Origin of the sequence: Acinetobacter pragensis (assembly GCF_001605895.1) — a bacterium.
Taxonomy (GTDB): domain Bacteria; phylum Pseudomonadota; class Gammaproteobacteria; order Pseudomonadales; family Moraxellaceae; genus Acinetobacter; species Acinetobacter pragensis.
Map to the genome: position 1 here is coordinate 1 of NZ_LUAW01000026.1, position 57,339 is coordinate 57,339.

General features: G+C 39.9%; 61 protein-coding genes and 8 pseudogenes (1 of these 69 only partly in view). 42 read left to right on the top strand and 27 right to left on the bottom strand.

The genetic code is table 11. The features are described 5' to 3' along the window. Positions 1-77: 77 nt before the first annotated feature. Positions 78-332: pseudogene (locus AZH43_RS11925) on the bottom strand (SRPBCC family protein); the annotation flags it as partial. 178 nt (positions 333-510) lie between these two features. Here AZH43_RS11925 and AZH43_RS18900 point away from each other — a divergent pair. The 10 genes and pseudogenes from AZH43_RS18900 to AZH43_RS11970 form a co-directional block, all read left to right on the top strand. Further along, a pseudogene (locus AZH43_RS18900) lies at positions 511-630 on the top strand (zf-HC2 domain-containing protein); the annotation flags it as partial. A gap of 216 nt (positions 631-846) precedes the next feature. Further along, positions 847-1,074 carry a hypothetical protein gene (locus tag AZH43_RS11930; protein ID WP_067669982.1) on the top strand — a complete coding sequence of 76 codons (228 nt, stop codon included), beginning with the start codon at positions 847-849 and terminating at the stop codon, positions 1,072-1,074. 744 nt (positions 1,075-1,818) lie between these two features. After that, positions 1,819-3,273 (top strand): SulP family inorganic anion transporter, encoded by a 1,455-nt coding sequence (locus AZH43_RS11935; RefSeq protein ID WP_067669984.1) that lies wholly within the window; start codon positions 1,819-1,821, stop codon positions 3,271-3,273. A gap of 159 nt (positions 3,274-3,432) precedes the next feature. Continuing rightward, a complete protein-coding gene (gene arsC / locus AZH43_RS11940) occupies positions 3,433-3,867 on the top strand; it encodes an arsenate reductase (glutaredoxin) (protein ID WP_004981624.1) in 435 nt (144 codons plus the stop codon). A gap of 57 nt (positions 3,868-3,924) precedes the next feature. Beyond that, the gene (locus tag AZH43_RS11945; RefSeq protein ID WP_004981615.1) at positions 3,925-4,245 is read left to right on the top strand and encodes a metalloregulator ArsR/SmtB family transcription factor; all 321 of its coding nucleotides are present in this window, start codon (positions 3,925-3,927) and stop codon (positions 4,243-4,245) included. A gap of 7 nt (positions 4,246-4,252) precedes the next feature. Then, positions 4,253-4,726, top strand: coding sequence for an arsenate reductase ArsC (locus AZH43_RS11950; protein WP_067669985.1), 474 nt, complete (start codon positions 4,253-4,255; stop codon positions 4,724-4,726). 7 nt (positions 4,727-4,733) lie between these two features. Then, the gene (gene arsB, locus AZH43_RS11955) at positions 4,734-5,774 is read left to right on the top strand and encodes an ACR3 family arsenite efflux transporter (protein WP_067669987.1); all 1,041 of its coding nucleotides are present in this window, start codon (positions 4,734-4,736) and stop codon (positions 5,772-5,774) included. A 4-nt stretch (positions 5,775-5,778) separates the two neighbouring features. Beyond that, a pseudogene (gene arsH, locus AZH43_RS11960) lies at positions 5,779-6,484 on the top strand (arsenical resistance protein ArsH). Positions 6,485-6,501: 17 nt separating this feature from the next. Beyond that, positions 6,502-7,455, top strand: coding sequence for a thioredoxin-disulfide reductase (gene trxB, locus AZH43_RS11965; protein WP_067669989.1), 954 nt, complete (start codon positions 6,502-6,504; stop codon positions 7,453-7,455). Positions 7,456-7,556: 101 nt separating this feature from the next. Next, positions 7,557-8,633 (top strand): ArsO family NAD(P)H-dependent flavin-containing monooxygenase, encoded by a 1,077-nt coding sequence (locus AZH43_RS11970; protein ID WP_067670076.1) that lies wholly within the window; start codon positions 7,557-7,559, stop codon positions 8,631-8,633. Between the two features lie 103 nt (positions 8,634-8,736). Here the strand turns inward: AZH43_RS11970 and AZH43_RS11975 are convergent, their stop codons facing one another. The 4 genes from AZH43_RS11975 to AZH43_RS11985 are packed head-to-tail and all read right to left on the bottom strand — an operon-like array spanning position 8,737 to position 10,098. Continuing rightward, a complete protein-coding gene (locus AZH43_RS11975; protein ID WP_067669991.1) occupies positions 8,737-9,270 on the bottom strand; it encodes a hypothetical protein in 534 nt (177 codons plus the stop codon). A gap of 60 nt (positions 9,271-9,330) precedes the next feature. After that, complete coding sequence (locus tag AZH43_RS11980) at positions 9,331-9,636, bottom strand: hypothetical protein (protein ID WP_067669993.1); 306 nt, start codon at positions 9,634-9,636, stop codon at positions 9,331-9,333. Positions 9,637-9,653: 17 nt separating this feature from the next. Continuing rightward, positions 9,654-9,800 (bottom strand): hypothetical protein, encoded by a 147-nt coding sequence (locus AZH43_RS18675; RefSeq protein WP_004984451.1) that lies wholly within the window; start codon positions 9,798-9,800, stop codon positions 9,654-9,656. Between the two features lie 22 nt (positions 9,801-9,822). Then, positions 9,823-10,098: a hypothetical protein gene (locus AZH43_RS11985; RefSeq protein ID WP_067669995.1), complete on the bottom strand. Its 276-nt coding sequence runs from the start codon at positions 10,096-10,098 to the stop codon at positions 9,823-9,825. Between the two features lie 829 nt (positions 10,099-10,927). On the opposite strand from AZH43_RS11985, the gene AZH43_RS18150 reads away from it, so the two are divergent. The 6 genes and pseudogenes from AZH43_RS18150 to AZH43_RS18155 all read left to right on the top strand — a co-directional run. Continuing rightward, a complete protein-coding gene (locus tag AZH43_RS18150; RefSeq protein ID WP_081406814.1) occupies positions 10,928-11,245 on the top strand; it encodes a hypothetical protein in 318 nt (105 codons plus the stop codon). Between the two features lie 47 nt (positions 11,246-11,292). Next, on the top strand, positions 11,293-12,339 hold the full coding sequence (locus AZH43_RS11995; RefSeq protein WP_067669999.1) for a DUF932 domain-containing protein: 1,047 nt from the start codon (positions 11,293-11,295) through the stop codon (positions 12,337-12,339). A gap of 151 nt (positions 12,340-12,490) precedes the next feature. Beyond that, positions 12,491-13,534, top strand: coding sequence for a YqaJ viral recombinase family nuclease (locus AZH43_RS12000; RefSeq protein ID WP_067670001.1), 1,044 nt, complete (start codon positions 12,491-12,493; stop codon positions 13,532-13,534). 118 nt (positions 13,535-13,652) lie between these two features. Continuing rightward, the gene (locus tag AZH43_RS12005; protein WP_067670003.1) at positions 13,653-14,582 is read left to right on the top strand and encodes a recombination directionality factor; all 930 of its coding nucleotides are present in this window, start codon (positions 13,653-13,655) and stop codon (positions 14,580-14,582) included. 68 nt (positions 14,583-14,650) lie between these two features. Beyond that, positions 14,651-14,881: a helix-turn-helix transcriptional regulator gene (locus AZH43_RS12010; protein WP_067670005.1), complete on the top strand. Its 231-nt coding sequence runs from the start codon at positions 14,651-14,653 to the stop codon at positions 14,879-14,881. Positions 14,882-14,953: 72 nt separating this feature from the next. Continuing rightward, positions 14,954-15,076: pseudogene (locus AZH43_RS18155) on the top strand (SAM-dependent methyltransferase); the annotation flags it as partial. Between the two features lie 3 nt (positions 15,077-15,079). Here AZH43_RS18155 and AZH43_RS18160 read toward each other — a convergent pair. Beyond that, positions 15,080-15,652: pseudogene (locus AZH43_RS18160) on the bottom strand (IS5 family transposase); the annotation flags it as partial. Positions 15,653-15,920: 268 nt separating this feature from the next. On the opposite strand from AZH43_RS18160, the gene AZH43_RS12015 reads away from it, so the two are divergent. Genes AZH43_RS12015 through AZH43_RS12030 form a run of 4 tightly spaced genes read left to right on the top strand, consistent with a single transcriptional unit; the run spans position 15,921 to position 18,820 of the window. Beyond that, the gene (locus AZH43_RS12015; protein ID WP_067670008.1) at positions 15,921-17,006 is read left to right on the top strand and encodes a hypothetical protein; all 1,086 of its coding nucleotides are present in this window, start codon (positions 15,921-15,923) and stop codon (positions 17,004-17,006) included. A gap of 5 nt (positions 17,007-17,011) precedes the next feature. Further along, positions 17,012-17,455: a hypothetical protein gene (locus AZH43_RS12020; protein WP_067670010.1), complete on the top strand. Its 444-nt coding sequence runs from the start codon at positions 17,012-17,014 to the stop codon at positions 17,453-17,455. Further along, on the top strand, positions 17,442-18,155 hold the full coding sequence (locus tag AZH43_RS12025; protein ID WP_004984375.1) for a hypothetical protein: 714 nt from the start codon (positions 17,442-17,444) through the stop codon (positions 18,153-18,155). Before AZH43_RS12020 ends, AZH43_RS12025 begins: the two co-directional genes overlap by 14 nt. 17 nt (positions 18,156-18,172) lie before the next feature. Then, positions 18,173-18,820 (top strand): hypothetical protein, encoded by a 648-nt coding sequence (locus AZH43_RS12030; RefSeq protein ID WP_067670012.1) that lies wholly within the window; start codon positions 18,173-18,175, stop codon positions 18,818-18,820. Here AZH43_RS12030 and AZH43_RS18905 read toward each other — a convergent pair. After that, a complete protein-coding gene (locus AZH43_RS18905; protein ID WP_227509814.1) occupies positions 18,811-19,101 on the bottom strand; it encodes a hypothetical protein in 291 nt (96 codons plus the stop codon). The two genes, AZH43_RS12030 and AZH43_RS18905, sit on opposite strands and share 10 nt — an antisense overlap. Positions 19,102-19,661: 560 nt before the next feature. On the opposite strand from AZH43_RS18905, the gene AZH43_RS12040 reads away from it, so the two are divergent. Next, positions 19,662-20,603 carry a sensor domain-containing diguanylate cyclase gene (locus AZH43_RS12040; RefSeq protein WP_106386941.1) on the top strand — a complete coding sequence of 314 codons (942 nt, stop codon included), beginning with the start codon at positions 19,662-19,664 and terminating at the stop codon, positions 20,601-20,603. 55 nt (positions 20,604-20,658) lie between these two features. Here the strand turns inward: AZH43_RS12040 and AZH43_RS12045 are convergent, their stop codons facing one another. Together AZH43_RS12045 and AZH43_RS12050 are read right to left on the bottom strand one after the other, a co-directional pair. Then, positions 20,659-22,035, bottom strand: coding sequence for a heavy metal sensor histidine kinase (locus AZH43_RS12045; protein ID WP_081406815.1), 1,377 nt, complete (start codon positions 22,033-22,035; stop codon positions 20,659-20,661). Next, positions 22,035-22,706, bottom strand: coding sequence for a heavy metal response regulator transcription factor (locus AZH43_RS12050; RefSeq protein ID WP_067670015.1), 672 nt, complete (start codon positions 22,704-22,706; stop codon positions 22,035-22,037). Before AZH43_RS12050 ends, AZH43_RS12045 begins: the two co-directional genes overlap by 1 nt. A 105-nt stretch (positions 22,707-22,811) precedes the next feature. On the opposite strand from AZH43_RS12050, the gene AZH43_RS12055 reads away from it, so the two are divergent. The 3 genes from AZH43_RS12055 to AZH43_RS12065 all read left to right on the top strand — a co-directional run bounded on the left by AZH43_RS12055 (position 22,812) and on the right by AZH43_RS12065 (position 24,146). Next, positions 22,812-23,300, top strand: a complete 489-nt coding sequence (locus AZH43_RS12055) for a GlcG/HbpS family heme-binding protein (RefSeq protein WP_067670080.1) — start codon at positions 22,812-22,814, stop codon at positions 23,298-23,300. A 10-nt stretch (positions 23,301-23,310) separates the two neighbouring features. Then, on the top strand, positions 23,311-23,712 hold the full coding sequence (gene uraH / locus AZH43_RS12060) for a hydroxyisourate hydrolase (protein ID WP_004981585.1): 402 nt from the start codon (positions 23,311-23,313) through the stop codon (positions 23,710-23,712). Positions 23,713-23,891: 179 nt separating this feature from the next. Continuing rightward, on the top strand, positions 23,892-24,146 hold the full coding sequence (locus AZH43_RS12065; protein WP_058952279.1) for a TIGR03643 family protein: 255 nt from the start codon (positions 23,892-23,894) through the stop codon (positions 24,144-24,146). Between the two features lie 14 nt (positions 24,147-24,160). Here AZH43_RS12065 and AZH43_RS18165 read toward each other — a convergent pair whose 3' ends face one another. Beyond that, on the bottom strand, positions 24,161-24,295 hold the full coding sequence (locus tag AZH43_RS18165; RefSeq protein ID WP_080632296.1) for a DUF2256 domain-containing protein: 135 nt from the start codon (positions 24,293-24,295) through the stop codon (positions 24,161-24,163). Positions 24,296-24,298: 3 nt separating this feature from the next. Continuing rightward, complete coding sequence (locus AZH43_RS12070) at positions 24,299-25,822, bottom strand: cryptochrome/photolyase family protein (protein WP_067670016.1); 1,524 nt, start codon at positions 25,820-25,822, stop codon at positions 24,299-24,301. Between the two features lie 382 nt (positions 25,823-26,204). Here AZH43_RS12070 and nudC point away from each other — a divergent pair, with 382 nt between their 5' ends. Further along, on the top strand, positions 26,205-26,978 hold the full coding sequence (gene nudC / locus AZH43_RS12075) for an NAD(+) diphosphatase (protein WP_067670018.1): 774 nt from the start codon (positions 26,205-26,207) through the stop codon (positions 26,976-26,978). Between the two features lie 251 nt (positions 26,979-27,229). Here the strand turns inward: nudC and AZH43_RS12080 are convergent, their stop codons facing one another. The 3 genes from AZH43_RS12080 to AZH43_RS12090 form a co-directional block, all read right to left on the bottom strand. Beyond that, a complete protein-coding gene (locus tag AZH43_RS12080; protein ID WP_067670020.1) occupies positions 27,230-27,427 on the bottom strand; it encodes a hypothetical protein in 198 nt (65 codons plus the stop codon). A gap of 70 nt (positions 27,428-27,497) precedes the next feature. Beyond that, positions 27,498-27,725 carry a hypothetical protein gene (locus AZH43_RS12085; protein WP_067670022.1) on the bottom strand — a complete coding sequence of 76 codons (228 nt, stop codon included), beginning with the start codon at positions 27,723-27,725 and terminating at the stop codon, positions 27,498-27,500. Positions 27,726-27,821: 96 nt separating this feature from the next. Further along, positions 27,822-28,037 carry a cold-shock protein gene (locus AZH43_RS12090; protein WP_067670082.1) on the bottom strand — a complete coding sequence of 72 codons (216 nt, stop codon included), beginning with the start codon at positions 28,035-28,037 and terminating at the stop codon, positions 27,822-27,824. Between the two features lie 471 nt (positions 28,038-28,508). Between AZH43_RS12090 and AZH43_RS12095 the strand changes: the two genes are divergently transcribed. The 8 genes from AZH43_RS12095 to AZH43_RS12130 all read left to right on the top strand — a co-directional run bounded on the left by AZH43_RS12095 (position 28,509) and on the right by AZH43_RS12130 (position 36,679). Further along, positions 28,509-29,057 (top strand): lipocalin family protein, encoded by a 549-nt coding sequence (locus AZH43_RS12095; RefSeq protein WP_067670024.1) that lies wholly within the window; start codon positions 28,509-28,511, stop codon positions 29,055-29,057. A gap of 135 nt (positions 29,058-29,192) precedes the next feature. Continuing rightward, entirely contained in the window at positions 29,193-30,179 is a 987-nt protein-coding gene (locus AZH43_RS12100) for an acyl-CoA desaturase (RefSeq protein ID WP_067670026.1), read from the top strand. Further along, entirely contained in the window at positions 30,176-31,459 is a 1,284-nt protein-coding gene (locus AZH43_RS12105) for an NAD(P)/FAD-dependent oxidoreductase (RefSeq protein WP_067670027.1), read from the top strand. Before AZH43_RS12100 ends, AZH43_RS12105 begins: the two co-directional genes overlap by 4 nt. 9 nt (positions 31,460-31,468) lie before the next feature. Next, positions 31,469-32,257 (top strand): DUF1365 domain-containing protein, encoded by a 789-nt coding sequence (locus AZH43_RS12110; RefSeq protein WP_067670029.1) that lies wholly within the window; start codon positions 31,469-31,471, stop codon positions 32,255-32,257. Next, positions 32,254-33,459 (top strand): SAM-dependent methyltransferase, encoded by a 1,206-nt coding sequence (locus AZH43_RS12115; RefSeq protein WP_067670031.1) that lies wholly within the window; start codon positions 32,254-32,256, stop codon positions 33,457-33,459. The genes AZH43_RS12110 and AZH43_RS12115 overlap by 4 nt, the downstream gene beginning before the upstream one ends. Positions 33,460-33,483: 24 nt before the next feature. Further along, the gene (locus tag AZH43_RS12120; protein ID WP_067670033.1) at positions 33,484-34,263 is read left to right on the top strand and encodes a DUF1295 domain-containing protein; all 780 of its coding nucleotides are present in this window, start codon (positions 33,484-33,486) and stop codon (positions 34,261-34,263) included. An 8-nt stretch (positions 34,264-34,271) separates the two neighbouring features. Beyond that, positions 34,272-35,321, top strand: a complete 1,050-nt coding sequence (locus AZH43_RS12125) for an SAM-dependent methyltransferase (protein WP_067670035.1) — start codon at positions 34,272-34,274, stop codon at positions 35,319-35,321. Positions 35,322-35,356: 35 nt separating this feature from the next. Further along, on the top strand, positions 35,357-36,679 hold the full coding sequence (locus tag AZH43_RS12130) for a sensor histidine kinase (protein WP_067670037.1): 1,323 nt from the start codon (positions 35,357-35,359) through the stop codon (positions 36,677-36,679). A gap of 17 nt (positions 36,680-36,696) precedes the next feature. On the opposite strand, the gene AZH43_RS12135 is transcribed toward AZH43_RS12130, so the two are convergent. From AZH43_RS12135 to AZH43_RS12150, 4 genes are all read right to left on the bottom strand, one after another. Beyond that, positions 36,697-37,383: a response regulator transcription factor gene (locus AZH43_RS12135; RefSeq protein WP_067670039.1), complete on the bottom strand. Its 687-nt coding sequence runs from the start codon at positions 37,381-37,383 to the stop codon at positions 36,697-36,699. An 11-nt stretch (positions 37,384-37,394) separates the two neighbouring features. Then, positions 37,395-37,892: a chalcone isomerase family protein gene (locus AZH43_RS12140; RefSeq protein WP_067670041.1), complete on the bottom strand. Its 498-nt coding sequence runs from the start codon at positions 37,890-37,892 to the stop codon at positions 37,395-37,397. Then, entirely contained in the window at positions 37,868-38,440 is a 573-nt protein-coding gene (locus tag AZH43_RS12145) for a nuclear transport factor 2-like protein (RefSeq protein ID WP_067670043.1), read from the bottom strand. Before AZH43_RS12145 ends, AZH43_RS12140 begins: the two co-directional genes overlap by 25 nt. Positions 38,441-38,562: 122 nt before the next feature. Further along, positions 38,563-39,444, bottom strand: coding sequence for a LysR family transcriptional regulator (locus AZH43_RS12150; protein ID WP_067670045.1), 882 nt, complete (start codon positions 39,442-39,444; stop codon positions 38,563-38,565). A gap of 102 nt (positions 39,445-39,546) precedes the next feature. On the opposite strand from AZH43_RS12150, the gene trpB reads away from it, so the two are divergent. Together trpB and trpA are read left to right on the top strand one after the other, a co-directional pair. Beyond that, positions 39,547-40,758 (top strand): tryptophan synthase subunit beta, encoded by a 1,212-nt coding sequence (gene trpB / locus AZH43_RS12155; protein ID WP_067670047.1) that lies wholly within the window; start codon positions 39,547-39,549, stop codon positions 40,756-40,758. Continuing rightward, positions 40,755-41,540 carry a tryptophan synthase subunit alpha gene (gene trpA / locus AZH43_RS12160; protein ID WP_067670049.1) on the top strand — a complete coding sequence of 262 codons (786 nt, stop codon included), beginning with the start codon at positions 40,755-40,757 and terminating at the stop codon, positions 41,538-41,540. The genes trpB and trpA overlap by 4 nt, the downstream gene beginning before the upstream one ends. A 120-nt stretch (positions 41,541-41,660) precedes the next feature. Here the strand turns inward: trpA and ribA are convergent, their stop codons facing one another. After that, positions 41,661-42,263, bottom strand: coding sequence for a GTP cyclohydrolase II (gene ribA / locus AZH43_RS12165; protein ID WP_067670084.1), 603 nt, complete (start codon positions 42,261-42,263; stop codon positions 41,661-41,663). Positions 42,264-43,100: 837 nt separating this feature from the next. On the opposite strand from ribA, the gene AZH43_RS12170 reads away from it, so the two are divergent. The 4 genes and pseudogenes from AZH43_RS12170 to AZH43_RS12185 form a co-directional block, all read left to right on the top strand. Next, a complete protein-coding gene (locus tag AZH43_RS12170) occupies positions 43,101-43,610 on the top strand; it encodes a cytochrome b (protein WP_067670051.1) in 510 nt (169 codons plus the stop codon). A 19-nt stretch (positions 43,611-43,629) separates the two neighbouring features. After that, a complete protein-coding gene (locus tag AZH43_RS12175) occupies positions 43,630-44,514 on the top strand; it encodes a cation diffusion facilitator family transporter (protein WP_067670053.1) in 885 nt (294 codons plus the stop codon). Between the two features lie 527 nt (positions 44,515-45,041). Continuing rightward, positions 45,042-45,911 (top strand): annotated as a pseudogene (locus AZH43_RS12180) (IS982 family transposase). A 77-nt stretch (positions 45,912-45,988) separates the two neighbouring features. After that, positions 45,989-47,024 (top strand): annotated as a pseudogene (locus tag AZH43_RS12185) (HlyD family efflux transporter periplasmic adaptor subunit); the annotation flags it as partial. A gap of 154 nt (positions 47,025-47,178) precedes the next feature. On the opposite strand, the gene thrS reads toward AZH43_RS12185, so the two are convergent. The 7 genes and pseudogenes from thrS to AZH43_RS12220 form a co-directional block, all read right to left on the bottom strand. Further along, a complete protein-coding gene (thrS, locus tag AZH43_RS12190) occupies positions 47,179-49,095 on the bottom strand; it encodes a threonine--tRNA ligase (protein ID WP_067670055.1) in 1,917 nt (638 codons plus the stop codon). Positions 49,096-49,131: 36 nt separating this feature from the next. Beyond that, a complete protein-coding gene (locus AZH43_RS12195) occupies positions 49,132-50,487 on the bottom strand; it encodes a dihydroorotase (protein ID WP_067670057.1) in 1,356 nt (451 codons plus the stop codon). Next, positions 50,477-51,037 (bottom strand): gamma carbonic anhydrase family protein, encoded by a 561-nt coding sequence (locus tag AZH43_RS12200; protein ID WP_067670059.1) that lies wholly within the window; start codon positions 51,035-51,037, stop codon positions 50,477-50,479. Before AZH43_RS12200 ends, AZH43_RS12195 begins: the two co-directional genes overlap by 11 nt. A 29-nt stretch (positions 51,038-51,066) precedes the next feature. Next, positions 51,067-51,486, bottom strand: coding sequence for a phosphoribosyl-AMP cyclohydrolase (hisI, locus tag AZH43_RS12205; protein ID WP_067670086.1), 420 nt, complete (start codon positions 51,484-51,486; stop codon positions 51,067-51,069). Further along, positions 51,480-52,385: a GTP cyclohydrolase FolE2 gene (gene folE2, locus AZH43_RS12210; protein ID WP_067670061.1), complete on the bottom strand. Its 906-nt coding sequence runs from the start codon at positions 52,383-52,385 to the stop codon at positions 51,480-51,482. Before folE2 ends, hisI begins: the two co-directional genes overlap by 7 nt. Positions 52,386-52,486: 101 nt before the next feature. Beyond that, on the bottom strand, positions 52,487-52,903 hold the full coding sequence (gene fur, locus AZH43_RS12215; RefSeq protein WP_067670062.1) for a ferric iron uptake transcriptional regulator: 417 nt from the start codon (positions 52,901-52,903) through the stop codon (positions 52,487-52,489). A gap of 283 nt (positions 52,904-53,186) precedes the next feature. Further along, positions 53,187-53,876: pseudogene (locus AZH43_RS12220) on the bottom strand (phosphotransferase); the annotation flags it as partial. A gap of 113 nt (positions 53,877-53,989) precedes the next feature. Between AZH43_RS12220 and hisF the strand changes: the two are divergent. Further along, entirely contained in the window at positions 53,990-54,748 is a 759-nt protein-coding gene (gene hisF / locus AZH43_RS12225; RefSeq protein WP_067670064.1) for an imidazole glycerol phosphate synthase subunit HisF, read from the top strand. Positions 54,749-55,353: 605 nt separating this feature from the next. Next, on the top strand, positions 55,354-55,674 hold the full coding sequence (locus AZH43_RS18910) for a hypothetical protein (RefSeq protein WP_227509815.1): 321 nt from the start codon (positions 55,354-55,356) through the stop codon (positions 55,672-55,674). Between the two features lie 221 nt (positions 55,675-55,895). Here AZH43_RS18910 and AZH43_RS12235 read toward each other — a convergent pair whose 3' ends face one another. After that, positions 55,896-56,513 carry a hypothetical protein gene (locus AZH43_RS12235; protein ID WP_067670066.1) on the bottom strand — a complete coding sequence of 206 codons (618 nt, stop codon included), beginning with the start codon at positions 56,511-56,513 and terminating at the stop codon, positions 55,896-55,898. Between the two features lie 107 nt (positions 56,514-56,620). Here AZH43_RS12235 and AZH43_RS12240 point away from each other — a divergent pair, with 107 nt between their 5' ends. Then, positions 56,621-57,339, top strand: partial view of an AraC family transcriptional regulator gene (locus AZH43_RS12240; protein WP_067670068.1) — the 5' portion only. The gene runs 280 nt beyond the window's last position; only the first 719 of its 999 coding nucleotides appear in the window; its start codon is at positions 56,621-56,623; the stop codon falls past the right edge of the window.

Sequence of the window (57,339 nt, forward strand, 5' to 3'; positions counted from 1 at the left end):
GGCATCGATATCATCAGGATGCAGCCAGCTGGGCGCCTGCAAATGGCGCGGGGCAGGATATTGCGAATTGGTGGCTGGCCGTTTTCAAAACCGTATGAACCGCCGCCTTGCTTACCCCAAGAACCGGCGCTCATCGCACGGATGTTGTCAGCCGCCTGAGCTTCTTTACGGTGCTGAGTCGTTGCGGCATAGTTCCAGTGCACAGCAGATACATGATAGCCATCCGCGCCATTTTCAGCTGTCAGCTTCCAGTTGCCTTCGTAGGTATAAGAAGATGATCCGCGCAGAACTTCAAGGCCATGATCTGACTGATCGACAATCATATCGATAAWKWKKSWYRWKKCRYCSWAGAAAGACCTTTGATTGTCAGCGGATAGGCCTGAGTTTGGTTTAAAGGCTGATCCAAGTTGCTTTAATGTAAGGGAATAGAGTTTATTCCCTTATTCATTTCATTTTAAGAAAAAATGCTTCACCCAGTAATCAAAACTTAGATAGCGCGCCCCCCCGACCGAACAGACTAATTTGCAAATTCATTTATTGGCATGCCGTTCATGTCGTCGTTATGGAAAGCAAGTCAAAACACTCAGCCAGCTTGCCACAGAGTTTAAAAATTTTGATGAGGGTAAGTAGGTAGCATCTGCTGTTTACAAACACAAAGCCCTCAGGTCAAGTTGATGAGAGTAATGTAAAATAACTATTAATTCGAGTTTGAGACTTTGTACGTGAATGATGATGTTGGTTTTATAAAATCTATATGTTTTTAAAGAAAAATATTTTATATCGGTTTCTTTATTTGTGATTATTCTGTACATTTATTAGTCAAATTTGTGTTGTGAAGAGGTCGGCATGTATAATTTTTCTGTAAGTGATCTAGACCAAATAATTGAAAATACACTGAAAGAAAATAAAAAGATCAGTAAAATGTTGATGGGATATAAGCTATTTCATGAGTTAATGAATGATCCTAAGTTTCATGCAGAAGTGACCAATTCAGTGTTAAGTGTGACGAAAAGAAAATATAAGCGTTTAAAAATCAAAATAACGACGGATGAATACCAGCTTCACTTTGAGTAAAATCATGTACTTGAATAAATACTCTTGAAGTCAAAGTGCAATATTAAAATTAAGAGCACCCACTTTTCTACTGTGAAAAAATTCGATAAAATAATAATCCATTATTTTTTTGTGCTCTATATGCGCCCCCGAATACGTAAGTTCTTACATTCCTTTTATTCACCACCAAATTCAAAAGTTCTCGAAATGAAATATAACTTAAGTGGTTATAGTGATTTGGACTTACTCAAAAAAATTCAAAAATCTAGCTGCCAAAATCTTAGAGCAGCCATTTGCAGCATCCTTTATGAGCGTGGTTATACCTCTGCTGAAATCACGTTATTAATCAACGAATAGTGTTAATGTAAAAGCCTCCATAAATCTATGGGGGCTTTTTTACTTTAATTACATGATAGTGATTATGACTATCTTAGTATGATTGCTTTCTAGCTTCGTGACTTCAAAGTGTGCACTTTGATCATCTGAAGTTGAAATATTTTTTATTTGCGGAGACTATCTTAACATTGGAATAATTAGACCATGTCAAAAGTTGGCTGGTTTCCCATCATTAGTCTATTGTGCTACCCTAAGTGTTCTAAAAACCTAAACAGTCTTTTCCTATATGACACTTACGCCACCTTAAGTTTATTTACCCCTTTAATCAGTAAATAACTCATCACTGTCTAGTGATGTGGTGTAGTCGCTTGTGTGTTGTATATATCACATCACTAGCCTATCTAAAAAATTAAAAAACAGGCTATGTTTATGTTATCTAATGTACGAAAACAATGGTTCTCTAACATCCGTGGGGATGTACTTGCAGGACTTGTCGTCGGTCTTGCACTTATCCCTGAAGCTATCGCTTTTTCAATTATTGCTGGTGTAGATCCTAAAGTAGGTCTATACGCATCCTTTTGTATTGCTGTCGTGATTTCTTTTGTTGGTGGCCGTCCAGCTATGATCTCAGCAGCTACTGGAGCGATGGCACTGCTCATGGTCACCTTGGTCAAGGAGCATGGGCTAGAATATCTACTTGCTGCAACAATTTTGACTGGTGTTATTCAGATACTGGCAGGTTATTTAAAGCTCGCTAAATTAATGCGATTCGTATCAAAATCTGTCGTTATTGGCTTTGTAAATGCTTTAGCCATCTTAATTTTTATGGCACAGCTACCTGAACTGATGAATGTAACTTGGTATGTATATGCATTGGTTGCTTTGGGTCTAGCGATTATTTATCTATTTCCTTTAATACCAAAATTAGGAAAGCTATTACCTTCTCCGCTTGTCTGCATCATTGTGATTACCTTATTAGCAATAGCCCTAGGAATTGATGTACGGACTGTTGGAGATATGGGAGCATTACCTGACACCCTTCCTATGTTCTTGATCCCGAATATCCCTCTAAATCTTGAGACATTGATGATCATTTTGCCGTATTCAGTTGCACTGGCAGCCGTAGGTTTACTTGAGTCTATGATGACAGCAACTATTGTCGATGAAATGACAGATACACCAAGTGATAAGCATCAGGAATGTAAAGGACAAGGTATTGCAAATATTGCCTCTGGCTTCATGGGTGGTATGGCAGGTTGTGCCATGATCGGTCAATCTATGATTAACGTGAAGTCAGGTGGTCTGACACGCTTATCAACCTTCTCTGCGGGTATTTTTCTTCTCATTTTAGTTGTGTTTATCAGTGATTGGCTCAAAGTAATTCCAATGGCTGCCTTGGTTGCTGTGATGATCATGGTTTCAATCAGTACTTTTGAATGGAGTTCTGTCACCCAATTGAAGGACAATCCAAAAAGCAGCAATGTCGTGATGATTGCAACAGTTATTGTAGTAGTAGCTACACATAACTTAGCGTTAGGAGTATTAACAGGTGTAATGCTTTCAGCTTTATTCTTGGCCAATAAACTAGAAAATGATATTCAGGTCAGTGCTTCTTTTGAGGGGACCGCTCGTCTATATGATTTGAGAGGTCAGATCTTCTTTAGTTCTTCTGAAAAATTTATGCGGGGTTTTGACTTTAAAGAAGATGTGAAAGACGTAATTATTGATTTAGCTCACTCTCATATTTGGGATGTAACATCAGTCGCTATGCTTGATTCCGTGGTCAACAAGTTCCAAAAGAATGGTGCGAATGTCACAGTACGTGGTCTAAATGAAGCCAGTTCAATTATGATTGATAAGTATGGAGTCCATTCGAGGATTTAATTTCAGGCAAATACTAAATTCATTTTATGACCAATGACACTTTGAGAAATCACAGTGTCATTTTTTATAATTAATTTTATTTAATATGAAAATATGGAATTGCATATATATGTTTATTCATATATAAATATATGTAAAGATTCGATTGAGTTTGAGCAAATGACTGCTACTCCAAAAGTGAAGATCTATCACAATCCTGAATGTGGTACATCACGTAATACATTGGCATTAATTCGTAATGCCAATATTGAACCTGAAGTGATTGAGTACCTTGTAACACCTCCATCTAAAAATGAACTGATTCAAATGATCGCGGATGCAGGTTTAACGGTGCGAGAGGCGATTCGTAAGAATGTTGATCCATATATAGATTTAGGAATTGACAATGAAGACTGGACCGAAGACCAATTATTGTGCTTTATGCTTCAGTATCCAATTTTAATTAACCGTCCATTCGTGGTGACTGAACGAGGAACTCGTTTAAGTCGTCCTTCTGAAATTGTGCTGGAGATTTTGCCTTTACCGCAAAAGGGTGCTTTCACTAAAGAAGACGGTGAGCAAGTGATTGATGCGAATGGGCAGAGATTGAAATAAAAATTTCATGGATATATGTGAATATTGATATATCCATATGTTTGAGTGAGTAAAAATATGGATCAAATCAATTTCTTTAAATGTTTGGCTGATGAAACGCGATTCAACATTGTTATGTTGGTTCTTGGGAATAATGAACAGTGTGTTTGTGATTTGACTGAAAAATTACAGCTGAGCCAACCCAAGATTTCACGGCATTTAGCCTTACTGCGTTCTTCGGGTCTCTTACAAGATCGACGTCAAGGGCAATGGGTTTATTACAGTCTCAATCCCAATTTACCCACTTGGTGCGTAGACGTACTTAACACCCTTAACAATACCGATATACAGCCAAAAGTTGCACCATCCTTTCAGCAAATCAATAGTTATTGCGAGTAGTAAAAATATGAAATTTCTTTTTTTATGTACTGGAAATAGTTGCCGTAGCATCCTGTCAGAAGTGCTGTTTAATAGTCGTGCGCCTGAAGGGTGGAAAGCTTACAGTGCAGGTAGCAAACCATCTGGACAGGTGCATCTATTGACCATTGAAACTCTGGAAAACTTAGGTCTTTCAACTGAAGGTTTGTGGAGTAAAACGATTGATGACTGCGAACAATACCAACCTGACGTTGTGATTACCGTCTGTGATTCGGCAGCTCAAGAAGCATGCCCGCTGTATTTAGGTGGTGCAATTAAAGCACATTGGGGTTTGGTCGATCCTTCACATTTGGATTTACCGAAAGAAGAAAAGCTCAAAGCATTCCAAGTCACTGTTGATCATATCAACCGTCGCTTAGACGCTTTATTGGCACTCGATACAGCGCATATGTCTCGCCCAGATTTGATTGCCGCAATCAATCAAATTTCGCATATTGAATGAGAACATCATGGCTCAACAAAGATTATCCTTTTTAGATCGTAACCTGACGCTATGGATTTTTATTGCTATGGCGTTGGGAATTGCGATAGGCGTGTTCTTTCCGCAAGCTTCTGTCGCTTTGGACAAAATGAGTGTGGATTCAGTCAATATCCCGATTGCGATAGGTTTGATTTTGATGATGTATCCGCCACTGGCAAAAGTGGACTATGCGACGTTGCCGCAAGTATTTAAGGATAAGAAAACACTAACTTTATCCTTAGTACAAAACTGGCTGATCGCTCCCGTGCTCATGTTTGCATTGGCAATCATATTTTTGCAGAGTTATCCCGAATACATGACAGGCGTAATCCTTATTGGTTTAGCACGATGTATTGCGATGGTTTTAGTCTGGAATGGTTTGGCTTGTGGTGATAATCAATATGTCGCAGCATTGGTCGCTTTTAACAGTATCTTTCAGATTTTGTTTTTTAGTACTTATGCTTGGTTATTCTTGACCTTCTTACCGCCTTATTTTGGCGTTGCAGGGCAAGTGATCAATGTTGATTTTTGGACCATTACCCATGCTGTTTTGGTTTATCTCGGTATTCCGTTTTTATTAGGTTTCTTAACGCGCTTAATTTTGGTGAAACAAAAAGGCGTGGAGTGGTATCAAACCAAGTTTATTCCGAAAATCAGTCCTCTAAGTTTGATTGCTTTGCTGTTCACGATTTTGGCTATGTTTAGCCTAAAAGGTGGTGATGTTGTAAGCCTGCCAATGGATGTTTTACGAATTGCGATTCCTTTAACAATTTACTTTGTATTGATGTTCTTTATTAGCTTCTTTATGAGCAAATGGATGGGCAATGATTATCCAAAGACAGCAGCAATCTCTTTTACTGCGGCTGGAAACAACTTTGAATTAGCACTTGCCGTTGCAATCGCCACATTCGGTTTAGCTTCGCCAGTCGCTTTTACAACGGTGATCGGACCATTGGTTGAAGTGCCTGTGCTGATTGCTTTGGTGAGCGTGTCATTGTGGTTAAGAAAGAAATACTTTAAAGAGGCCTAACGCTATGAATCTCCCAAATGTAGATATGAATCTTCTCGATCAACCTACTTTAGAAAAAGTACAGGCTAAAGAGGTGAATCATCCACCGCGTATTTTGCTGCTGTATGGCTCAAACCGTGAGCGTTCATATAGCCGAATTGGCGGTGATGGAAGCAGGACGTATTTTGGAGCAGTTTGGTGCTGAAGTAAAAATCTTCCATCCTAAAGGGCTGCCTTTACCTGAAGATGCGGACACTGAACATCCAAAGGTTAAAGAGTTGCATGATTTACTCGCTTGGGCAGAAGGGATGGTGTGGTGCTCGCCTGAGCGTCATGGCTCCATGAGTTCAATTTTCAAATCGCAAATTGACTGGATACCTCTGGCAGGTGGTGCAATTCGTGCAACCCAAGGCAAGACTTTGGCGCTCATGCAAGTCAGTGGCGGTTCGCAGTCTTTTAATAGCGTCAATCAAATGCGTATTTTAGGCCGTTGGATGCGCATGATCACCATCCCAAACCAATCGTCTATTCCCAAAGCTTTTTTAGAGTTTGAAGAAGACGGCAGGATGAAACCTTCAGCCTTTTATGATCGAATTGTCGATGTCATGGAGGAGCTGTATAAATTCACGCTATTGACGCGTGGGCAAAGTCAGTACCTCACAGACCGTTATTCAGAGCGAAAAGAGTCGGCAGAAGAATTATCCAAGCGTGTCAATCAACGTAGTTTATAAACTCTAGGTGATCAGAAATGCAAAAGAGACATTCTAAATTATTGATTTTAGGTTCAGGGCCTGCGGGTTATAGTGCTGCTGTGTATGCAGCACGTGCAAACTTAAAACCTACATTGATAGCGGGTATACAACTTGGTGGTCAATTAACAACGACCACTGAGGTAGATAACTGGCCGGGCGACCCAGAAGGTTTAACTGGTCCTGCACTTATGGAAAGAATGCAAGCCCATGCTGAACGCTTTGGTACAGAGATTGTGTATGACCACATCAATGAAGTCGATTTAAGTGTCCGTCCATTTGTGCTTAAAGGCGACATGGAAGAATTCACTTGTGATGCACTGATTATTGCTACAGGTGCGACAGCACAATACTTGGGTCTTGAATCTGAAGCTAAATTCATGGGTCAAGGTGTCAGTGCATGTGCAACTTGTGATGGTTTCTTCTATAAGCACCAAAAAGTCATGGTCGTGGGTGGTGGTAACACAGCAGTTGAAGAAGCCCTTTATCTTGCAAATATCGCTGAACATGTCACCTTAGTTCACCGTAGAGACAGTTTACGTTCAGAGAAAATTCTACAAGATCATCTTTTTGCCAAAGAAAAAGAAGGCAAAATTAGTATTCTTTGGAACAATCAAGTTGATGAAGTCTTAGGTGATAATACTGGTGTTACTTCAGTCCGCTTGAAGTCAACTTTGGACGAAAGCATACAAGACGTTGAAGTTCAGGGCTTATTTGTTGCTATTGGTCACAAACCGAATACAGGTATGTTTGACGGCCAACTCAACCTACGTGATGGCTACATTCAAGTACAAAGTGGTACTTCAGGCAATGCAACAGCAACTTCTGTGGCAGGGGTATTTGCTGCGGGTGACGTTGCTGACAGCATTTATCGCCAAGCAATTACTTCGGCAGGCTCAGGCTGTATGGCAGCTTTGGATGCTGAAAAGTATCTTGATCAATTGAGCAATTGAAAGGCTCATTTAAACGCTTGAAAATTGTATGAAATACGCCCAGTCTGTTGAGCAGACTGGGCGTTATTTTGATTATGACAATAAAGAATAGGAGAGAAGCTTTGACTCAATTACAAGCAGAAGTCGATGTAGTCATTATTGGTGGTGGTCAGGCAGCCCTTGCCACAGCTTATTTCCTCAAACGTAAGAAAATTCCATTTATTATTTTAGATGACCAAGTTCAGGCGGGCGGTGCATGGTCACATGCTTGGGAATCTCTTCGTCTTTTTTCTCCAAATACTTGGAGTTCGTTGTCAGGTTGGATGATGCCAACAACTGAACAAACCTACCCGACGCGAGATGAAGTGATTGACTACTTGTCTGCATATGAGCAACGCTATCAATTTCCGATTATTCGCCCCGTACATGTCGATCATATTGAACAAAAAGATGGCTACTCAGATATGTATGCTGGCGATCAATATTGGCGAGCTAAAGCGGTGGTCAGTGCGACAGGGACATGGAGTCAGCCTTATATTCCGTATTATGAAGGACATGAACGATTTGAAGGAATACAAACGCATTCAGCACATTATGTAAATCCAGAGCCTTTCATCAATAAAAAAGTGATCGTGGTTGGGGGCGGTAACTCTGGCGCACAAATTCTTGCCGAAGTCTCAAAAGTTGCAGATACCACTTGGGTCACAGCAACACCACCTCAATTTTTATCGGATGATGTTGATGGGCGTGTTTTATTTCTTCGGGCAACTGAACGTTTAAAAGCCCAACAGGAAGGTCGTGTGATTGATCAACCCGTTGGTGGTCTGGGTGATATTGTCATGATAGACAGTGTCAAAGAGGCCCGCGAACGTGGCGTACTACATAGCCGAGAGCCTTTTACCTCATTTGAGGAGCATTCCGTTGTTTGGGCTGATGGTACAAGACAAGCAGTAGATGCTGTGATTTGGTGTACAGGGTTCAAAGCTTCATTGAATCACTTAAGAAGTCTTGATGTGGTAGAGCCTGATCAGACAGTTGCTGTGAATGATGGGCGCTCAGTAAAAATAAATAACCTTTGGTTGGTTGGCTATGGGGAATGGACAGGCATGGCATCCGCAACACTCATTGGGGTTTCTAGAACAGCAAGAGCAACGGTAGATCAAATAGCTGATTACTTGGCTGAATCAAAGTTAAATTAACTTCATATGTTGTTATCTGATTTTACAATTTATAGCTTAAGGGAATAAAAACTATTCCCTTAGATGAATCTATAGAATCAGCTTTTTACCGAGATATTAATACCTAAAAATTATAGGTATAGGTCAATCCGCTGTTGGTGGTGATGGTCACCTCACGCACATTTTCAGCAGCGCAACCGAGATAGACTTGGGCCACTGAGCCGTAGCGCATATTTTGATAATCATAAAAGCCTTTGGTCCTACAATTACCACGATTGATTGATACATTGGTCAGGCTGGTTGGATCATCATTTAGTGACATGATATTGAGTTTATCCACATAGCCTGTCCCGGAATATTGCGAATGATCACGACGGACACGCACTTCAAACTGTTCTTGGATCGGTTGTTCCTGTGACAGTTCAGTCATTTGCTCAGCATCAGCCCCATTTTCTAAAAATGATTTATCAACGACAAAGTCATCCTCGGGTGGATTGAATATCTCAGAATGATCAGAAGCATTATTCGCGGTAGAGTCTGTATTTTGATTTGCTGTTGCTTTGGGTTCTACTGTGGCTTGAGATTCTTTGGCTGGACTACAAGCCGTTAAGCACAGTATTAATACACTGGATAAAAGAATCGGGTGAATCAGTTTCATGGCTGAATTCCTAAAATGCTTTTTTCATCTATGAATAAAGTCGTTGTTGTTTGTTAGTGGTTATTTACATTTGCCTTTATGCACCGATTGCACCAAACGTGGTTCAGTTTTATCTGCATCTAAACGTAGGCAAATGGCTTTCTTGCTTTTGATTGAGCTGGAAATCAGCTCTTCACCCTGAATCGGATTGCTCCCACCTGCGTTATAAACTTGATAGCGTTTGCCTGTGGTGGTTTTAAAACTAAATGCGTCGCCTGATTCACTAAAACCTTCGATTTTTTTAACAATCACAGTTGTTGTGTTGGATTGTGCAAACAGTGAGGTGCAGATCAGACAGAGGCCACAGGCCAAGATTAGTTTTTTCATTTTGTTATGCCTCTGGCTTAGTTCTTAAAAATCGTGACAGGCCAGACTACGGCTTTACCAAGGTTATAGGCATAGCTGTAATGTGCAGTACTGCTGCAATTTTTGAAATACACTGAGCAAATCAGTGCGATCAGCACATAGCCGATAATTAAATAGTTTTTCATGTGTTTCCCCAGATACTTGAATTTATGACTGACATTGCTGAACAGCGTGTGCCATTACCACGTTAAAATCTTCAGGTGGCTGCATGGTTTCTCGAACCGTGACATCAGCCATTTGTTGCATAAATTCAGGTGAGTAATGCGCTTCGACTTTGTCGTAAATACAGCCACAGGTAGATCGGTCTAAACCACCCGCCTGACAGCCAGCTTTAAAATCACGTTTGACTTTGCTGTCACAGGCAGTCAGCAGGGTGCTACTAAAGGCAATGACGATTACCCCAAACCAAGTTTGATATTTCATTTCTGTTCCAAATCATTGTTATCTATTGTTCTAAAGTCATACGGATGGGTTTATTTATGCCAGCCTGCCAGATAAATCAGCAGCCATAGTCCACCAAGCACAAAAACAAAGGGGCCTAGCATCGCCACCATGACGACAATTAAAATGAGCTGTGCGATCAATTTCATAAGGTTTTTCCAGCACAAAGCAGCCCCTGAATTAAAAACTCAGTGGTTGATCAGTGCGTTGAAATGAATCAGTGCACAGGGCAAGACAATAAAGTTGGAATCGGAATGCAATACCGAAATCGGAAAGTGGGTATAAATGAAGCGAGTGCAGGGGAAGCACTCAAATTGAATAGCGTCATAGATGACTCCTGTATGTATAGAAGTTCTACCGAATCACTGTCAATTGATTATGGTGGCAGAACGAAAAGGGGTTGACAGACTGGACATACAGAACCAGCACGCGCGGACGCGTCCCCCTCCCGTTCTACCGCAAAGGGGGACGAGAAGGTTTTACGCATGTAGAGAATACTCAGAAGAATAAACCCTGATGCGCTGTATGAAACGGTCTGTCAAAACCGACTGGCAATGTAGGCCAGCCCTTGCATCATAATCGCTGATAAAAATCAGGTCAATTGATCCCTGTATCCAATCATTAAAATAGATCTAAAAAAGCATCGATTAAAATCACATTCTAAAAAAATACAGATACATATCATTTAAATGAGAAGCATGTGGCTCCTTTAAAACAGCCCTATGTAATAACCTAATTCACGTTTTGCCTGCTTTCCCCCAAAGCAGGCTTTTTTTTATTTCACTCATTTTTTATTACAGGAATTATTCAGATGAGTTTGCCATGTCCTTATTGTCAGTCCCGAGACACGGTATTGCTGGAATCCCCACAACATTTCGTCATTAACAGTAATTCACCTTCAGCGCAAAACAATGTGATGTCACCTTTGGCATTGGCGACGTTGGGTATCAGTGTTTCTAAAACTTTAAACATCCCTCCGATTGCAGGCGCCCTCGTCGGGGTGCTGATCGGTGGTATTTGGATGCTAGTGACTGAGGATGAAGTCCAAAGTAGCTCACATCCTGTCTATACCCGACATTATTACTGCAATGACTGTGACCGCGATTTTAGTCCGAGCCTGCGTAATTAAGCTTTTACACCTTTACAGAAATTTAACTTTTTATAGGAATTAAAATCATGGCACATCAAATTGAACAAATGGCCTATGTCGGTGAAACCCCTTGGCATGGCTTAGGCAACCAGCTCACGCAAAACCAACCGATTGAAGTCTGGGCACAGCAGGCAGGCATGGACTGGCGCATCGAATCTTCAGATGTCAGCTATATGGCTAAAAATGATCGAGGCCAAAGCATCATCATGCCCTATGAAGAACAGCGAGTATTATATCGCTCGGATACCCATGCACCATTGTCTGTGGTCAGTCAGCGTTATCAGGAAGTACAACCGAAACAGATCTTGGAGTTTTATCGTGATTTAACTGAGCAATCAGGCTTTGAACTGGAAACCGCAGGGGTACTCAAAGGCGGCAAGAAATTCTGGGCATTGGCACGAACAGGACAGACTTCTGCTTTAAAAGGCAAGGATGTCAGCAATGGCTACATCCTCTTGGCTACGGCGTGTGATGGCACCTTAGCCACCACCGCACAATTCACTTCAATTCGTGTGGTGTGTAACAACACCTTAGCGATTGCTTTAAAGGGACAAAACTCAAGTGCAGGCGTGGTCAAGGTGCCGCACAGTACCAAGTTTGATGCACAGAAGATTAAACAGCAATTGGGTATTTCAGTCCGTGCATGGGATGAACACGTGTATGAAATGAAACAACTCAGTCAGCGTAAAGTCACACAAACCGAAGCGGCAGCGTATTTTGATGCCGTGTTTAATAATACCAGTCTCAGCCCAATCGAGCAGGATGAAGGCATTATTCAGTTCTACCGCAATGTCGCCACCCAAGCCAATTCAGCTACCAAAGCTGACAACAAGACTGAACCGAATGGCCGTGCCATGTCTAAAGTCATGACCATGTTTAATGGACAGGGTCGTGGGGCAGAACTGAGTTCAGCCAAAGACACAGCTTATGGCTTACTTTGCAGTATCACCGAGTTCGCCGATCATGAACGTCGTGCCATGAGTCAAGATCACCGTCTGGATTCTGCATGGTTTGGTGCTGGAGCAGGTTTAAAACAACGGGGCTTAGAACAAGCTTTACGCATATTGGCCTAATTTCAATTCATTAATTGATTAGCCTAAGCTGACTCATCGCAATACTTAAACGCTCAACCCTACAAATCACCTAACCCTTTTTTATTCAAAGCTGTGTCTACGGACACGGCTTTTTTTTATGCCCAAAATTCAACAATGACAGGAAATCACTATGAACTCAGCTCTAATTCATCCAAATAACGCAACACTGAATATCCACACCAATCGCCCAAAGCTCTTCACCGCAAAACGCTTCGTAGAGACTAAAAATATGACTCAAGCCGAATGGCTAGAAGTACGACGCAAGGGCATTGGCAGCAGTGACTGTGCCGCAGCTTGTGGTCTAAACCCTTATATGTCGATGCTGGAACTATGGATGATCAAGACTGGACGGATCAAGCAATCGATTGAAGATGAAAGTGAAGGTCATGCACCACTGTATTGGGGCAAGCGTTTGGAACCCTTGGTCGCTGAATACTACAGCATGCATACCAACTACAAAGTCCGTCGCGTCAATGCTGTGCTGCAGCATCCTGACTCAGACAAGCATTTCATGTTAGCCAACTTAGATTATTCTGTAGTAGGCGATGCAGATGTACAGATTTTAGAATGCAAAACCGCAGGGGAATATGGGGCCAAACTGTGGCGAGATGGTGTGCCTTTATATGTACTTTGCCAAGTGCAACATCAATTGGCGGTGACAGGCAAGAAAGCCGCACATATCTGTGTATTGCTGTGTGGACATGAAACCCGCATTTTTAAAGTCACGCGTTCTGAGTCAGTGATTCAGCATATCGTCAATGCAGAGCGTTACTTCTGGGAGTGTGTAGAAAAGGATACCCCACCAGAAGCAGATGCCAGTGAGTCGGCAGCCAAAGCTTTACAACTGCTTTATCCAGAACATGTACCACTCAGTACGACAGATTTATCTGAAGATGAGCAAGCAAATCAGCAGTTTGAGCAACTGCTTCAAGCTCGTAACCAGGTTGAAAAGCACCAAGAGCAATTCGACTTACTTAAACATCAGCTACAAGCCAAGATGCAGGAGGCGGAACGTGCCACCTTTAAGGCAGGTTCAGTCACATGGAAAAAGTCGAAGGATTCAATCAGCTTGGATAGCAAGGCTTTACTCAAATCACATCCTGAGTATCTCAATCAATTTCCACAAGCCAAGCAAGGGGCACGGCGCTTTCAAATTTATGCTAATGCTGGGTAAGTCCATTTTTATCCATACAAGCATCACGTGACATACCAACAAGCAAGCTCATATTAGCCCATGCCCACAGCATGGGCTTTTTTATGCCTATTCAATTTATACAAAAGAGGAATTCCACATGATCAAAGGTTTAGCAATTACACCGCCAATACTCGGACGAATCAGTATCGGCAAGATGGTTGAGAAAAATGGTAAACGCGTCCCTGAAAAGGATGACCAGTTTACCTTGACCTCCCAAATCCAAAACAAAGAGGGTTGGGTCAAACATCCATTGGATGAACAACTCCGTTCCAAAGCTCACAATCAAAAACTGCGAAGTATTCCAGTCCGTATGATCTTTAATGATCCTGAATTGAATCTACGTGCTGAGTACAGTTTATTTGACCGACAAACAGGACGTCCCGTGTGTATAGGCAATGGTGAAACCTGTCAGCGCTTAACCAATCAGGGAGTTGAGCATCATCCCTGTCCATCACCTGATTTATGCTCATTGGCACAAGGCGGGTTATGTAAGCCTTATGGTCGTCTGTATGTCAATTTAGATGAATCCGATGAACTTGGCACATTCATCTTTAGAACCACAGGTTTTAACAGTATTCGGACTTTAGCTGCACGACTGAGTTACTACCATGCGGCATCGAATGGTTTGCTGTCATGCCTACCTCTTCAACTCACTTTAAGAGGCAAGAGCACCACGCAAAGCTATCGAACACCTGTGTATTACGTGGATTTAACCTTACGAGATGGCACAAACCTTCAACAAGCGATTCAAACTGCTAAAGAGATTAACCAACAAAGTAAAACCGTAGGTTTTAATCAAAATGCCTTAGATGCAACAGCACGACTAGGCTTGAGTAATGCACAGTTTGAGGTGAATACGGAGGAAGGGTTGGATTTGGTTGAGGAGTTCTATACGGAAGAATCGTCTAAAGCTGAGCAACAGCCTATTGGTTCGAGATCCAAGACTATACCTAAGCTCAATCAAGATGATGGATTTGTACAGGATATGCAGAAAGGGTTGCAGGGGAGTGTGAGGGCAGTGAATTAGTTATTTTTTTACAGACCTCCTGATTATTTGAGCAGTAACGCTCGCATTATTGATTTGGAGTAAATTTCATGAATGCGTTTGTTGGACAAACTTTTCAAATGAATCAACTGATTAGTATTAAAGATGTCATTAAATTTGTTGGTGTGGGTAGATCAACAATTTATGAAATGATGGATGAATATTCACCTTACTATGATCCTACATTTCCCAAAAAAGTAAAAATAACTCAGAATCGTATTGGCTGGTCAGCTTATGAGATCCATCAATGGATTGAAAGTAAGTTGGCGAGTCGAGAATAAGGGATGCTCTTAGCTCCCTTATTTTTTTGTTTTCTTGTAGACTGAAAGTGTCTTTTAGCCTAAGTGTTCGTAATGAAAACAATAGACTACTACAATAATCATGCAGAAGAATTTACAGCTTCAACGTTTGAAGTTGATATGGAAAGCCTATATCAGCCATTTTTAGCTGAGTTTCCCGAAGGTACTCGGATTTTGGTGGCTATTCATCTGCTCATCTTGTGGAATCTGATCAAGTAAATCACCAAGTACCTGTGAATTACTTACATTATTGGTTGTAAGCTGAATAGCGTTTATTTACAGGAACTTAGCATCTATACCAATATGTAATTTACGCCATTGGCGACGATATTCAGGCTGATGTTTCTTTCGTTTCTATTCACCTTCACGTAGAAACTTTAAGCCAGTAGAGTCGACAAGTAGATTTAGCCCTTCAGTACTTTTTTGATAGCTAATCGCAATATCGATATGCTTTTGTCTTCTGCAAATAGTCGAATAATCTGGAGCTGTCTAAGCTAGACCACACAGTTTAATGAGACTTTGAACAAAGCGAGTGACCATGCGTAAAGATAGACAGAATAAAGATTCAATCATGAAACAGCATTGGATGACTGCATCAGAATAGGTTTGATTTCGACCATGTTTGCCTTTGGGTTGAGTATACTATTGAGTTTTGGGATCAAGCCAAATTGAGAGATTTCCTCGATATATTAGAGCGAAATTGGAGGATGACCAATTGGTTTTACGATAAATTTTAGGTGTAAGCTTATTCATTTGTGAATTATATTGCGAGATAAGACTTTATCGGTAGGGTTGTGCAACAAAGCTATCGAGCGATCTCTAAATCTGATATTTTAGTTCTTTTGCAATATTTATCTGTTTACTTTCATAAATTAGTAAAGTTAACTTTACTAATAAATTTTCATAAACATGTGGTATCTTGCAAAAATCGAAAAGAATAATAATTAGTCGAATACATAATGATTCTTTTGTTAAATTGTTATACATTTAACTATGTTAAAAATCATGTAAAGTTATAAAAATGACTGATCAAACAGTACTTAAAATTGAACAAGATGATAGTAATCACCCGCGAAAAGCCTTAATTGATAATATTAAAATCTGTGAAGAACGCAGGATTGATCTTTCTATTGTTGAGGAAATTTTTGAAAAAGAAGGGGTTGATGTAATTCATAGATGGAGTTCATTGACGGCTGCAGCCGCGAGTTGCGGTGATGACGCTGCATCTAATATTACAGAAAAAGTAGATAAACTTTTAACTAATCACATCTTGTATGATGACAAGCTCATCATGATTTTTGATCGTTTGCTCGATGGTGAATCAGATGAGTTTAATAATGCATTTAGTGAAGTCTATAGTGTAGATGATGCATTCGAGGACTCTGAATACATTGCAGATAGTAGTTATGATGTTGGAAATGATGTTTCGATCTATTGTTTTCAAATAATACGTGAAATATCAGAGCGTAAAGAATTAACAGAAAGCGATTTAGGTGAACTAGCCTCTGTCTTAGACAAATATAATCGTGTAATTGGTTATAGACCTGTCAAAGTGACTTGTTATGATGCTGTAATTGTAGATACGAAAAATAATCGTGTAATTTTACAGTTAGATTTGGGGAGTATTGTTTTAGCTAATGCTGTTGACAAATTTTTTCATAAGCTCATTACCAGTATTAACAAAGCTTTCGATGTTGCTGGCGTCACGAGCTGTCGTTTACCAGAAAAAGTTCAATACGAAAACCTTTATAACGCTATACAAAAATTCTATGATAATGACGAAGGAGAGGTAACATCTGCTTCATTCTCTACTTCAAAAAATAACCACCATGAAACTTTGAGAGATCGAGCTCGTGATATCCGAAAAGCTGAGTATCACTTAAGAGGCAAAGCTGCAGAAGAGGCTTTGGGTGGCAAAATTCGTCCATATCGCATCAGTAAGCGATTTGAAAGAGTAACAAATAAATGGCCTCAAGTTTATGCAGGAATACACTATCGATATTTCAATAAACCTGGTTTGAAAAGTTTATATGAAGCACATATTTTCGATATAAAATCTTATAAAGATTATAGTTTTATAATCGATAAGATATTAGCTAATAGATAAAAACCATGAACTATGAAATAAAAAACAGCTATTTTCATAAGATAATTAGGGATCAGAAATTTTCTGAATTCTCTGAAGTACGGTATAGCTGTTTTTTAATTCTAGATTATCTAATAGTGGCTGGCAGAGACCTAGAGGTCAGTTTTAGTTTTGATGAATTACGTGAAAATATTGATCAAAAGATCAGTGATGAGGATTTTATTACTAGCGTATTTTATTTGACCCGAGAGGATATCAAGATTCTTGATCAGGGTTTTTCAGCGTGGAAAGCAGTCGAAGATAGATACGTAGAAGTAAGAAAAGAGAAAGTGCTTAGAATGATCAATTCTAAACAGTTTTCACATCCATATACTGGAATAGAACTAACAGAAGATCAATTTTTCGAAGAGGTTATACCGTTTTTTGCCGTTACAAAGTATTTCTTGGATCATAAAAATGACTCAATATGATTCAAATCCTTTGCATGCTCATCCTTTAGTTCACACACTGATAAAAATCATAAATGTAGATTCGCATGAAGAATTTCTAAATCTTTTAGAAGATAAATTAGTACTTGCATCAGAAAAAGTTTGCTCATCTGCAAAGAAAAACTCATCCGTTAAAACATTTAATGAACTATGTGATTCTGCTAAAAGAAATATTCAGGATCCTAAAGAGTTAAAACTTCATTTAGAGCTATTAGAAAAGAAGTTAGAAGATGATATTTCCTGTCAAATTGCTCATATGTTAGATGAAAGTGGATTTATCGCTGAGCACGATCCAAATCACAATGGGCATGTTGATATTTTAGTACGAAGCCAAAACAAAAAATTTAAGTGGTTGGGTGAGGCTAAACTATATGGAGGAAAAAAATATAGTGAAAAAGGCTTATATCAGTTAGTAAATGACTATTCCCTTGGTAATCCGAACGAAAGTGGAGGCGTACTAATTTATTTAAATAGTACACAATACAATGTTATGGAAGTAGTTACACAATGGCAGGAGTATCTTCAGCAAATTTCAATTGATTCAGCTGCTAGACTGAAGAACTTTACTTATAACTATCGTGCCGACTATCCGCTAATTTTTGTTTCTGAGCATGATCATCATAAAACTGGTATCAAGTACAAGATTCGACATTGCTGTCTGGATATTAGAATAGATTTTTAACTCTAAAAGGTTCATTCGTGAATTTAGATAATTTAATAAAAATTACAACTGTTTTAGTTGCTTTAGTCCCATTTATTGTTTGGTTAGATATAGGTAAGCGTTTTACACATCGAAGAAAATTTTATTTAAGTAGGTTAGATGCTGTAAAAGAGTATCTTGATAATTACTATAGCTCTGATAAAGAAAAAATAGAAAGGGACTGTGCAGCACAGCTTTTAGTTGGATCTGAGAAAGCAGGGCACCTTGAAGTTGACTATGTGATTGCAAATTACCCACAGCGTTTTTTTATAGTAATTGAAGATGTGATTACTGCGAGAAAGTTGATAAAGATAGAAACTATTGAGGATAAAACCACCTTTGTAACTCGTTACACTAAATCACAACTCATTAAGTTAATGATTTTCCTTGCGGTTTCATATTTTCTATCACTTGTGATTTTGTACCTAAATGATATGTTAATTGCAATATTAACGTGGCTGCCTTATGTAAATCCTATTCCTGTAAATTCAAGTGTTTACTTTTTAGGATTTATTCTTTCTTTATCTTTATTCATTTTAACAATTTCTTCTATTTGGATATTTTTTTGGAGTGCGGATGCTGCTTTAAACATTTATAACAAGTTAAATGTAGAGTATCGCCCTGAAGAACCTGAAATTCAAACGTGAGCTTCAAGTTCTAACTGAGTATTAAATCCGTCACTCTTAGTATAGTTATGAGTGGCTTTTTCAACGATCCATTTCAGCTTATCTACTTCGCTTTTAAAGCTCTGTATCTTGATTGGGGACTCAGTACTGATCTCAAGTAGCCCATAGGCCAAATTGATGCTGAATCTCGCCATTTGACGCTTAATCTCAGCCATCTTCGCAGCACTGGCGCGTTCCGCTTCAGCTTTGTTGGCATAGGTTCCTTTTAAGTGTTTAACCTTGCCTTTATCCCCATTAACCACCTTTTCACGTTTGGCTTTGCCTGTGTCCTGATAACTGGCTGATACACCCGTATGGTCAGACTCGCGATCCTGTTAGCTATAACGGAATTGGTCGCCACTGTTCTTGGTCAAAGTAATGGTGGGTAAATCTTACCTAAAGCCGTCTTTGCACTGCCTGCTGTGAAGATCAAAAACCGATCTTTTTTCACCATTTTGTTTTGCCATCCATTGGAGTAGATTGAGATCCGATTCATTGGTTTGGTCTATATATTGAAGATCGACCTTTTATAAATCATCAGTCACAATTAAAGTTAAGTATTAACGTTACTTGAATTCTGTGGACATAGTACTGTCAGCGTGTTTCTTTAGTTATTAGAAGTTTATAAAGAAAGGGTAAAATTAGGGATAAATTAAGATTGATTTTTACTTAAGTTATTAAAATTACTTTAAACATTTCTTTGGTTCAACTGCCACCATCTCCATCTTTTAAATAAAACCGATTAAGCTGCTTCATCTTTAGATTCTGGTGTATATCGTTGTCCACTCATAAGGTTCTCTCCTATGCAAAAAGAATAGACGAAATTTGTCTAGGAGAGTGGTGGCAGTCCACAGGAAGAGAAATTTTAAATTTTTTACATCAGAGGTTTGGATTTGACTTATGTATGATTACCCGGGTAGAAGGTGATGATTGGATAGTATTGCAAACAGAAGACCATGGATACCATATTAAACCAGGTCAAGTTTTCAAATGGGCTGATTCATTTTGTTGCCATATGGTTAAAGGAAATGGTCCAAAAATTGCTCCTGCCTCAGAAAAAATTGAACTATATGCAAGTGCACCAATTAATAATCAGGTAAGTATTAAATCTTATATTGGCCAACCTATAACCAATGAGGATGGTAGCTTATTTGGAACATTATGTGCTATTCATCCTAAAACAAAATCTGAAAATATAAGTCAAGATATAGCTATAATAGAATTATTAGGAGATTTACTTAGTAGAATACTTCAAGCTGAATTACGTCAATTCAAGCAAATTAATGAGTTTAAAAGTTTAAGAAAAAAAGTATTTAAAGATGATTTGACTGGTTTATACAATAGAAGAGCTTGGGAAGAATTCTTAGAAAAGGAAGAAGAGCGATGTAAACGGTATGGTCATCCAGCAGCAATTTTTTTTATTGATATAAATGATTTGAAACAAGTTAATGATAGTTTGGGGCATTCGGCTGGTGATCATTTAATACAGTGTGCTGCAAATGTGCTTGTGAATACAGTGCGCAGTAATGATATTATTGCTAGATTAGGTGGAGATGAATTTGTAATTTTAAGTATGGAAAATAACTCAGTAGGGGCTGAAATTCTTTTAAAAAGAATTCTAGATGCTTTTTGTGAGGTTGATATTAGTATAGCTATTGGTTTTTCAATGAGAGTTCCAAATAAAGGTTTACTATTTGCAGCAGAACAAGCTGATAAAAAAATGTATATGCATAAGAAAAAATTAAAGTCTAAATTAATTTTTTAATATAACGTAAATATTTAATTTACTGATGTCGTAATACATACATTTAAATTTAAGACTATTTAGGAAAACACAATTCAAAGCATATACCTTTTGCGCTATTGACTGCCTGATACATTCCCTGATGAAGCGTTAAAATGGATGCAACAATCGATAGGCCTAAACCACCCGTTTGATGAGGACTTTGTCTGCTGGAATTGCACTGATAAAAACGCTCAAAGAGATGAGGCAAATGCTCAGGGGCAACTTCCAAACCACTTGTGATTACAGATAATGTAATCATCTGCATATTATTAATGATCTTTCGGTGGCTAAGTACATAAATAGTTCGGTGATTGCCGCCGTGAACGAGCGCATTTGATATCAGATTATACAGCGCTTGTTGTAACAGTTCAGGATCTGCCGATAACTCAGTCGCTTCAAGACTTAAAACAAAATTGCAGTGTTGTTCTTCGGCTTGATACTCGAAAATACTGAATATATCTTCTATAAATGATTGAAGTTGAATCTTCTGTTTGTTTAAGCAAACTTTGTGCGCATCTGCGCGTGCTAGAAATAACATGCTGTCAATCATCCGTTTAAAACGTTGATAGTCCTCTAAGTTGGAAATCAAGAGTTCCTGATACTGTGCGGGACTACGTTCACTCATGAGTAAAATTTCGGTTTGCCCGATTAAATTATTCAAAGGTGTTCTGAATTCATGAGCAATGTCTTCGGAAAAACGATTCAGTTGGCTATATCCTAGTTCAATACGGCCAAGCATGGCGTTAATATCGGAAGCTAATTGTTCGATCTCTTGAGGAGGATGATTCAGATTAAGTCTCTGTTCAAGTTTGTGAATACTAATAGCATGAGTTTGTTTGCGTAGTGTTCTTAATGCGTTCAATCCGAAACGGCTGGCAATCGCGCAAAGTATGAAAATGGCTAGAATGCCGCTAAACACATAGATAAAAAGACGTTTTTTAAAAGGCGAGATAATCGCTAAACGTTCCGACCACTGCTTGCCTGCAATTAATAGATAGGGTTGTCGATTAATTTGAATAGTTTTCCATGCAATACGGGTGGGATAAGCATAAGCTGATAAATCACGGAATTGAATCTGAGGCTGGTGGATAAATTCAGGCAGTGGAATGCCAAGAGGATTAATATTGATCAGAGCCTGATTCCCTTTAAGCAATACAAATAGATTGTCCTGATTGCCGAGCATATTTTGATACAGCTTCGGCTGCGCGATAATCTGCTCAATATTGCGACTGTCCTGCAATAAAATTTCCAGACGTTCAATACGTTCAACCAAAGCCCGATCTTGCTGTGCAATTAGAATCTGGTTGATGCCAAGATAAGTCATCAACGCCACAGTACACAGAACCATCGCAGCACAAGTGGTAGCCAGTAGTGTTAATCGTAGTTCTAAAGAGCGAATGGGGTTAAACATTATTTGTCTGCCGAAATTTTATAGCCCAAACCGCGAACAGTATGAATTAACTTTATCTCATGTCCCTCATCAATTTTACTGCGTAAACGTCGCACAGCCACATCAATAAAATTAGTATCGGTATCAAAATTGATTTGCCAGACTTCAGATGCTATTTGCCTGCGCGTAATAATTTCATTCGGATGGCGCAGTAAGAAGTGCAAAAGATTGAATTCTTTTTTACTGAGCTCTATAGGCTGCTGGTTACGCCAGACTTTATGATGGATTAAATCCAATTTTAAATTTGCAATTTCTAATTGATTTTCCTCTACATACTGCTGACGTCTAAGTAGACTTTTAATTCGGGCCAGTAATTCAATATAAGAAAAAGGTTTGGCTAGATAATCATCGGCGCCTAGTTCCAAACCTTTGACCCGATCAATCACCTGGTCTTTTGCGGTAAGAAAAATTACTGGAATCTTAGAAAATTGTCGCAATACTTTCAGGACTGCCCAGCCATCGATATCGGGCAACATCACATCTAATATGACCAGACTATATGCATGCATTTTTAACTTTTCCAAGCCTTCTAGCCCTGAATGGACACATTGCGCCTCATAGCCAGATTCATTTAACCCTTTAACCAGATATGAGGCGATTTTCACTTCATCTTCGATAATTAGAATACACATTTTGTTCAGGCTCATTTTGAAGATGACAACTTTGTAATGTGATTGTCATGATCTAAATCATTCAGATTGTATAAGATTTTTAAAACTTAATTCAGGGCAATCATGATGAACAAACTCAAAGGGCTTATTGCAACAGTAATGCTGGTGAGTAGCAGTACTTTTGCACAATCCGTTCAATTGAATCAAGTTTATTCACTTGATTCTCAGGCAGCACAAACTCTTATTGATGCTGCTGTGATCGCATGTCAAAAAATACAGCATAACATTGCCGTGGTAGTGGTGGATCGGGGAGGAAATACCTTGATATCAAATAGGCATGAAACTGTCGGACCGCATAATTTGGGCGCAGCTGAAAAGAAAGCCTATACCGCTTTATCCACTAAAACGGCGACCATGTTGTTAAGTCAAAATGCCCATGAAAACAAGGATACAAAAAATTTAACCACCCTATCAAATTTACTTTTGTTAGGTGGCGGCGTACCTGTGCGTTATGAGAGTCAAGTGGTCGGCGCCATTGGCGTTGCCGGAGCAGGGGGCGCAAAAAATGACCATTACTGCGCTGAAACAGCTGTTAAGTCTATTTTCAATCCTTAAGGAATCCATCATGTTTAAAAAATTATTGCCACTTTCAACACTATTGTTGACCTCAATGACTTTTGCACAAACTAACCCCTTAAGTGTACATGTGTTGAATCTAGAAAATGGTCTACCTTCAGCTCAAGTCGAGGTGGTACTCGAAAAAAGTACTGGGAATAAATGGGTGAAGTTAAATCAGCAATATACTGGCCCTAATGGCCGTATTACTGGATTGTTTCCTGAAAATCAGAAGCTTGAAGCTGGTATTTATAAAGTTACCTTTAAAACGGAGGACTGGTTTAAAAAAAATAAGCAAGATACCTTCTTTCCTGAAGTTCCTGTAATTTTTAAGGTAGATGGAAGTGTCAGCCATTATCATATTCCTCTACTTCTAAGTCCTTATGGATATTCGACTTATAGAGGCAACTAAGATTTAAAAGGGCTAGTCTAACTAGCCCTATTATTTGTGTTTAGTCCGTAAACTAGAGAAAATCACAAAAAATTCATGATCGTATTATTATGCTTTTAGTTGAATTAAAGTTGACTCAAGTTATGTAAATGAGTTGATAGAACTTATTGAAGCTTCATAGTAATTAAAATGAGAATGGCATGAACCAATTTTCTGAAGAAGACTTATCCAGAATTATCGAAATGGCCTGGGAGGATCGAACCCCATTTGAAGCCATTCAATGTGAGTTTGGTTTGAACGAAGCGGCAGTGATCCGCTTGATGCGGCAAAATATGAAACCCAGTAGCTTTAAAATGTGGCGTGCACGTGTGACAGGCCGAAAAACCAAGCATCTGCAGCTGCGTTTACCTGATGTGATACGGGCCTATTGTTCACGCCAATACAAGCGTTTCTAAGTGTTTGATTTTGATTACCGTCTGGACTCACGTTTACATCGTTCAGAACAATATTGTACTTCCTCCCAGCAGCGGTACCATTTCTTGCGCCAAGTAAAAGGGCGCAAACAGTGGATACAGATTTTTTCAGGGAGATGCTGTTTTTTCATCGTTTATAACTCATTGATCTGGCTAAGAAGTTGCTGGGCATGGCTGATAATCTGATGCCGATCTTTAAGTTTATCTAGCTGTCGATAGATCATGCCCATACGTGGATGAGTACGAAATTTCGCCTCATTCCGGATCATAAAATACCAGTACAGGCTATTGAACGGACAGCTATCTAGCTCTGTGCGAGTTTTGACATTGTAGCTACAGTGCTTACAGTAATCGGACATCTTATGGATGTAATTGCCCGAGGCCGCATAGGGTTTGCTGGCCATCAAGCCGCTATCGGCATGCATCACCATACCCAGCGTGTTCGGTAGTTCTACCCATTCATAGGCATCGGCATAGACTGCCAGATACCACTCGCTGATCTGCTGCGGGTCTACACCAGTTAATAAGGCAAAATTTCCAGTCACCATCAAACGCTGGATATGATGTGCATAGGCATGCTGAAAAGTATTACGGAAACACTCAGCCATACAGTTCATCCGAGTACGGCCAGTCCAGTAAAATTGTGGCAATGGTGCTGAGTGCTGCAGTGCATTGCGGCTGGCATATTCTGGCATGTACAGCCAGTAAATTCCGCGAACATATTCGCGCCAGCCGAGAATTTGTCGGATAAAACCTTCCACTGCATTCAGTGGTGCATGACCGGCATGGTATGCAGCTTCTGCCGCATCACAGACTTCTTTAGGTAGTAGCAGACCACAGTTCAGATAAGGTGAGAGCAGGCTGTGAAACAGCATGTCTGAGTCTTGAACCATGGCATCTTGATAATCGCCAAAATGTGGCAAACTGTGGGTAATGAAATGCTCCAGTGCAAGCAGAGCATTGCTACGTGTGGTGCCCCAGCGGAAGTTGTCAAGGCTGCCAGAGTGACGGGAAAATTCACGTTCAACTAATTCAAGCACGTCCAGATCAATCTGATCGTGTTCAAAGTGAAGTGGTGCAGGCAAAGGGGGATTGCCAGCCCAGGTCTTACGATTGGCACTGTCATAGTTCCACTGTTCTCCAAAGGGCTGCTGTCCCTGCATCAAGTAACCGGTCTGCTTGCGCATTTCCCGGTAAAAATATTCCATACGCAGTGTCTGGTAGCGGCTGGCCCAGTGCCGGAACTGCTCCGGACTACAGAAAAAACGTTCATCATTCAGGCATTGTACTGGCAATTGCAGCTGCTGGCTCCAATACTGTTCAATCTGCTGCTGTAAACGATATTCCCCGCAGTGCGTAATGACCAGTTCTGTGACTGGTAAGAGTTGCTGTTGTGACTCTACGAAATCCAGCAGGCTACGAATCGGACTATCAGATTGAAAAGCATGGTAACGTACACGCCAGCCTTCTGCTTTGAGTTCTTTGGCAAAATGACGCATGGCGCTAAAAATCAGGGCAATTTTCTGCGGATGATGGGCGACATAAGTGGCTTCCTCAACAACTTCGGCCATCAGGATCACATCCCGGATACGATCTAGCGCTTTGAGCGTAGCAAGCTGATGATGAAGCTGGTCACCCAGAATTAAACCGAAACGCATAGCCATTCCAGACCCTATGAAAGATAGCGCAGTGTAAGTCAAGACAGTTCAATTTTTTGTGAAAATAAAGATCATTCTGCATGTTGAATCAATCCAACTAGACCAGATGGCCCGCTGACATCGCTCAGAAATGATGAGTACTGCTATAACAAAATATTCATCCCTACAATGCTAAAGCCAGTTGATGAAACTCGCTTTACATGATTTCTTAATACATGAGTAGTGTGAAAATTATGTGATTTTAATCAAAAAGATACAAATTATTATGGTTGTAATTCAAGTAGCTCACGCCTAGTATCTGGCTTGAAGTTACTCCATGTGAGCTTCCTTAGTTTTGTCCCATACACCCCTCTGTATGGGATTTTTTTATCAGGGAATTGTCATGAGCATGCATTCAAAAGCGTATATTTTTAGACAGCAGCAATTACTAGTGGATGAGCATTTTCAGTTGCCGCAGGTAGAAAGACTGCAGCACGACCTAAACCTGTCGGAAAATTGCGAGATCATTGCTCGTGACCTGAAAGAAGACGAACCGGTGCCGGAAGGTTATCAGCTGGTTCCAATCCGGCAACTGGTGCAAGTCTGGAGCAGACCGCAGTTTGAACAGGCTAGCCGTGCGGTACAGTTACTGGAATGGCGCCGTAACCACCGCTTTTGCAGTAAATGCGGTCACGCCACCCAGCAGCATGTCAGCCAGTATGCCATGATCTGTCCATCCTGTGGCTATAACCAGTATCCGCGGGTGAATCCCTGTGTGATTACCATCATTACCCGAGGTACAGATGAAATTCTGCTGGCAAAAAATGCTCGCAACAAAACCCAGATGTACAGCCTGATTGCAGGCTTTGTTGAAGTTGGAGAAACCCTGGAAGAGGCAGTAAGCCGTGAAACGCTGGAAGAGGTGGGACTACAAATCAAAAATATTCAATATCTAGCCAGTCAGCCGTGGCCGTTTCCCAGCAATCTGATGATGGCCTTCAAGGCAGAATATCAGGGAGGGGAAATTCAGATTCAAGAAAATGAACTCAGCGATGCGCAATTTTTTAAATTTAATCAGTTACCCGAGATTCCGTTCAAGGGCAGTATCGCCTATGCCATGATTCAGCATGTGATACATGGAACGCCTGTTGCAGATGACAGTAAAGAATGGCTTTGAAATTTAAAAAGAGAAATGTTTTAATATTTAGATGATAATTTCAGGCTGAAATAAGAGCGGAAATATAGAAAAGGAACTCTCAGCACTTGCCACGGACTTTGCCCGTTTTCATTCTATAGACTGAAATAAAGAGCTTGGCAATGATGGTGCTGCATGGTTTTTAGTGTGGTGTCATCGGTTCGACCATGTGGATGTGCTGTATTTTGCAGACCCCTATAAACAGATGCCGTCCTGAATAGGTTGGGAATAATTTAGATAATCTTGAAAATTTTTCCACTTGAAGTACTTTGGAAAAACATATCAAAGCTAGGTCGAATATCTTCACCATCCACGGTTATATATTTGACATGGGAGTAAGACTGGCTAGCGTCAAAATGGTGATTAACTGTGGCCTGAATAGAATATTTGATACCGAATTGATCTTTTATATTTAGATTTTGTTTAAGCATTTAGATATACCTTGAAGAACAGCACGAAAGATAAACGATTACATGGCTTGATTATTCATAAATTTTTAAGTTAAATAACTTTATGATTTAACTTAAATAATTGATTCATAGAGATATAAAATGTACGACTATCTAAATTTAAATCTACTTCAACGCCAGATTCTAGACGTACTTTTTTACCAACTTCGATCGTTTTAAACCCTTCACGTGTATTTTGCATTTTATTTAAAGGGATTAACGAGACAATAATTTCAGTACCATTTGTAGATTTTGCCACTAATTCATTATTTTTTAACAATGTGTATCCTATTTTTGTGAATTTTTCGAAGAATATGATTAACAACTTTTGAATTAAAAAAGTACAGTGACGTACTTTTTTAATTCATCTAATTACTTAGACCGCAGTAATATTAACTGCGTTTGGTCCTTTTTGACCTTGAGCGATGCTGAATTCAACTTGTTGACCTTCAAATAAGGTTTTAAAACCTGAACTGGCAATTTCACTGAAGTGAGCAAAAACGTCTGGACCAGATTCTTGTTGAATAAAACCAAAACCTTTAGTTTCATTGAACCACTTAACCGTACCTTTAACAATATTTGAGTTTGACATAATAAATCTTACTGATTTTTTAATAATTTTAGCCATTTTATTGACTGCTGATAACTTGGAAAATAATAATGAATGAGACTTAAAATCTAAAAAAACGAAGGATTATGAATAAAACGACGATACTTAACAGAGATTGAATGAAACAAGATTTTTTTCTAGTTAAGATCACTATACATTAAAAATAAATTTAATCAAGTTTTTTTATATGTATATTTGATTATCTTATAAAAGGGATCTGAATCTGGAAAGAGTTTGTTGATCTGGTTGACTTTTTTTAACAAGTCTATCGACAGCATTGATACAGAAAAAACTAATTTACCGCTTAAAAATGGGATCCAATAAAAAATGATTATACCTTTTTTTCAGGCTATAAAATTGAAATTTTGCCTACATTCGCCCTGCATTTGATCTTCACGCTTTGTTCACATCTAGCTGGGTTATCTTAATCCTGAGATCCAACAAGGCTAAAAAATGAAGATGCGATTTAAGTCTGCTTTTGCAGCGATAGCACTGTCTATCATCAGCTTAAATACAACGACTCAAGCAGAAACTGCTGCGCCTCAGGCAGTAGATCGGGTAGATATACAGAAGTATGCCGGTAAATGGTATGAAATTGCGCATTTACCGATGTATTTTCAGCGTAAATGTATAGCTAATATCACGGCACAATATAGCGTCAATGCCGATCAAACTATCAGGGTATTGAATAGCTGCCGAATTGCCAATGGCGAGATAATTAGCTCTGAAGGTGTTGCGTATTCGCAAAATCAGGGGAACAGTAAACTGAAGGTCAGCTTTTTGCCTAAAGGTTTAAGATGGATCCCCTTTACTAAAGGTCATTACTGGCTATTACGAGTAGACCCGGAATATAAAGTGGCACTCGTGGGGGGCCCAAGTAATAAATACCTATGGATTTTGTCACGTGAACCGCAACTAGATGAAGCAACTTATCAGTCATATATAGACACTGCGAAAGATTATGGCTATGACGTGACAAAACTTATCAAATTGCCTCATTAATCTGCTAACCTTTTGCCGAACTGATAAATCTCTCTACAGTTCGGTTTTTTTTCCTTACTTCACATAAAATTCATACCTGACTGATTACACTCATCAAATAGAATAAATACAATCGCTCGAAAGTAGGATGAGTCCATGTTGAAAAGTCTGATGCGATGGATAGACAGCTGGTCTACACCCACAGCGCTCGAAACACTGACGGCTGAAAACAGCAAGATTCAGTGGCAGCGGATTTTACCTTTTATTCTGTTGCATCTGGCTTGTCTAGCAGTGTTCTGGGTGGGAGTGTCGTGGTTTGCAGTGGGCTTTATGCTGCTGTTCTACCTGATTCGTATGTTTTCCATTACGGCTTTTTTTCATCGCTATTTATCGCATAAAACCTTTCAGACCTCGCGTCCAGTGCAGTTCCTATTTGTATTACTAGGCACCATGAGTGCACAGCGTGGCCCCTTATGGTGGGCAGCCCATCATCGTTATCACCACCGCTATACAGATTCTTCACAAGACCCGCATTCATCTACCCACGGTTTTTGGTATAGCCATGTGGGTTGGTTTCTGAATGAATATAACTTTGCCACGCGTAAAGAAGTCATCAAAGACTGGCTGAAATATCCGGAATTAATCTGGCTAGACCGGTTTAGTCTAATTGTGGTGCTGTTGACCGCGGGTGGGATTTATGCACTAGGAGAATGGTTGGCAATAGCTTGGCCGCAACTGGGGACTTCCGGCTTGCAATTACTGGTCTGGGGATTTGTGGTGTCCACTGTATTGCTGATTCATGCGACCTTATGTATCAATTCACTGGCGCATCATTACGGCAGCCGTGATTTTGACACTGATGATCAAAGCCGCAACAATTTATTCTTGTCTATCATTACCTTGGGCGAAGGCTGGCACAACAATCACCATTATTATGCAGGCAGTACGCGACAGGGCTTTTACTGGTGGCAGATTGATGTGACCTATTACCTCCTAAAAATTATGTCTTGGCTCGGGATAGTCTGGGGCTTAAAGCCAATTCCAGCGCGGATCTATGACGTCAGTAAAATTGCACAAGCTCGAAAACAGAGAAAAGTAGCCAAAACAGGCGCACCTACTATTCATTCTAAGGAATCACCATGAAAATTGCGATTATTGGTTCAGGTATTTCCGGTTTGTATGCGGCCTGGAAATTAAGCAAAGCACATGAGGTCACTGTCTTTGAAAAAAATAATTACTTTGGCGGCCATACCGATACCCATCAGTTGAATATAGATGGCGAACAGGTCGCAGTGGACAGTGGCTTTATTGTATTTAATGAGCATAACTATCCACTGTTCTGTGCAATGCTCAAAGAACTCGGGATTCAATCGCAAAGCAGTGACATGGGCTTTTCGGTGAACAATCAGGTCACTGGCTTGCAGTACAATCCTTCAAAAAAATTCTCGCTGTTGTTCCGACCGCAAAACTTCTTTAACGCTGATTTTCGCATGATGTTGTCGGATCTGTTCCGTTTCTATGCTGCGAATAAAGATATTGATGTTGAACAGGTCGATGCACAGCTCAGTATTGATGCATATCTCAATCGACATGACTATTCCGAAGCCTTTCGTCAGGAGCATCTCTATCCGATGTGCGGGGCGCTATGGTCCTGTCCAGTAGAGCAAGCTGGACAGATTCCGTATAAATTTGTGGTGAGCTTTTTTCAGCACCATCGTATGTTGCAGCTGAAAGAGCGACTTTCGTGGCTTACGGTCAAGGGTGGATCAGCGCGTTATGTTCGTGCCATTCAGGCCCAATCGAATATGACTTTCCGCAAGACAGGTGTGCTTCATGTATCCCGTAGTGCCAATGATGTAGTGATTGAAACGGCACAGGGCAGTGAACGTTTTGACTGGGTAATCTTTGCCAGCCATGCTGATGATAGCTTGAATTTACTTACAGACTCGTCAGCGCAAGAGCGGGAAGTACTTGGCAAGTTTCGTTATCAGGATAATCATATGGTGGTGCATTCCGATACTCATATCATGCCCAAATCCAGACGCCAATGGGCCAGCTGGCATGTACATGTAACACCTAGCCATGCAACTGAATCAACTCCATTCCAGCATAGTGGCATGCATTATGGTTTCAGTTACTGGATGAACCAGTTGCAAAACCTGAATTGTAAAACCCAAATCTTTGCCACACTCAATCCTAACTTTAACCTCGATCCGAAAAAAATATGGGTAGAACGATATTACCGTCATCCAGTATTTGATGCTGCCGCGATTGAGGCACAACAACGTTGGGCTGATGTTAATGGTCAGAACCGGACGTCATACTGTGGTGCCTACTGGGGCTGGGGCTTTCATGAAGATGGAGCGCGTAGTGCTTCATGGGTTGTAAATCAGTTGCTGCAACACACTGAGCAAGCGGCTTAGGAGTACAGAATGCAAATGTATCCACTGGCTATCGCTTCTACCGAAATTCGCCATCGTCGCTATTTGCCCAAATCGCATGCTTTTGAGGTGAAGCTTAGCTATTTATGCTTTGATCCGGATCAACTGGCAAATTTTACCCAAAAATCTTGGTTCTGGTCTTCTAGTCGCTGGAATTTATTGACCTTGGATGAGCGTGACTTTCTGAACATGGAATATGGCTCGATTCGTCAGAAAGTTGCACGGTTACTGATCAAGCACGAAAACTATCATTTACCACATGCTGCATCCATCCGTGTACTGGCTTTGCCACGCACATTGGGTGTTCGTTTTAATTCGGTGGTGTTTTATCTGATCTTTGATGCCACTGACCAATTGCTCTTTGTACTGAGTGAAATCACCAATACGCCGTGGAATGAACGTCAGGTGTATATTCACGATTGTCGGCATAATGCCACTGAACATACGCCTTACCAGAGCCACCAGTTTGATTTTAAAAAGGCCTTTCATGTGTCGCCATTCATGCCGATGTCGCTGGATTACCGTTGGCGTTTTAGCTTTTCAGAACAGCAAAATGTGATTCACATGCAGCTGTTTGAACAAGAAATATTGCAATTTGATGCCACGATGAAATTTAAGCTGCAAGCCATCACACTTCCTTCACAGCAACATCGATATGCTGTATTAAAAGTTCTTGAGCCCTTTAGGATGGTGAGCGGGATTTATCTACATGCTTTGCGCTTATGGAAAAAGAAAATTCCGTTTTATCGGCATCCTAAAAAAGAAAAAGGAAAGACATGACTATGAAAACACTGTTAATGGGAGAGCATACCGAACTGCCGATAGTCCTACGCCATATGCTGAAATTGCGTCATGGTCAGCTAATATTTAAAGGTATCTGGAATGGTCTAGTCGGGGAAAATTACAGTGACTTGCATGCAGTAATTCAAGTTCACGACCAACGCCTTATCGATTTGCTGTTCCGTAATGGTGTACTGGGGGCAGCAGAAGGCTTTATTCGTGGTTACTGGAGCAGTGAAGATCTGGTCAACGTAATTCGTATTCTAGCACGTAATCGTGATGTGCTTGATCGGATGAATCTAAATGTAGTGGCAAAAGCCAGCCAGTTGGTACTCAAGGCTTGGTATAAATCCCGCAAGAATTCGATTGATGGTAGTCGTCAGAATATTGCTGAGCATTATGACTTGAGCAATGATTTTTTTAAATTGTTCTTAGATTCCAGCATGATGTATTCCAGTGCGGTGTTTAAAGAACCCTGTATGAGCTTGGAACAAGCTTCAGATTATAAAAAAGAACTGATCTGCCAAAAACTTCAATTGCAACCGATGGACCATTTGGTTGAAATTGGCAGCGGCTGGGGAGGCTTTGCCATTTATGCGGCTCAGCATTATGGCTGTAAGGTGACCACCATTACCATTTCCAAAGCTCAGTATGATGAAGCACTCGCCCGAGTTGCTGAAGCAGGGCTGTCTCATCGGGTGTCTGTACAGCTTCAGGACTACCGTTTACTCGAGGGTAAATACGACAAATTGGTGTCCATTGAAATGATTGAAGCAGTTGGTGAGCAATATTTACCAACTTATTTCCGAAAATGCCGCGAGCTCCTCAAGCCGAATGGTCTAGCCCTGATACAGGCGATTACGATTGAAGATGCACGCTATGTTAAAGCTTTAAATACGGTAGATTACATTAAGCGTTATATTTTCCCCGGTAGTTTTATTCCATGTATCAGTGTGATGACGCAAACGGCTTCGGAGCAAAAACTTCGTCTCAAACATCTGGAAGATATTGGTCAAAGCTATGCACAAACTCTGAAGTGCTGGCGCCAACGTTTTCTGGAGCAGCGTGATCAAGTGCTGCAACTTGATTTTGATGAGCGTTTTATCCGCATGTGGGATTTTTATCTGTGTTATTGCGAAGGCGGCTTCCGCGAAGGTGTGATCAGTGATGTTCATTTGCTGTTTGAAGCCAGTGCTTACTAAGCAGAAATAAAACGGGAGGGCGAGATGCTGCTAGATTTATTTTTGCTCAATGTCTTCATCATGCTCTGTAGCTGGGTGTTGGTGACCTATAACCGCAGAGCAGGGCTGGTTGATGTTGCATGGAGTTTCAGTATTGCGCTCAATGTGATTATTGCAGCTTGGGCGATTGACAGTGCACCGCTGTTGGTTCGGTTATTTCTGGGACTGGCAAGTGGGATCTGGTTTTCGCGGCTGACTTGGCATCTGTTCCGGCGCTATGCTCATGAAACCCAAGAAGACACGCGTTATGCCAACATGCGCCGAGCGATGGGGGATTATCAGCATCTCGGTTTTCTGGTGTTTTTTATATTTCAGGCAGGTTTGGCGTTACTGTTTTCTTACCCAATGTTGAACTTGTTAACTATCTCGACCGAGCAATGGAGTGACTGGACTTCGGTCACCGTGATTGTGGCGGGCATGATCATGCTATCGGCATTGATAGGCGAAAGCACTGCCGATCAGCAACTTTACCATTTTAAGCTAGATCCGCAGAATCAAGGTAAAAGCATGGATCAGGGCTTGTGGAAATACTCGCGCCATCCGAATTATTTTTTTGAATGGTTGCATTGGTTTGCCTACCCAGTGCTCGGTCTGGCAGCAGGAAGCTATGAATTATGGATTTATCCGCTGCTGATGTGGCTATTCCTGTACTACCTTACGGGGATTCCTTTTAGTGAAAAACAGGCACTGACCCATCGTGGCGACAACTATAAAGACTATCAACGACGAACTTCAATGTTTATTCCGTGGCCACCCAAAGAGTAGGTAAATACATGGACTTTATGATTCAACAATCTTTAAAACTGATCGAAAATGGCAAGCTGCCAGATCCAGTGATTCGTGCTGGTATTAAAATCTTGAGCAAAAAACGTTTGGCACAAGAAGGTCGATTTGACCCAGCACTGGCTGCGCAGCGCTATATGGATGTGCTGAGCATGCTGAAAAACAGTGAAATTGCCATTGAGACAGACAAAGCCAATGAGCAGCACTATGAACTGCCAACTGCATTTTTTCAGGCAGTACTCGGTAAGCGTCTGAAATATAGCGCGAGTCTATTTGAACATGCCGATACGACGCTGGATCAAGCCGAAGAAGCTGCTCTTGCTTGCTACTGCCAACGAGCGCAACTGAAAGATGGTCAGGATATTTTGGAAATTGGCTGTGGCTGGGGGTCTTTAAGTCTGTATATGGCTGAGCGTTATCCAACGGCCCGTATTACGGTCGTGTCAAATTCTTCAACACAGCGTGAGCATATTCAGGAACAGGCCTGTTTAAAGAAACTGGATAACCTGACGGTGATCACTTGTGATGTCAATGTGTTGCAACTTGAACCTGCCTCTTTTGACCGTGTGGTATCGGTGGAGATGTTTGAGCACGTGCGTAACTATCAAAAACTATTTGAAAATATCAGTATTTGGCTCAAACCAGATGGCTTATTGTGGTGTCATATTTTCTGTCATCGTTTCTTGCATTATCCGTTTGAAGTCAAAAATGAGTTTGACTGGATGTCGCAATATTTCTTCAGTGGTGGTTTGATGCCAGCGGCCTCAACTTTCCTACATTTTCAGCAACATTTGCAGTTAGAACAGCACTGGCAATGGGCGGGTACGCAGTATGAACGTACCGCAAATGCTTGGCTAGAAAATATGGATGCTAAACAGGCCGAGCTAAAGCCTTTGTTTGAACAAACTTATGGCGCGGATGCCGCAATCTGGTGGCAGCGTTGGCGGATTTTCTTTATGGCCTGTGCCGAACTGTTTGGTTATGACCATGGACGCGAGTGGGTGATTGGACACTTTCTGTTGAAGAAGAAAGCCGTATAATTGAACAGTGGGATGGGCCAGCGGGGAATGCATCAATGTTAAAGATGTTTAGGGATAAACGTGATCATCCTCTGGGTGAGGTGTTTAACCGATACTACTGGCTGCAAATCGGATTCATTGCCCTGTCCGTGGTGATTGGGATTGGCTTCAGTGCTTGGGTGATTAAAGGGTCTTTGCTCAGAACAGCGCTAGAACAGGAAATGTCACACTACTGGCAACGACTGGAACGTAATCCTGCCGCAGAATTGCCCGACACCAAAAATCTGTATGGTTACCGCTGGAACACTGTGCCACCGCCTCAATTTAAGACTATGCAGCTTGAGCAAGGGGTGAATCGGCATTTTGTCGATGGCAAGGAACGCATGACTGTTTATGGTGAAAAAGACGGGCAGCATGTGCTGTTGGTTTTTGGCGAAAGTAATGTCAATAAACTGGTCTGGTTGTTTGGTCTGGCACCACTGATGGTCAGCTTGTTTGTGCTTTATAGTGTGCTGTGGTGGTGGAATCGCCGTGCTCGGCGCTATTTTTCTCCAATTACCCGTCTAGCCAATGCATTGGAACATATTGACTGGGAACATCAAAAAAATCAGGCTTCGCCGTTTCATGACATCCGGACTGATTCAAATCTGGAAGCAGAATATCTGAAGCAGGCGCTAGAAAAATATCATCAGGTCTTAAGCGATTTTATTCAACGCGAACGTGAGTTTACCAGTGATGTCAGCCACGAGCTGCGTACCCCACTGACCATTTTAAAAGGCAATGTGCAGTTATGTCAGGCACGTTATGGCGATAACAAGTCGTTTACTCGTTTGCATAACACTATTGAAGATATGCAACTGCTGGTGGATACGTTGTTAGCAATCGCACGCAACACCACCGATACTTTAACGGCTGAACCGACTGTGCTTTCCGAATGTCTGGAAAATCTGCTTCAGGATTTGGACAACGTGAGCCATAACAAAGGTATGCAGATTGATTTGCAAAAAGACCTCGATGAACAGCCACGTAAACTTTACCCATCGATGACCAAAATGGTATTTGGCAATATTTTGCGGAATGCACTGAATTATTCACAAGGCACAGAAATTGATGTCATTTTGCAAAAAAATACAGTATTGATTGCAGATAATGGTGTCGGCATTCCTTTACCGAATAACTCCAAGGTGCAAGAACTGTCGGGGCAGCAATTGCAATTAGAGATTAAAGGTCATGGCATTGGACTACAACTGGTACAGAAGTTGTGCAAGCAGCTTGGTTGGCGAGTGGAGTTGTTTGATCGGCAGTATTATCTCAGTACCCATCAAGATGTTGATCTGGCGATGACGACTGGACTGATTGTTGTCGTGTATTTAAATTAGGACTCAGCTTCGAAAGCTTATGCTTCTAAAGTGATCTTTAACCCGACACCAGATATGGTATGAATTAGCTTTTTTTCAAAAGGCTTATCGACCATTTTACGCAAATTATAAATATGACTACGCAGGGCATCGCTTTCAGGCTCTTCATCCCCCCAAAGTTCGATCATAATTTCCTGTTTAGTCAGAACTTTAGGTGAATGACGCATCAGTAGTTTGAGCAGTTTGAACTGAATCGGTGGTAGTTCAATGGTTTGTCCAGCACGAGTCAGTTGCTGTGTTGCAGGATCTAGAATCAGATCATGAATTTGAAGACGGCCAGAGGAAACTTCACCCTGTGAACGCTTGATCAAAGCTTTGACTCGAACCACCAGCTCATTAAAGTCAAACGGTTTGACTAGATAATCATCCGTTCCTGAGTTGAAACCTTTGAGTTTGTCATTTAGTGTATCGCGTGCGGTGAGCATCAGCACAGGAAGGTCCATACCTTCTTTATTTCGTAGCCATTCACAGAGTTCATAACCCGAACCATCAGGCAAGTTAATATCTAAAAGTAAAATATGATAGCGTTGCTGCTTGAGCAATTGGCGCGCAGCATTTAGGTTTCGAGCATGATCGACCACAAAACCATGCTCTTCTAGAAACTCGCATAAGGTAGATGCCAGTTCATAATGATCTTCGACCATCAAAATAAAATGTTTAGACATAACTGTAGTGACTACTTTATTAATTGCTGTTTTAATTTAGCACTAAATGGTTGAGGACCTAGCCATATATTAAAATATTGCTGAGCTTGCGGGTTCTGAAGTTGTCCCTGAATTTTCTGGTTTAAGTATAGGCTTAAGGTATGTGTGGCATGGCTATACTTTAGTTGGTATAGATCTCCTGAGTTCACTGGACGATACAAATCGGTGATTGGATTGAAAACAGCATGCATTTTTTGATCTTTAATATTACGTTTGAGTAGATATGTAGCTGCACGTTTGAATGCCCACTCTGGAATATTCTGTGTATAGCTAAAATCCATCTGCATGTTTTGACTTTGCCAAGGCAGATTACAGTTTTGCGCAAAGTAACTGGCCACACCGACCTGTTTTTGTCCCACCATGAGTGGACCATTACCACATTTATTTAAGCTCTGTGCATGCGCCCACGAACCGAAACTCCCGAACATCAGTACAGTGGTTATGGCTACTTTTTGAAAGGCAGTACCCATGAATAGGTTCCTCCTACATAGGGCAAAGAACGATATAGACCATTGGCAGGATCCCAGAAATCTTGTTGGAAAATAATCTTATGGTTTGGGTTGACCTTTATTTCACTGATTCCAAAAGAATCCATTGTTCGTGTTTTCCCGAACATTTTAAAATCATAAACCATATGCCAATGCACATAGGCAGAGTCTTGATGATACGAAGTATTTAATAGACGGACAGTGACATTACTCACCCGCTGGTTCATACCCTGAAAATGTTCAAGCAATTTTTTACGTGATGTAAATTGCGACAGCGTATCGTTAATAAAAAGCTGATCTGCATACAGTGCTCCAGCATTTTCAACGAATTGAGGTGTACCCATGGTATTAAATGCCGAAGTGAAGCGGGTGCCAATTTCTAATGCTTTTGCATCATCTAAGGGTATGCCCTGAATACTGGCTCTGGCATTTGCATAATCCGAGGAATAACGAGGAACACTTTTACATCCTGACAGGAAAAGCACGGGTAAGGATAAGGCAATTGCCATTAACGTTTTGAGTTGATTCATGTTCACTGTCCATCTTCACCGTTCATCCTCACACTTTAGGGGGGCTAGAGTGAACAGAATGTGAAGATAGAAGTTCAAGTCAGTACATTGAATAGAATTGTGGTGATCAATGATTAATTTTTTTAAACTTTTTCTTCAGCCATTAACCAATGAATAATATTCATGACATCAGGATTCTCATTATTTTTGCTGACCATGGCATAAAAATTATAGTCACAATAGATAAAACCAAAAGGGGCAATGATTCTTCCATTCAAAATTTCTTTTTCGACTAAAATTTGAGGGGCTATGGCAATTCCTAAGCCTGAAACAGCGGCTTCTATCATTAAATTGAGACTATCAAAATAACGATCATTCGCTTTTGGGGAAAAGTTAATTTTGGACTGATTAAACCATGTATGCCATGCACTTTTATTTGAGTGGGTATGAAGTAATGGATAGTTTAAAAGATCATTTACGGAATGAAGAAGATTTATTTCACGATTACAAATAGGCCCCATGTTATCGGGAAATAACAGATATTTATTCAAAAAGTTGGGAAGTAGATGATGCTCACTGACGCTATTGATAAATATGTCAACTTTCTCTTTTTCTAACAATTTTAAGTCATTACATGTCATTAATTTAATATGGATATTGGGATAAATGACTTCGAGCTTTTCTAATCGAGGAATCAGCCAATTGGCCATAAAACTATGAGAAGCGCCTATTACAACTTCTACTTCTGATGTTTTATTTGTTAACTCAAAGACGCATTGTTCTAAACGATTAAAAAGCTGCGTACAAACTAGCGATAATTCTTCGGCATCCGCCGTCAGAGAGATGGTCGAGGAATGTCGAATGAACAATTTTTTATCGAACCATTCTTCTAGCTGTTTTATTTGATGGCTAATCGCACTATGGGTGACACATAATTCTTCCGCAGCTAAGCTGAAACTTTTATTTCTGGCGACGGCCTCGAATGCTTTTAAAGCATTAAGGGGAGGGAGTGTTCTGCGCTTCATGTTGTAAAATTTTCTAACATCATTAGCTCAAAATATATCAATTATCAAAAAAATGAAAATATTTTAAGATCAAACAAATTTTGATAGTAAAAGAGATATGAGATGACAACCCCTTATACAGGTAATGGTCCTGATGAATTGGGATTTTTTGTTAAATTTGGCGGATGTTACATGCCAGAGAGCTTAATGCCTGCACTTCAAGAATTAGAGCAAGCCTTTAATACTGTTCGGCATAAACCTGAATTTTGGGCTGAATATCAACAGATTTTAACGGACTTTGTTGGTCGCCCTAGTCCGCTTTTCTATGCAAAAAACCTAACAGCTTATGCAGGAGGTGCTCGAATATATCTCAAGCGAGAAGATTTGAACCATACGGGTGCGCATAAGATCAATAATTGTGTTGGGCAAATCTTATTGGCCAAATTTATGGGTAAAACCAGAATCATCGCAGAAACTGGTGCTGGACAACATGGGGTTGCAACAGCAACGGTTTGCGCACTGTTTAAGATGAAATGTACCATTTTTATGGGAGAAACAGATATTCAGCGCCAACAAATGAATGTTGAACGCATGAAATTACTCGGTGCTGAAGTCAGAAGTGTTCAAAAAGGTCGTGGGACTTTAAAAGATGCCATGAATGAAGCCTTACGTGACTGGATTCGTCATGTGGATACAACCTATTACCTGTTGGGTACGGGTGCAGGCCCTCATCCATATCCGACGATGGTCAGAGAATTTCAAAAAATTATTGGTCTAGAAGCCAGAAACCAAATACTCCTCAAAGAAAATAAACTGCCCGATGCCTTGGTTGCTTGTGTTGGTGGTGGATCAAATGCATTAGGGTTGATGCATCCTTTTCTAGAAGACCCAAATGTCAAAATGTTTGGCGTTGAGGCGGGGGGGAAAGGAACACATACTGGTGAACATGCCGCCTCTATTTGCAAAGGTCAAGTTGGTGTGCTGCATGGCAATTTAACCTATTTATTACAAGATTTAGATGGGCAGATTTTAGAAGGGCACTCTATATCAGCTGGCTTAGATTATCCTGGTATTGGCCCTGAACATGGCCTTCTGTTTGAAACTGGACGCGTGACATACACGGCTATAACCGACCAAGAAGCCGTAAATGCATTTCAGCTTTTAAGCCAACAGGAGGGCATTATTCCTGCTCTTGAGAGTTCCCATGCGATTGCATATGCGATTCAACTTGCTCAAGAAATGCAGCCAGAACAGATCATTATTGTCAATTTAAGTGGCAAAGGCGACAAAGACTTAAACACGGTCAAAAAATATCTTGCAGGAGTTACAGCATGAACCGTCTAGATCAAAAATTAGAGCAATTGAAACTGGAAAATCGAAGTGGTCTGGTCTGTTATTTTACTGCTGGAGATCCTAATTTTGCAGAAAGTTGTCGTCTGTTGAGCCAATTAGGTCAAGCTGGAGCTGACATTATTGAAGTTGGCATTCCATTTTCAGATCCAGTGGCAGATGGAGAGATCATTCAGGCAGCGCATCTTAGGGCTTTAGGTGCAGGTCAAACGGTAAAACAGACCATTGAGTTGGTAAAAGCAATCAGGCTACATGATGAAAAAACACCAATAATTTTTATGACTTATTTAAATCCGATGATGCAATATGGTTTCGAGACACTTATCGCCGAAACAGAGAATCTTATAGATGGAATATTGATTTTAGATGCTCCATATGGATATCGAGAAAAATTTGAGGTGCAATTAAATGAAAAAAATATGCATTTAATTGCAATGACCGCGCCGACCACCCCAGTTGAAAGGTTAGAGCAAATTTCAGCGCGCGCGACAGGTTTTTTATATCATGTTGCAGAAAATGGCTTAACAGGAGGAGACTTCAATTTGTCTAATCTTGAGAAAAAGATTGCTGAAATCAAGCCTATTTTTAATATTCCAGTTGCAATTGGCTTTGGGATCAAAAATGAAAGTCATGTTAAAGCCTTAGCCAATAAGGTAGATTTGATTATTATCGGCTCAGCGCTTGTCGATACTTTTTTTAATAAGGGAGTGAACGCAACTTTAGAAAAAGTCACAGCTTTTTCGCAAATACTTAGAGAAAATAAATAATATCCTGTTTTTTAATCAGTATATTTAAAGTTAATTTATCAAGAACTATATGTGATAAAACCCTCTCCCGTAAGGGAGGTGGAACTTTGTCTGTGAATTTTTACCGAAAGTGATCGCTTTTTAGAAATCACTATTATCATACAGATGTGACATACGTTTTTGCTTTGTCTCTAGATAAGCTTTGTTAAAAATATTTAAGCCAACTTTTAATGGAACCCGCTCAACAACATCAATTCCTAAATCAGTTAAAGATTTAATTTTAAGTGGATTATTTGTAATGAGTTTTACATTCTTTATTTTTAAATAATCTAACATAATGGCGCACATGTCATATTTACGAGCGTCTGCTGGTAAATTTAATAATAAATTGGCGTCAAGAGTATCATGTCCTTGGTCTTGGAGCGCATAGGCTCGAATTTTATTGGTTAATCCTATACCACGGCCTTCTTGGCGCAGGTATAAGATCACACCTTGACCTGCATCATTGATCATTTTCATGGTTGAATGTAATTGAGGACCACAGTCACATTTCAGTGAAGCAAAAGCATCACCTGTTAAGCATTCTGAATGAATTCTGACGAGTACAGGTTGATCAGAAATAGTATCCATGCCTTTGGCAAGAGCGATATGTTCTTCACCAGTACTTTGGTCTTGAAACGCTATAATTTCAAAATCGCCAAACGCAGTAGGTAACTTTGATTTGGAAATAAATTCTATAGCCACTGAAGGATCCACCTATATCTTGATAATAGATAAAATACGCTGAATTAAACTTTCAATTAGATAATATTCATTTAATAGTGAATTTTATGTGAAACAATTTTGTCGAATGAACCAATTTTTTCAGTAGAGCATGAGCAATACAATTTTCAGATATATAAGCCTAAACAGGGAAAAATTGTATACTGATTAATCGATATTAATGCATGTGCCTATTCATTTTTGGTATTTTAAGAATAATTTTTATTAAAATACTTAATAAATTTAGTTGCTTATGGTGTTTTTGAATCAAATTATCACAGATGACATGATAGATTCAATATATACAAAAGCTGTTGATGATATGAACTTTTGTGGCCAAACGATTTCATGTCAGTATACCTATATAAATAGGAGGATCCTTGTCGAAGTTTGTCTCAAGCAAAAATAAATGAGGTTGGCTTATTTGAAGATAAACTTAAGTGTAGGATTTTTAAAGTTAGGATTAATGAGATATATATTTTTGTTTTAAATAGATGGAGAGGATTAGGTAGACTTTATTCCTCCATTTTTCATAAAAAAGAAAAACGGTAAGTATATTTATTTTATGAATTTTATACATAAAAGCTACATGTGAAATATTTTTCGGATTGAATGGAATAGAATCCTTAAAATTTACTCGAGTCTGATATTTATTTTATAGGGTAAGATTAATGTAATTAAGAATGATTATTTTTATTGGGTGCTGGATGGTATTTTTTAGCATTTGATTTTTTAAATATTTTAAAAAATTAATTTAAATTTAAGGTTACTTTTATAATGTAATAATATCAATTTATATTTTTGAATTTTGGGGTTGTTATGAAAAATAAATATCCTTTTCCAATAATGATTATGCATTGGATTACACTTTGCCTTGTGGTGTTGGCGTATCTCACAGGTGGAGACCCAACCGTACATCTAAAAAGCGGAGAACTCCATGTTTTCGCTGGGATATCCGTATTTTTGCTATTTTTTATCAGAATTATAATGATTTTTACTTATAGAAAAGATATTCCGCTGAACAAGCCGATGAATAAATATCAAAGAACTTTATTTTTGATGGTGAAATACACACTTTATTCATTGTTGTTTTTAATTCCTGTACTGGGCTGGGTTACTTTATCAGGTTTAACAGAGAGTTATCAGTTTTCTGGAATGAGTTTACCTCTCATAAGTAATTCATGGGATGTTGAAAAAATTGGAGAAATCCATGAATTTCTAGGTAATTCTTTCATGGTGCTGATAGGCTTTCATGCATTGGCTGCATTAATTCATCATTATGTATTTAAAGATAACGTTTTGAAAAGTATGCTTTATTTTAAAAAGTGAACCAAGAGCTTGAAAGATTATGATTGAATCAAATATTGATCTTGAGTTAAGGGCGAAAGCTGCTTCAAAGTCAACGTGGATCAGTGTTGCTGTGAATATTTTCTTATCGATTGGGCAGATATGGATTGGTCTGTTTTCTAAATCACAAGGTTTAGTTGCAGATGGTATTCATACTTTAAGTGATTTAGTTGCGGACTTTATTGTATTAGTGGCCAATCGTCATAGTCAAAAAGCACCAGATGACGTTCATCCTTATGGTTATCTTCGTTTTGAAAATGCAGCATCTTTTATACTGGGTTTAATTTTACTGTCCGTTGGGGGCGGAATGCTATGGACAGCAACCCATAAAATTCTTCATCCTGAGCAAATTTCCCAAGTTCATAGCATAGCACTTTGGGTAGCAATAACTGCATTGATCTGTAAGGAAATTTTGTTCCGCTATATGCTCTCTATTGCCAAAAAAGTAAAATCGAGTTTATTGATTGCGAATGCTTGGCACGCACGTTCAGATGCGGCATCTTCTTTTGTTGTAGCATTAGGGATTATAGGGAATCTTGCGGGATACCCAATTCTTGATCCAATCGCGGCGTTAATTGTCGGTTTGATGATTGCTAAAATGGGTTTTGACTTTAGCTGGACGGGCTTACATGATTTGATGGACAAGTCGGCAAATGAAGATGAGATTGCTGCTATTAAAGAAACCTTATTGAATAAAGAGGGGATATTGGGCTTACATCAACTCAGAACCCGTAAAATGGGTGATATGATTATTGTAGATGTTCATTTAGAAGTCAGTGGTGAGCAAAGTGTAAGAGAAGGACATAAAATTGCAGTAGATGCCAGAAATGAAGTCCTCAAAAACCATAATGTGATTGATGTGGTTACTCACATTGACCCGATATAATTTGAAAGTGGACATAAATAGGCATCAAGAATAAATAAGATTCAAGATGCCTGAATTTAAAAAGATTTATTGAAAATTTCCAATGAGTTCATTTGTTTCAATTAAGCTTTGAATTCGTATTTTTTTAATCACATTTAAATAAAATTCTTTTGTATTACCTCAATATTTCAATCACATTGTTATCACGAAAAGTTTAAGCTCAATTGCTTAAAAAGTTTTCGATCAATTGGAATACTTTTCAGCACAAATTTCATTTTTAATATCCGTACATTGCCTTTTATAGCATTAGATATATGTCCTAAGAGCAACAAGTTCTAGTGTAAATTTTTACAGTGAAGAGAGCGTATGAGGTCGATTTAATTGTTAATGGTTGTGAATATAACCACAGCATTGAATTTATTCTACTTCATCATACATAGCATCATTTTCATAGGTAACCCGAATCTCAGATAAGAAATTGACTTGAAAAATAAGAGAACTAGAGCCATCAGTTGAGTTACCACACCAAACCTAAAGCTCTAGTCCTAATGTTCAATAGTACCGAATTACTCTGTGTAATCGATGATTTCTTTCTTAAATTTGAAGCAACTTATTGGAAGTTTCTCAAACAAATCCGCCACTCTTTAAGAATCAGAACTGCACAGCTGACCATCTCGGAAATTAGCTTTATTGCCATTTGGTATAAGTGTTCTCATATCAACAATTTCAAAGCATTCTTTTCATGGTTGAAACAGGATAAAAATCATTTATTTAAAAATTTACCCTACTACCAACGGATGATTCACCTCATCAATATGCATCAATTGGCACTACATGCTTTACATGTCGCCTTAATGAAAGGCCAACGTAGCCAATATTTATGGGTTGATTCAACCACTTTACCTGTCTGTAAAAATCAACGCATCCAACGCCATAAATCATTAGCCAAAATTGCATCACGTGGTAAAAGTTCGATGGGCTGGTTTTATGGTTGTAAATTACATATCGCGATGAATCAATTGGGTGAAATCGCTTGTTCTGCTTTATCTAATGGACATGTGTCTGACATCAAAATGGTTGAACATTTGGTTGAAGGCTTAGAAGCAAAGCTTTATGCGGATCGTGGCTATATCAGCCAAGATTTAAAAAGCAAGTTAAAGAATCAAGGTATTGATTTAATTACCTATCATCGAAAGAATATGCGGACTGTTCAACTCTGTGAACAAGATGAATATCACTTAAAATAACGTAATAAGATAGAAACGTTATTTAGCTTATTGAAAGGTCAATACAATTTAGTGACGAGTAAAGCACGTAGTATTCATGGATTTCTAAGTGGGATTTACGTATCGTTATGCGTATATCAATTAACTCAACGAAATAAGCCAAAAATTCAAATTATGGAATCCTTGGCTTAAACAGGATTCGGGTTATTTATTGTCAAAACTTATGCACGGATTACGGCTTTCTTCTTTTGTGGATGATAGCGGAAGTTGGAGAGGTCTCAACAGGAACTGGCAAAGTTATTCCATCTTCTAAAGAGCAAGTTATTCAGTCTCTTGAAGGTGGTATCTTAACGAAGCTCTATGTGCATGAGGGCGAAATTATCGAAAAAGGGCAAATACTGGCTCCGCTTGATCCGACTCGTTTTGCATCAAATGTTGGTGAATCAGCATCCTTACTTCTTACTTCTCAAGCAACTGCAGCGCGACTACGCGCAGAAGTAAATGGGAATGCTTTAGTATTTCCAAGTGAAGTATTAAAAGAGCGTAGTTTAGTTGAGGAAGAAACAGCGCTGTATCATTCGCGTCGATCTAATTTGGAAGAATCCTTAGCTGGATTGAAGCAGGCACTTACTTTAGTTGAACAAGAGCCACAAATGACTGAGCCTTTGGTTGCGAAAGGTGCAGCAAGTGAAGTGGAAGTTTTAAGACTTAAACGTCAAGCGACTGATTTGCGCAATCAAATGAGTGATGTGCGAAACCAATATTCAGTAAAAGCTCGTGAAGAACTAGCAAAAGCAAATACAGACATTGAAACTCAGTCTCAGGTCGTAAAAGGGAAGTCGGACTCTATTTAAGTCACTAGTGAGAGGGATTGTAAAAGAAATTAATGTTATGACTATTGGTGGTGTGATTTCTCAGAATGGAAAGCTGATGACTATTGTTCCACTTGATGAAAAACTTTTGGTTGAAGCGCGTATTTCGCCTAGAGATATTGCCTTTATTCATTCTGGACAAGAAGCACTCGTAAAAATCACTGCATTTGACTATTCTATCTATGGTGGATTGAAAGGGAAAGTTTCTATTATTTCACCAGATACATTGAGAGATGAAGTTAAGCAAGATCAATTTTATTATCGAGTTTATATTCGGACTGATTCAGACAAGTTGATCAATAAAGAAGGGCAGAAGTTTAATATCACACCTGGAATGGTTGCAACGGTAGATATTAAAACAGGTGAAAAAACGGTGTTGGATTATTTAATCAAACCATTTAATAAGGCGCAAGAGGCATTAAGGGAGCGGTAATAATTATTGTTTCCTAGCATAAATTTATGATTACTAGCTCAACACAGCAAAACAAATTCCCAAGATCCATTGCAAAATAGGTTCTCAGGTTAAAAATCTTCTTTTCCTGCCGTAAATTTTTAACCTGATTATGTGTTTGATGCCACATAAGCAATCAATTCACAAAATTTGCTTGAGTCGTAAAGAAATCATGCAGATCTGTAGTCAGGATATCCCCAAAATCCTGCCCATTTTGCGCACGTATTCGAACAGATGATTGTTGCATTTCTTGCTCCCCAACAATGATCAGATAAGGTATTTTTTGTAGCGTATTTTCACGGATTTTATAGTTCAATTTTGATTGACTTAAATCTAATGTTGCCCTAAAGCCATTCTGTTTAAGTGATTCTTGGACTTGTTTGGCGTAATCATGTTGTACATCTGTAATCGGTAAAATTGCGATTTGGACAGGTGCAAGCCAAAATGGGAAGTGCCCCATATAATGCTCGATCAAAATACCAATAAAGCGCTCAAGAGATCCAAATAAAGCACGGTGCAACATCACAGGCCGTTGTTTTTCATTATTTTCATCAATGTAATGAATATCAAAACGTTCTGGTAAATTTAAATCAACCTGAATTGTTCCGCATTGCCATTCACGACCAATGGCATCTTTTAAGGTAAATTCAAGTTTAGGGCCATAAAATGCACCTTCACCGATATTTAATGTATAAGGAATATTAAGCTGTTCGAGAGATTGTTTTAGTGTATTTTCTAAGAAATCCCAAATTTCTTCCGTGCCGACACGATGATCAGGCCTTGTCGATAATTTAAGCGAAACTTCATTAAAGCCAAATTGCTCATAAATTTTATAAATGAGGGCAATTGTATTTTTACATTCAGATAAAAGCTGGCTGTTAGTACAAAAAATATGGGCGTCATCTTGGGTAAAATGACGAACACGCATTAATCCATGTAAAGATCCAGATGGCTCATAGCGATGAACTTTACCAAATTCCGCCATACGTAATGGTAAGTCACGATAACTTCTTAATTCATGTGCATATAGACAAACTGCGCCAGGACAACTCATAGGCTTAAGTGCATAACTTCGCTGATCTTCAGTGACGGTGGTAAACATATGCTGCTGATAGTTTTGCCAGTGTCCCGAAATTTCCCAAAGTTCACGATCCATGACATCGGGAGTATTAACTTCGATATAACCCGCATCATCTTGTTGCTGGCGTAAATAATCTGATAATAACTGAAATAATTTCCATCCTTTCGCGTGCCAGAACACGGCACCTGGTGCTTTATCATCAAAATGTAGTAAATCAAGTTGTTGTGCTAATTTACGATGATCTCGTTTTGCGGCTTCTTCAACTTGCTTTAAATGTTTTTTTAATTGTTTTTGGTCAGCCCAACATGTGACATAAATCCGCTGTAACATCGGTTGTGTAGCGTCGCCTTGCCAATATGCACCAGAAACATGAGTCACTTTAAAATATTCTAAAAATTCAGTATTTGGAACAAGTGGATATAAGTAAACGTCTGAGAAATCATTATTTTGATGGAAAAATAAGTCGCTTGATTTACTCGTATTTTTTAAGTATTGATACTTAAAATCCAAATCTTGCTGTTTAAAAAAATTAGCTGCTTGATCGGCTGTAATCTTTTCAGTACGAATATCTAAATGTTGTTGTACCCACTCATGCATTTTCAGTTCAATTTGTTGTAAATCATTCTGATTAAAATACGACGTATCGGCGAAATCATAATAAATACCTTGATTGGTAATTTGATATTCTACAGGTTGAGCAGCAGGGTATAACTGATAGACAGCCTGTGCCAATAAATAAGCATAGGAGTGTCGCAGTAGAATTAAATTATTGTCATCGTTCAGACTGAAAAGTTCGATGTGACAGTCATGTTGGATGCCATGATGCAAATCAACGAAATGAGCATCAAGTTTGGCGAGAAAAGCTTTTTTATAGCCTTGAATTTTGAAACGGGACAAGGTTTCAAAAATCGACATTGGTTGCTCAAGTTGAAGATGCTGTGTTGAACCAAGGAAATTAAGCTGGATATTCATGTAGAGTCGTCTAAATACAGGTTGGGTTATTGCAGATTAGCGGTCAATTTCTAAGGCTTGACCCTGACAGTTAAGATAAGGTTGTTGTTGGTGCCATGCGAGTTGACCAGAAATGATGGTTGTGTCCACCAGATAGCGGAACGTTTTCTCTTGGAATGGTGTCCAGCCGCAACGCATAAAATTAGTCTGTTCAGCTACTGATTGTTTTTTTTGATTTTCGCGGACGAGGACTAAATCAGCCCAATAGCCTTCGCGGATATAGCCTCGATCTTTAATACGGAATAAATCGGCAACCTGATGAGAAGATTTTCTTACCAGCGTTTCAATTGATAGTTTCTGATCTGCCACTAATTCTAATAATGCGGGTAAGGCATGCTGAACTAGCGGTAACCCTGAAGGGGCATTAAAATAAGTTTGCTGTTTTTCTTGCCAAGTATGCGGCGCATGGTCTGTGCCAATAATATCTAAACGCTCACTATTGGCGACAGCATCAATGAGGGTATGCTTGTCACTGGCAGTTTTTATTGCTGGATTACATTTAATTAAATGTCCTAAATCTGCATAATCAGACTCATCAAAAGTTAAGTGATGTATACATACTTCAGCAGTAATATGCTTTTTATCCAATGGTAAATTTTTAAATAAGCAAAGCTCTTTTGCTGTCGTCAGATGCAATACATGTAGCTGTGTACCAAATTCTTCAGCGAGTGATACGGCTAATCGAGAGCTTTCAAAACAGGCTTGTTTATCCCTAATTTTAGGATGTAAGTTTGCTGGAATATCTTCGCCATATTTATCACGATAAAACTCTTCCAGCTGTTTGATCCGGGGCGTGGATTCGCAATGTGCTAATAAAATAGTGGGCACATTAGCAAATAAGCGCTCTAAAATTTTTGGATCATCAACCAACATATTACCCGTTGATGCTCCCATAAAAACTTTCACGCCGCTAACCAATTTAGGATCAAGCGCTTCAACAATCTCTAAATTTTGTGCACTTACCCCAAAGTGAAATGCATAATTGGCTATGCTATGTTGAGCTGCAATTGCTTTTTTATCGTGTAGTGCAGTTAAGTCCAATGTAGCAGGATTGGTATTGGGCATATCCATAAAGCTGGTAATTCCACCTATTGCAGCTGCCAAAGATTCTGAGGCAAAACTCCCTTTTTGTGGTGAGCCTGGGTCGCGGAAGTGGACTTGATCATCAATCATGCCTGGGAGTAACCATGCGCCATCAGCCTCGATGCTCTTGGCATTGTGGATACCCGTTATATTAGATTGTATTTTACGAATACGGCCTTGCTGAATAAGGACATCACCGATTTGTTGCTGCCCCTCATTAACCATATTCGCATTACGTATGATTAGATTTGGGAGTTGTCTAAAATTCATTTTGTAATGCCTTATAACCTTGTACTAACTCAATATTGGTGCTCACCACACTTTCAGAAAATTCACTGATAGAAATATCGATCGGTGGGTACTGGCTTAAGTCGGTTCGGGCATTGATATAGCTCATCGCAGGGACATAAAATGATTTAGGCAAATCTCGGCCATCGACCACGGCATTGTGACGGACGGCACTATGATCACCGACCTTACAATTAAATAAGACACTGTTAAAACCAACGAATACATGATTACCAATTACACAAGGACCATGAATAATTGAACGGTGGGCAATCGATGAATTTTTCCCAATGGTGACTTGCGCACCTGCTTTTGAATGGATAACAACGCCATCTTGAATATTCGAGTTTTCACCGATGATAATCGGTTGCATCTCACCATTTTCATCCACTTCATCTGCACGGATCACCGCATAAGGACCGACAAATACGTTAGCTTCAATAATGACTTTTCCACAAATAATTGCGGTCTGATCAATATAAGCGGTTTGGTCAATGACAGGGAGATGACCAGTTGGATTTTTACGAATCATGGTAATGTCTTCAATGTTATATAAATTAGCTAAATGATGGGCTGAGTTAAAATTGTGGCGTGTTGTGTGTTTAATCCAAGATAAAAACAACTGGGACGATTAGTGTGGCAGGCTGGTCCAGCTTGCTCGACCAAAAAAAGGATGCTGTCACCGTCACAATCAAGTCTGGCTTCAATGAGTTTTTGACGATGTCCTGAACTTTCGCCTTTTCGCCATAAGCATTTCCGCGAGCGAGACCAATAGCAAACCTGTCTTGTATTTAGGGTTTCAAGTAGTGCATCACGGTTAATCCAAGCAAGCATTAAGACATCTTTACTTTGTCCATCTTGGGCAATGGCAGTGATTAGTCCATCCTTGTTCCAGGGAATGGCATCAATAATGCTTTTCAGTTCATAACATTGCCCCATCTTTCCTTGTTCAATGTCTAGAAAAACTGTTGAACCTACCATTGCCATGATCCCTGAGCGACTGCATCGTGAGCATGTAGACTTTCAGCATGAATGACTTTGAAGTTAAATCCTGAAATACCTGAGTAGTTGACAAATGCGTGGTATAAGCGGCGTAAAGCATCTTCACAGAACATTAAATTTTGACCATTTGCTAATGCGAATGCTTGCTCATCTACGCGTTTGACAGCTGTCTGAACAGGTGTTGTCAAGGCTTGTTCTGCATGTGAAATGAATTGCCGAATTGGAATGGACTGTAAACAAGGGGCTAATTTAAAACGTAGCTGAGCAAAACTTCTTTGGCTGTGTGGAGTTGCTACAATCGCATCTGTTGTACCTAACCACGCCATAACTTCATCGGTGTTTTGTGGATTTATTTTTTTTGTATCAATGGCATCTTGAAAGCTTTTTTGAATGAGGTCACGTGCTAAAGCAGCAGAACAAGGACACGTTGAGGAATAGGTGATTTCTATTGCTAATTCTGCTTCAAAAGTATGCTCACTTAACTTACAGGATAAGTTAAATGGATAACTTTTCCAGCCCGATAGTGCGCTGACTAAAGCAGGTTGTTCTAAATTAAACTCCGCTTGAATATCAAGGCGGGCTTGTTGAGAGAGCTCAGTATGGCTCGCTAAAAAATCTTGAAGCGCTTGATAAATTTTACTTAAAGTTAGGTCAGGTAGGGCATGGAGTTCCAACAGTCGAGTATACAGTCTAGACATATGAATGCCTTTAGCCTGAGGATCATCTAAGCTGACATAGGCATTCACTTTACTTGCGCACAGTGTATTTTGAATTTGAATAGGTAAGGCGATATTCTCCATTCCGACCCAATCGAGAGGATAGGCATGCATATTCAGAAAAGGTTCAGATGAGACATCTGGGAGCTGCAAGGCATTCATAATTGAAAGTATTTGTTAAATGTTATGTTATAACATAACATTTAACAGATATTGTTTCTAGTATGCTTTTGATAAGAACTGATAAATAGTCGATTTTTATTTTACTTAGTTGAATTTCTACAATATCCAAATAAGATCAGAGAATGTCCTGTGAGTTGAAAATCATGCTTTGTTGCAATATCTAGAAGTAATTTTTCAATTTCCTCATTCTTAAACTCAATGATTTGGTTTGTTTCTTGACAGACAAGATGATCGTGCGAAGTATCTTGCTTTATCTCAAATACAGCATGATTGTGATCAAAGTTATGGCGTTGAATAATACCTGCCATTTCAAATTGAGTTAAGACACGATAGACCGTTGCTAGTCCAACATCCTCATCTTGCTCCAATAGTTTTTTATAAATATCCTCCGCACTCAGATGGTGAGGAATTGAGTTTTCCAATATTTCTAAAATTTTTATTCGCGGAAGAGTGACTTTTAGTCCTGCTTTTCTCAGGTCTTGATTGCTAATCGCCATATGTGTAATCCGTATTTGATAAAGATGGGGAGGATGAATCTTAATAAGTAAACATCATTCATTATTGATTGAGTCTCCAAATTGTTTGTGTCTGGGTATCCTCTAAAAGGATGCCACTTTTAAGTAATTTCTGTCGAATTTGATCTGCTAAAGCATATTGTTTATTGCTTCGTGCTGTATTTCTTGCCAGAATCGCTTCTTGGATTTCCTGCTCGGAAAGGGGAGAATCTTGTTCACTAGCTGAGTGCTTTAATATTTTCTCAGGATCATACTGAAAAATATTTGTGCAGAAGTCATTTAAGGTAATGGCAATATCAAACAGCAGTTCATCTTTATTTAATTCATAAAAGTCTAAAATGCCTTTGAGCTCTTCCCCTTCAAATAAAGTGTTGTCACGGAACAAGTCAGAATGAATAAAGCCTTTAGGACGGTTCGGGTACATCGCCGTCAAGGCATCATACACGCCTAAAAGATTGTTCAGCAGCATGGTGTCCGCATCATTCAGACTCGGCTTCACCTCGCGCGATACTTGACGCCAGTAGGCATGATCACGGTAAAAAGCGCGCTCCAGCGGAAAGTCCTGCAGCGCAACATGCATTTTAGCCTGCGCCACAGCAATCGCTTCCGCCTGACCTAAAGAGGCCGGCATAGGGTGTTTTCCCTGCATGCGCGGCGCAACTTGCGCAGGTTTATCTTTTAACGTGTGAATGGCTTTGCCGCCATGCGACAGCGGTACAGGCACGGCCAAACCGGCTTGGCCTAAATGCTCAAGCACTGGCACCAATTCACCGGCAGCCTGCTCATCCATATCTTCAAAGATGGTCAAGACATACTGCTGGCCATTTTCGCAGACAATAAAATAGTTGGTATTTTGAATCCCTCCTTGAATGGGAATCAGGTCAACCGCCTTTAATCCATAAGGCGCTGTGAAGTCCTGAACTTCCTTTAAAGTCAAAGTGGTATAAACCGACATAGAAAACCTGCGAAAAATCTTACATAAGTTTGATAGAATACCTTTTCAATCTGCCAAGGTGTAGCGCTTGTGCGGGTGAGTTTCATAATCGGCTGTAATTATTGGAAAAAATTATGCTTGCTAAACGTATTATTCCTTGCCTTGACGTAGACAATGGCCGCGTCGTGAAAGGTGTGCAATTTTTAGATATTCGTGATGCAGGCGATCCAGTTGAAGTAGCGCGCCGTTATAATGAACAGGGCGCAGATGAAATCACCTTTTTGGATATTACCGCGACTTCCAATGGCCGCGACACCACCTACCGCACCGTAGAACGCATGGCAGAATCTGTGTTCGTGCCGCTGACTGTAGGCGGCGGCGTGCGCAAAGTCGAAGACATCCGTCTATTGCTGAATGCCGGCGCAGATAAAGTCAGCATCAACTCAGCAGCCGTATTCAATCCTGAATTTGTTCAGGAGGCCTCGCAGCGTTTTGGCGCACAGTGCATTGTGGTCGCCATTGATGCTAAAAAAACCGGCGACAATAAATGGGAAATTTTTACCCACGGCGGCCGTAAGCCGACCGGTATTGACGCGATTGAATGGGCCGTAAAAATGGCTGACTTCGGCGCCGGTGAACTGCTGGTCACCTCTATGGATGCGGACGGCACCAAAGCCGGCTATGACCTTGAACTGATGCGCAATATCAATGACCGTGTAACCATTCCAACCATTGCCTCTGGCGGCGTAGGCAACTTACAGCATTTGGCAGACGGTATTTTAAAAGGCGGCGCAGATGCAGTTCTAGCGGCATCTATTTTCCACTTTGGCCAATACACCATTCCAGAAGCGAAAAAATACCTTGCAGAACAAGGGATTGAAATGCGATTGTAATTAGCAGCGGCATTAAAGATTGATTACAAAGAGCGCTTCGGCGTTCTTTTTGATTTTAAAAAAGAATAATATTCAGCAAAATCAAAATATAATAAGACCAATAAAATGCATATTTTAAGCGTCCAGATGCAGCTCACCTCAAAAAAAAATATTCGAATTTGTCATTCTTGCCGCCATAGTGACTACACTTTATATTGGAGTCACCAAATCAAATTCATCATTGCGGCAAATTCATTAAGCAGACAAAAGTTGTGCATGAGCGTTTTAGTGGTTCAGATGAAGTTGAATATATCTATAGCTTTTCAAATGAACTAGGCGTTTCGTTCAACTTTACTTGCAGCAGGCAAGTGATTAAACAACTTCCAAGCTTAACAAGCTTGTAGCCAGAGCTGCCTATTTGTTTCCAATACACGCCCATCGCTAAAGATCGAAATTGACTATTCTTTACACTGACTCAAATTAAATAGAACATGTATTTAGACAAATTTATATTTTTAATCGGCCTCTGCAGCTTATTGGCAATGTGGCCGATTTTTGCGTTGCTCAAGCCTAACACTCGGACCCAAGCTATCATTCTTATTTTGCTCATCTGCAGCTATTTTTATGTGTATCTCGTTGGTCTGGATCAATACCGCAATGCCCTGTATCAAAAAGCTTTAGATGCGCCGCAACAAGAAAAACAATGCGCCGTATTCACCCAATACATCAAATTCAATTTGGGTCGAAGAAACAGCCATGAAACTGCACTTCAATTTAAAACCAGCGCATCAGAATTTTTAGAATTTAATGGCGATCGCACAGCCTTTCAACATATAAATCAATTAGCCCATTTAAACTTGGGACAAACTTATTGCTTTGAATATGCATCAGAAATAAAAGATTGGAATGGCCGCTTTATGCTGACAAAACTGGAAAAAACGCCATAAAAAAAGGAGTCCGCAGACTCCTATAAACCAAAAAATTACAGCGCTCGGTTCTCTAAAAATGACCAGTGAAATATACAGACAGTTTATCGAAGACCGCTAAGCATCTTCAATTAAGCCACTATAAAACAAAAGCGGCGGCTAAATATTGACAATAAAAGCGTAAATTATTGACCAAACACGACAAATCTTACTGTGCAGCGCACCTCTCTGACAGGCATCATTTAAACTGTTGCGTTTTCGAGTAATTTTGCTTTCTTCTCAACCCATTTTACAGGGCGGATACGGCTGACAACCCAATTCAAACGCTCTGACAGCGCCTGCGGCAAGGCAATGCCCAGCGGGTTGCTTTCCTGCAGTTCCGGCGATGAAATCACCCGGGTTCCCAAGATGTAGTCAAACCATGGTTTGGTAACACACCAATTGGCATCCTGATTGGAATTCATATGATGATCATAGTGCCATGGAATTTTCTTCATGGCCCATTCCGGCTCTAAATGCGCACGGCGGTGAATATAGTAGTAATTTCCGGCAGCATACAGTACAGACAGGCTCATGCCTTTAGAAACTGGATAAAACAGCGGCGCAAAAACGCCTGCGACCACAGCCAGCGAAATGATTTCATTTTTTGTGCGCCAATTGCTGAATCCTTCTACATAGCCATGATCGTGAAAATCTGTTTTCCGCACTTCACGATGATGTTCCCAATGCGACTTCATGCTGTCAGGTACAGGGCTGTAGCGCGGCTTCCCTGCACGGTGTGTGCCGTGCAGAATATATTTATGCGCGACCCATTCAAATCCATTCGCAATCACCAAACCCGCTATAAAACCTTTCCACATATGCGTTCTCCCTCTATCCATCTGACTATAGAGAATGCAAAAGACTAGATATTGACCTATTTTTTGAATATCATTGACAAATTACGACAATATTCCAAAAACAAAAAATGCAGCAGCTCAAAAACTATACCGGCTCAGTCTATGGCGGCCTCGGACATTTGCTTTATGCATTTTATCAGGCTCAAGCGCTTGTGATTCCAGAACAGCTGGAGCAGATCCAAAATTTAGAACGCTTTGACTATACCGTATGGCGTGATTTGCTGACACAGCTCGATCATCAGCTGCAGCGCCCCGCACTCGGCTTAGAAATCGCAGAATTGGTCCAGCCTAAGCACTTAGGCATTATCGCCTACATTGCCATGTCCTGTGAAAACCTCGGTGAAGCCTTGCAGCGCTACCATGATTTTCACCGTTTAATTTATGACGGCTCGCCGCTGCAGGTTTCTGCAGAAAATGACCTGCTCTCTATCCGCTGGTCTGACCTGCCTAAAAATATGGCGACTCAATTGACCGATGAAGTCGCCATTGCATTGATGATCGGCTTTTTAAAGCACTTTATGGACTTTAAAGAGATCTGCCTGCATGAGGTGCATTTTCAATCCGCAGCGCCTAAACATGTGGCGCTGTATGAACAGTATTTTCGCTGTAAAGTCCGCTTTTCCCAGCCCTGCTCGCAAGTGCTGATGCCGATTCAGGAGCTGTCAAAACCCTTTTTTCAGGCGGATCAAACCTTGCAGCTGCTGCTGACCCAGCAAGCCAATGCCTTGCTGGAAAAACTGCCGAATACCACCCAAACCGATCATCGGCTGCAGCAGGCGATTTTAAC

Coding starts and splice junctions, on each gene's coding strand:
- AZH43_RS11930 (WP_067669982.1), top strand. CDS start 847: ATGTATAATTTTTCTGTAAGTGATCTAGACCAAATAATTGAAAATACA.
- AZH43_RS11935 (WP_067669984.1), top strand. CDS start 1,819: ATGTTATCTAATGTACGAAAACAATGGTTCTCTAACATCCGTGGGGAT.
- arsC (WP_004981624.1), top strand. CDS start 3,433: ATGACTGCTACTCCAAAAGTGAAGATCTATCACAATCCTGAATGTGGT.
- AZH43_RS11945 (WP_004981615.1), top strand. CDS start 3,925: ATGGATCAAATCAATTTCTTTAAATGTTTGGCTGATGAAACGCGATTC.
- AZH43_RS11950 (WP_067669985.1), top strand. CDS start 4,253: ATGAAATTTCTTTTTTTATGTACTGGAAATAGTTGCCGTAGCATCCTG.
- arsB (WP_067669987.1), top strand. CDS start 4,734: ATGGCTCAACAAAGATTATCCTTTTTAGATCGTAACCTGACGCTATGG.
- trxB (WP_067669989.1), top strand. CDS start 6,502: ATGCAAAAGAGACATTCTAAATTATTGATTTTAGGTTCAGGGCCTGCG.
- AZH43_RS11975 (WP_067669991.1), bottom strand. CDS start 9,270: ATGAAACTGATTCACCCGATTCTTTTATCCAGTGTATTAATACTGTGC.
- AZH43_RS11980 (WP_067669993.1), bottom strand. CDS start 9,636: ATGAAAAAACTAATCTTGGCCTGTGGCCTCTGTCTGATCTGCACCTCA.
- AZH43_RS18675 (WP_004984451.1), bottom strand. CDS start 9,800: ATGAAAAACTATTTAATTATCGGCTATGTGCTGATCGCACTGATTTGC.
- AZH43_RS11985 (WP_067669995.1), bottom strand. CDS start 10,098: ATGAAATATCAAACTTGGTTTGGGGTAATCGTCATTGCCTTTAGTAGC.
- AZH43_RS18150 (WP_081406814.1), top strand. CDS start 10,928: ATGAGTTTGCCATGTCCTTATTGTCAGTCCCGAGACACGGTATTGCTG.
- AZH43_RS11995 (WP_067669999.1), top strand. CDS start 11,293: ATGGCACATCAAATTGAACAAATGGCCTATGTCGGTGAAACCCCTTGG.
- AZH43_RS12000 (WP_067670001.1), top strand. CDS start 12,491: ATGAACTCAGCTCTAATTCATCCAAATAACGCAACACTGAATATCCAC.
- AZH43_RS12005 (WP_067670003.1), top strand. CDS start 13,653: ATGATCAAAGGTTTAGCAATTACACCGCCAATACTCGGACGAATCAGT.
- AZH43_RS12010 (WP_067670005.1), top strand. CDS start 14,651: ATGAATGCGTTTGTTGGACAAACTTTTCAAATGAATCAACTGATTAGT.
- AZH43_RS12015 (WP_067670008.1), top strand. CDS start 15,921: ATGACTGATCAAACAGTACTTAAAATTGAACAAGATGATAGTAATCAC.
- AZH43_RS12020 (WP_067670010.1), top strand. CDS start 17,012: ATGAACTATGAAATAAAAAACAGCTATTTTCATAAGATAATTAGGGAT.
- AZH43_RS12025 (WP_004984375.1), top strand. CDS start 17,442: ATGACTCAATATGATTCAAATCCTTTGCATGCTCATCCTTTAGTTCAC.
- AZH43_RS12045 (WP_081406815.1), bottom strand. CDS start 22,035: ATGTTTAACCCCATTCGCTCTTTAGAACTACGATTAACACTACTGGCT.
- AZH43_RS12050 (WP_067670015.1), bottom strand. CDS start 22,706: ATGTGTATTCTAATTATCGAAGATGAAGTGAAAATCGCCTCATATCTG.
- AZH43_RS12055 (WP_067670080.1), top strand. CDS start 22,812: ATGAACAAACTCAAAGGGCTTATTGCAACAGTAATGCTGGTGAGTAGC.
- uraH (WP_004981585.1), top strand. CDS start 23,311: ATGTTTAAAAAATTATTGCCACTTTCAACACTATTGTTGACCTCAATG.
- AZH43_RS12065 (WP_058952279.1), top strand. CDS start 23,892: ATGAACCAATTTTCTGAAGAAGACTTATCCAGAATTATCGAAATGGCC.
- AZH43_RS18165 (WP_080632296.1), bottom strand. CDS start 24,295: ATGAAAAAACAGCATCTCCCTGAAAAAATCTGTATCCACTGTTTGCGC.
- AZH43_RS12070 (WP_067670016.1), bottom strand. CDS start 25,822: ATGCGTTTCGGTTTAATTCTGGGTGACCAGCTTCATCATCAGCTTGCT.
- nudC (WP_067670018.1), top strand. CDS start 26,205: ATGAGCATGCATTCAAAAGCGTATATTTTTAGACAGCAGCAATTACTA.
- AZH43_RS12080 (WP_067670020.1), bottom strand. CDS start 27,427: ATGCTTAAACAAAATCTAAATATAAAAGATCAATTCGGTATCAAATAT.
- AZH43_RS12090 (WP_067670082.1), bottom strand. CDS start 28,037: ATGTCAAACTCAAATATTGTTAAAGGTACGGTTAAGTGGTTCAATGAA.
- AZH43_RS12095 (WP_067670024.1), top strand. CDS start 28,509: ATGAAGATGCGATTTAAGTCTGCTTTTGCAGCGATAGCACTGTCTATC.
- AZH43_RS12100 (WP_067670026.1), top strand. CDS start 29,193: ATGTTGAAAAGTCTGATGCGATGGATAGACAGCTGGTCTACACCCACA.
- AZH43_RS12105 (WP_067670027.1), top strand. CDS start 30,176: ATGAAAATTGCGATTATTGGTTCAGGTATTTCCGGTTTGTATGCGGCC.
- AZH43_RS12110 (WP_067670029.1), top strand. CDS start 31,469: ATGCAAATGTATCCACTGGCTATCGCTTCTACCGAAATTCGCCATCGT.
- AZH43_RS12115 (WP_067670031.1), top strand. CDS start 32,254: ATGACTATGAAAACACTGTTAATGGGAGAGCATACCGAACTGCCGATA.
- AZH43_RS12120 (WP_067670033.1), top strand. CDS start 33,484: ATGCTGCTAGATTTATTTTTGCTCAATGTCTTCATCATGCTCTGTAGC.
- AZH43_RS12125 (WP_067670035.1), top strand. CDS start 34,272: ATGGACTTTATGATTCAACAATCTTTAAAACTGATCGAAAATGGCAAG.
- AZH43_RS12130 (WP_067670037.1), top strand. CDS start 35,357: ATGTTAAAGATGTTTAGGGATAAACGTGATCATCCTCTGGGTGAGGTG.
- AZH43_RS12135 (WP_067670039.1), bottom strand. CDS start 37,383: ATGTCTAAACATTTTATTTTGATGGTCGAAGATCATTATGAACTGGCA.
- AZH43_RS12140 (WP_067670041.1), bottom strand. CDS start 37,892: ATGGGTACTGCCTTTCAAAAAGTAGCCATAACCACTGTACTGATGTTC.
- AZH43_RS12145 (WP_067670043.1), bottom strand. CDS start 38,440: ATGAATCAACTCAAAACGTTAATGGCAATTGCCTTATCCTTACCCGTG.
- AZH43_RS12150 (WP_067670045.1), bottom strand. CDS start 39,444: ATGAAGCGCAGAACACTCCCTCCCCTTAATGCTTTAAAAGCATTCGAG.
- trpB (WP_067670047.1), top strand. CDS start 39,547: ATGACAACCCCTTATACAGGTAATGGTCCTGATGAATTGGGATTTTTT.
- trpA (WP_067670049.1), top strand. CDS start 40,755: ATGAACCGTCTAGATCAAAAATTAGAGCAATTGAAACTGGAAAATCGA.
- AZH43_RS12170 (WP_067670051.1), top strand. CDS start 43,101: ATGAAAAATAAATATCCTTTTCCAATAATGATTATGCATTGGATTACA.
- AZH43_RS12175 (WP_067670053.1), top strand. CDS start 43,630: ATGATTGAATCAAATATTGATCTTGAGTTAAGGGCGAAAGCTGCTTCA.
- thrS (WP_067670055.1), bottom strand. CDS start 49,095: ATGAATATCCAGCTTAATTTCCTTGGTTCAACACAGCATCTTCAACTT.
- AZH43_RS12195 (WP_067670057.1), bottom strand. CDS start 50,487: ATGAATTTTAGACAACTCCCAAATCTAATCATACGTAATGCGAATATG.
- AZH43_RS12200 (WP_067670059.1), bottom strand. CDS start 51,037: ATGATTCGTAAAAATCCAACTGGTCATCTCCCTGTCATTGACCAAACC.
- hisI (WP_067670086.1), bottom strand. CDS start 51,486: ATGGTAGGTTCAACAGTTTTTCTAGACATTGAACAAGGAAAGATGGGG.
- folE2 (WP_067670061.1), bottom strand. CDS start 52,385: ATGAATGCCTTGCAGCTCCCAGATGTCTCATCTGAACCTTTTCTGAAT.
- fur (WP_067670062.1), bottom strand. CDS start 52,903: ATGGCGATTAGCAATCAAGACCTGAGAAAAGCAGGACTAAAAGTCACT.
- hisF (WP_067670064.1), top strand. CDS start 53,990: ATGCTTGCTAAACGTATTATTCCTTGCCTTGACGTAGACAATGGCCGC.
- AZH43_RS12235 (WP_067670066.1), bottom strand. CDS start 56,513: ATGTGGAAAGGTTTTATAGCGGGTTTGGTGATTGCGAATGGATTTGAA.